The sequence below is a fragment of the Collinsella sp. AF37-9 genome, assembly GCF_003475115.1.
Lineage (GTDB): Bacteria > Actinomycetota > Coriobacteriia > Coriobacteriales > Coriobacteriaceae > Collinsella.
On the sequence record NZ_QROQ01000017.1, the window covers coordinates 1 to 51,844 of the forward strand.

The window sequence follows — 51,844 nt, forward strand, 5'->3', positions numbered from 1 at the left end:
GCTGTCCAAGAAGATCAACCCCATGGTGCTGATCGTGGCCACCATGGTCGTGGGCATCGTCGGCGCGTTCTTCGGCGTGCTGGCGTAAGGGCCCGGCTGCATAGATTTTCGTTGCAACCTGGAAAGGGGATGGAGCAGGCCTATGCCCTCCATCCCCTATTTGTATAGAAGGAGTTCGTATGTTCGCGAAGGATCGCGAAGCAATGCGCCTGACGCCGGCGGAGGTCAGGCTGATTCTTATTGAGTCCCTGCAGTGGTGCGCCAACAACGCGGTCTACTTTTTGGGGCTTATCGGTGCGGCCACGTATGATCTGGCCGGCACGGCCTTTTTGGTTGCCGCCATTACGCTCGTGCGCAATCTTATGACGTCGGCGGGCAATATGGTGTCGGGTTCGGTCATCGATCGCTTTGGACCGCGCCGGACGTCATTTGTGACGTGCGTGATTACGGCTGTGCTATCGCTTGGCGTGGGGTTGGCGCCGCTGTCTGTCCCCGGGCTTGTGTTTGCCGCGTGCGTCTTGGGGCTTGCGGGCGGCTTTATCAACACCTGCACGCATGCGTTTCCGGGATACCTGGAGTCGACCACCGAGGGCCGTACCCGCGTGAACGGTCTCATGGTGTTCTACAGCAATATCGCCTATACCGCTGGCCCGCTGCTCGGCGGTGCCATCGTGAGCTGTTTTGCCACGCAATCGGTCTATCTGCTCATGGCGGGCATGATGGGCGTGGCGGCCGTGCTCTCCTTGGGCTGTCACGAGTGCGTTGTTCCCGCAAAAGGGGAAAAGCCGAAGGGCGGTATTCTGGGCGGCATGGCCGAGGGTGCGCGACTTACGTTTCGCGACCACGACCTGCGCCTCATCTTTATCTCGGGCTTTTTGGGATTCTTTGCGTTTGGCGCGTTTGATTCGCTTGAGTCGTTGTTCTACCGTGATGTGCTCAACGTGGATATCGTCTGGCTGGGCTGGCTGTCCTCGGTCGTGGGCCTCACTTCCTCGGTGGGCGCGTTCATCCTGACCAAGCTTTCTGCTCGCCATGTCAACCTACGATTGCTGCTCGGCGCGCTCATGGCCGTGGGCATTGGGTCCATGGTGTACGTGGGCACCGATATGCTGGGGGTCGCGATTGTCGGTCAGGCGATTAACGGTCTGGCCTGGGGGTTCCTGGAGCCGCTGCAGATGATCTTGATTCAGGAGCGCGCCGACATCAAATACCTGGGTCGCATTACCGGCTTTGTGCGCTTTGGCCTGATGAGCGCCGGCGTGGTGCCGCTGCTGGCGGCTCCGTTTTTGGCGGAGGCTTTGGGCGTCCAGACGGTACTGTTTGGAGCATCGACCATTATTGCGCTGGTAGGAACGCTGTTCTTTGTCACACAAGGGAGACGCCGGGGGCGTTAGCTATACATCAAAGTCTAATTTAATACCACTCACCAGAGAATTTCGACCGTTCACCGAGGATTGGAACAGATTGAAAAGTGGTATTAAAAACACGTTGGGTGTATGTCTATAATTGGTATCGAAAAGAAACGCGATATATAGATTCGCGTGCAGGACAGAAAGGAAAAGCCATGAAGGAAACCGAGAAGATCGAGATCATGCACTTTAGCCAGGAGGGCTACGTCGAGGACGGCAAGAACGTCTACGAGGCCGGCAAGAAGATGACCGCGCTCGCCGACAAGGTCGCCGACGAGGGCTACGACACCGTGTTCCTGATGGGCGTCGGCGGCACCTGGGACGAGCTCATGCAGCTCGAGTACCTCATGAACAAGTTCGGCGACCGCGACCTCGAGGTCTACCTGATCCACGCCGCCGAGTGGAACGTCATGGGCCACAAGCGCATGACCGAGAAGTCCGTCGTGCTCACCGCCTCCGAGTCCGGCACCACCCCCGAGGTCCTCGAGGCCGTCAAGAAGATGAAGGAAAAGGGCATTCGTGTCTACGCCATGACCAAGTCCGAGGGCCTCATCGGCCAGGCTGTCGGCGCCGAGAATTGCGTCAAGATGGCGTCCGATCATGGTAACGGTGGCTGCGAGATGGGCTACTACCTCGCCGACTGCTTCGGCCTGCGCCTGCTCAACCGTCGCGGCTGCTTCCCGCAGTTCGATAAGTTCATCGAGCAGACTAAGGATGTTTGGACCCACCTGGTCGACATTCGCAAGAGCTTCGAGCCGCGCGCCGAGGAGCTCGCCAAGAAGTACGCCCTGGCCCCCTACACCATGTTCATCGGCTCCGGCGCCCTGTGGGGCGAGACGATCCTGTTCTCGATGTGCATCCTCGAGGAGATGCAGTGGAAGCGCACCCGCTACATCACCTCGGCCGACTTCTTCCACGGCACCCTCGAGCTCGTGGAGCCCGGCGTCCCCGTGTTCCTGTTCATGGGCGAGGACGAGAACCGCAAGCTCGACGAGCGCGTCCGCGCGTTCCTCAACCGCGGCGTGACCGGCGACACCGACATCAACATCATCGACACCGCCGAGTTCGCCATCCCCGGCCTTGACGACGAGTTCCGCGTCATCGTGTCTCCGTGGATCCTCTCCTCGCTGATCACCGATCGCCTTGCTGCTTACTACGAGACGGTCACCAAGCACAACCTCAACTACCGTCGTTACTATCACCAGTTCGACTACTAAGAGCAGATAACGTTTGTGTAATTGGGCCTCGCTCCTATATGGAACGGGGCCTCGTTTGGGTTGGAGAGTAATTTTGAGCTATCCACAGCTTGCCGTCATGAATATCAGCCATCGCTATTTTGACCTTGAGGAATTCTTTTCCTCGGCAGCGGCCTCGGGCTACACGTGTTGCGAGCTTTGGACCGGGGCGATGCATCTGTATGTCGATTGCCATGGATACGATTCGCTCGAGCAGGTGCGGGAGCTGTCGCAGCGGTATGGAGTTCGGATTGTGGGACTTTGTCCCGAGCAGAACAACCCCAAGCCGTGGAATATCGCGGCGCGTGGGAATGAGGCGCGTGCCCGCACGCTCGCGTACTTTAAGAACGTTGTGGATATCGCGGCGGAACTTGGAGCCGAGCAGGTCATGGTCTCGAGCGGCTGGGCATTTTTGAACGAGCCGATCGAGGACGCGTGGGGTCGCAGCGCCTCGATGCTGCGTGCGATTGCCGAGCATGCGGGAGAGCGCGGCGTGCGACTGGTGCTCGAGGCCCTACAGCCGGTTGAGTCGATGATCGTGAACTCGGCGGCCGATACGAAGCACATGATCGAGGCAGTTGATCATCCGGCACTTAAGGCGTGTCTGGATTTGGGCGCTATGGCGGTGGCGGGGGATACCATCGACGATTATTTCGATCTGCTTGGCGATGATGTCGCCCACGTGCATTTTGTCGATGTTGCGGCAGATGGCACGACGCATCTTGCCTGGGGTGACGGCGACCGCAATATGCGCGCCGACCTGGATAGGCTGGTGGCGCGCGGCTATCGCGGAGTTGTTTCGGCCGAGACCTATGACTGGCGCTATTTTGCCGACCCCGCAGCTGCCGATGCGCAGGTAATGGCAGAGTATCGTCGTGCGATTGACGTCTAGGTGGGGTTGGGTTGCGACAATCCGCTCCTATGTTTCCAAATGAATACGGTGTGAGCCGAGGAGGACGATTCTCCCCGCAAACACTCTAGTATGCTAAAGTACCCAGAAGACCGGCGGAGCTATGCCGGTCTTTCGTTCTATATGAAACACAGCATGAGGAGGCTCACCAGATGACGGCCACACCGTGGGGATTCCGGGACATATTGCCCGAGGAGGCTCAGGCGCGCGAGGAGATCGCGCTGACGGTGAAGGGCTGCTTTAGGGAGCATCATTACCTGCCGGTCGAGACGCCGCTACTCGAGGACAAGGGTTCGCTCGAGGAAGGCGGCCGCATTGCGGATACGCCGTTTAAGCTCTTTGATGACGACGGTCGCCTGCTGGTGGTCCGTCCCGACAACACGCTGCCGATCGTTCGCCTGGTTTCGACTCGCATGCGCGCGGCCGACCTGCCCCTGCGCCTTCGCTACGAGGCGCCGGTGGTTCGCGAGTGCCAGCGCAATGCCGGCGGCTCGCGCCAGTTTACACAGCTGGGCTTTGAGCTTATCGGTGCGGGCGATACCGCGGGCGATGTCGAGATTGTCTCGCTCGTGGCCGAGGCGGTGCGCAAGCTGGCGCTGCCCGATGCACGCATTATCGCAGGTAGCGTGCGTCCGTTTAAGGAACTGCTCGCGGCGTGCGAGGATCGCGAGCTGGCCGCCGAGGCCCTGCGCTGCGTGCACGCCAACGACTTTGTGGGCCTCGATGCCCGCGTGGCGGCAAGCACCGAGTCCGATGCCGTCAAGGCCGCCATTAGCGAGCTGCCGCGTCTGCACGGCGGTGCCGAGGTACTCGACCGCGTGGACGCGCTGCTGGAGGCCGCCGGTATCGTCGCGCCGCTGACGCGCGAGCTGCGTGCCCTGGTTGAGGGCCTGGCTCCCGAGGACGCCCAGGTGCTGTCGTTCGACTTCTCTATCATGAACTCTTTCGATTACTACACGGGCCTGGTCTTTAAGGCTTATGCCGGCGGACTGCCCGATCCGGTCGGTTCGGGCGGACGCTATGACTCCATCTTTACCGGCGCATTTGGCGACGGTATCGAGGTGCCGGCGGCGGGCTTCGCCTTTTCGCTCGAGCGCCTGGAGGCCGCGCGCACCTCGGCCGAGGATGCCGCTTCCGACGGCGATCACGCCGCGGGCCGTGGCGCCGAGGGCCCGCTGCGCATCGCTGTGCCCAAGGGCTCGCTTAAGGCCGACACGCTCGACGTGCTCGAGACTGCGGGCTTGGACGTCTCTGAGCTGCGTGACCCCGGCCGTCACCTGATCGTGCGCGGCCGCGACACGCGTGCCGGCAAGGGCGCGGTCGGAGATATCGAGTTTGTCATCGTGCGTCCCAGCGATGCGCCTGCCTTTGTGGGCTGCGGTGGTGCCGATTGCGGCATCTGCGGTTGGGACTCGCTCATTGAGGCAGACCTCAACCTGCTGCAGCTGGTCGACCTGGGCTATGGTCTGTGCACCTTTATCGAGGCGGAGCCCGCGTGGCGCGCCGGCCAGGCCGAGCGCAACTATGCCCGCCGCGGTTCGCTTCGCGTGGCCACCAAGTACCCGCGCATTGCGAGTGCCTGGTATGCCGAGCGCGGCGTGAACGCCGATATCGTCTCACTGCACGGTAACATCGAGCTGGGCCCCATTGTCGGCATGACCGATCGCATCGTGGACATCACCGCCACGGGCGCCACGCTGCGCGACAACGACCTGGTCATCACCGGCCGCATCATGGACTGCACGGCCCGCTTCTTTGTCAATCCGGGTGCTGCGCGCCTGGATCCGCGCGTACGCAATCTGGCAGATCGCTTGGCCGCGGCCGTTAAGGACAAGCATTTTGAGCCCGTCGCGGGCTCGGCACAATAGCGCGACCGCGCACGGGCGCCCCAACGTACGGGCTGCGGGCCGATTGGCGCCGCCGCCCGGCCTCTCGTTTTTCGAACACAACCTCGACCGATAGGGGATACCGATATGAAGACCATCAAGCTTGCTCCCGGTGAGCGCCTCGTTACCAACCAGCTCAACCGCAAGGGCGTGCTGCCGCAAAACATCATCGACGCCGCCCGCGATATCGTGGCCAACGTGCGTGCCAACGGGGATGCCGCGGTGCGCGATTACTGTCAGCGTTTTGACGGCGTTGAGCTGCAGAGCTTCCGCTTGCCGCAGGAGCAGATCGATGCCGCGCTCGAAGGCCTTGACCCGGCCTTTGTCGCCGCGCTTGAGAAGGCCGCGCGCCAGATTCGCGAGTTCCACCAGCGCGAGGTCGAGCAGAGCTGGTTTACCACGCGCCCGGACGGCACGATGCTCGGCGTTAAGGTGACCCCGCTTGCCGCTGCCGGCATCTACGTGCCGGGCGGTCGTGCGCAGTATCCCTCTACCGTGCTCATGAACGCCATTCCCGCTAAGGTGGCCGGCGTCAAGCGCGTGGTCATGGTGACGCCGCCGCAAAAGGATGGCCTGATCAGCCCGTATACGCTCGCGGCAGCCAAGCTTGGCGGCGTGGACGAGATCTATATGGTGGGCGGCGCCCAGGCCGTGGCCGCGCTGGCGTACGGCACCGAGACCATTCCGCGCGTCGACAAGATCACCGGCCCGGGCAACGCCTTTGTCGCCGCGGCCAAGCAGATTGTCTCGGGCGACGTGGGTATCGACATGGTCGCCGGCCCCTCCGAGGTCTGCGTACTGGCCGATGCCACGGCCAAGCCCATGGTGGTCGCGGCCGACCTTATGGCGCAGGCCGAGCACGATCCGCTGGCTGCCTGCTACCTGGTGACCTGCGACGAGCAGTTTGCGCGCGAGGTCGAGGCGGGTATCGACATTCTGGTGGCGCAGTCCCCGCGCGCCGAGATCACGCGCGCCTCGCTCGATAACGAGGGCACCATCGTGGTCGCCGCCGACATGGCTGCCGCCGTCGAGGCCGTGAACACCGTGGCGCCCGAGCACCTGGAACTGCACTGCAAGGATGCGATGGGCCTGCTCGGTGGTATCCGCAACGCCGGCGCCATCTTTGTGGGCGCCTGGAGCTCCGAGCCGCTCGGCGATTACGTCGCTGGCCCCAACCACACGCTGCCGACCGGCGGCACGGCTCTGTTCTCCAACCCGCTTTCGGTCGAGGAATTCGTCAAGCGCTCGAGCGTCATTTGCTATACGCCCGAGGGCCTGCTCTCCGATGCTCCTGCCACGCAGCGCCTCGCCGAGGCCGAGGGCCTGTGGGCGCACGCGCTTTCCGCCGCCCTGCGTCGCCGTGTGCTGGAGCAGGGCGAGGATGCCGTGAGTGCCGCGTCGCTGGCTGCGGCCGACCTGACCAAGGTTGCCTGGCCGGGCGACGCCGTGGCGACGGTTGCCGAGGGCGTGGACCTGGCGGCTGCAGGCGCGGATGGCGCCGGTGCGGCCGGCGGGGAGGCCTAATATGGCCGAGCTGACGCCCCGCATGAAGGAGCTTGTCCAGCCTTACCTGGCCGGTATTGAGCCCTACGATCCCAACTTTACGCCTACGCGCATCAACCTTTCGGCCAACGAGAACACCTATCCCGTGCCGGCCGGCGTGCGCGAGGCGGTCGATACGGCCCTGGCTGCCACACCCCTCAACCGCTATCCCGATCCCATGTCGAACGACCTGCGCGACGAGCTAGCTGCTTGGCATGGTGTGGCGCGCGAGAATGTCTGCGTGGGCAACGGCGGCGACGAGTTGCTCTATAACTACCTACTGGCGTTTGGCGGCGCGGGACGGACCCTGCTCAACTGCCCGCCGTGCTTTAGCGAGTACGCGTTCTTTGCGTCGCTCTGTCAGACCGAGGTGCGCGACGTGTGGCGCGATCCGGCGACCTTTGAGCTCGACCAGGCTGCTGTGCTTGCGGCGGCACCCGAGTGCAACCTGGCGATCGTGACCTCGCCCAACAATCCCACGGGTGATGTTGCTCCGCTTGACTTTGTCGCGGCCCTGTGCGATGCGTGTCCCGGCATGGTCATGGTCGACGAGGCCTACGTTGAGTTTGCCGATGAGTCGTTTGGCGCGGCCACCACGGCGCAGGGACTTATCGCCGAGCATCCCAACCTGGTGATTCTGCACACGCTGTCCAAGGCGTTTGGCGCCGCCGGTACGCGTCTGGGTTACGTGATCGCGGCGCCCGAGGTTATCGAGGTGTTCGCGGCGATTCGCCAGATCTACTCGGTCAACGTGCTGAGCCAGGCGGCGGCACTTGCCTGCGTGCGTGCCCGTGATGCCTACGCGCCCGTGGTGGCGCAGGTTGCATCCGAGCGCGATCGCGAGCTGTGCGCCCTGCGCGCGATGGCTGCCGAGGGTCTGCCCGTGGAGGCGTGGCCGAGCGCGGCCAACTTTGTGCTCGTGCGCACACCGCACGCCACGCGCGTGCGCGAGCGTCTGCGCGATGAGTATTCGATTTTGGTGCGCGACTTTAGCTACGCGCCGGGGCTCGCGGACTGCCTGCGCATTACCGTGGGCACCCCGCAGGAAAACGACGAGGTGCTGGCCGCGTTTGCCGCGCTGGTGAAGGAGGAGATGTAGATGGACCGCTATGCCGAGGTAACCCGCAAGACGGGCGAGACCGACATTGTCGTAAAGCTCGACCTGGACGGAAGCGGCGTGTGCGATATCTCGACCGGCGTGCCGTTTTTCGACCACATGCTCAACGCTTTTGGCCGCCATGGTCTGTTCGATCTGACGGTGCACGCGGTGGGCGACGTGGAGGTCGATGCGCACCACACCGTCGAGGACACGGGTATTGTGCTGGGCGAGGCGTTTTGTCAGGCGCTGGGCGACAAGGCGGGCATTACGCGCTTTGCCGACGCGGCGATCGCCATGGACGAGACGCTTGTGATGGCTGCTGTTGATATTTCGGGCCGCGGGCAGGCCTACTGCGAGCTGCCCGTGCCCACCGAGCGCGTGGGCAGCTTCGATACCGAGCTGGCCGTCGAGTTCTTCTACGCCTTCGCGCGCGATGCCAAGCTCACGCTGCACGTGCGCGAGCTGGCGGGCGGTAACTCGCATCACATTATCGAGGCCGCCTTTAAGGCCGTGGGCCGCACGATGCGCCACGCCTGCGAGCTCGATCCCCGCGTGCAGGGCATCCCCAGCACCAAGGGCTCGCTGTAACCGTCACAAGGGTAAAACCACCACGAAGGTGCCTGTCCTCTTTGTGGTGGTTTTGGATGATGAGAAGTGGAGGGGTCGCGTGGGCGAACCGAAGATCGTGGTGGTCGACTACCACAAGGGCAACTTGTCGAGCGTCGTGCGCGGGCTTGCGCGCGCCGGTGCTGCCGCCTGCACGTCGGACGATCCGGAGCAGATCCGCAACGCCGACGGCCTGGTCATCCCGGGCGTGGGTGCGTTCTATGACGCGATCGCCTTTATGCGTCAGAGCGGCGAGGCGGACGCGGTACTCGACGCCGTTGCCGCTGGAACTCCGCTGCTCGGCATCTGCCTGGGCCTTCAATTATGTTTTGAGCGCGGCAACGAGGGCGTGCCTGCGAACGAGGACGCGGACGCGGACGACGATGCCTCCGAGCAGGCCGGTGGTCCCTGGGTCGATGGCCTGGGCATCATGCGTGGCTCGTGCACGCACCTGGAGTCGAGCCGTCTGAAGGTCCCGCACGTGGGCTGGGACCAGGTGCGCATGACGCCCGCCGGTGCGGCCGATCCGTTGCTTGCCGGTTTTGCCGAGGGCGCCAACATGTATTTCACTCACAGCTACGCGGTGGCCGACGACGTCGATGCCGCCGATGTGTTGGCGCGCACGCACTATACACGGAGCTTCCCGTGCATCGTGCGCCACGGCAACGTGTGGGGCTGCCAGTTCCATCCCGAGAAATCCTCCGCGCTTGGTCAGCGCATCCTTAAGAACTTCGTGAGCATCGTCGAGGGGGCCGGCCGATGATCCTGTTTCCTGCAATCGATTTGATCGGCGGCAAGGTCGTGCGCCTGGAGCGCGGCGACCGGAGCCGCTGTAAGGTGTATTCTGACGACCCCGTGGCCGTTGCCCGCTCCTTTGCCGAGCAGGGCGCGAGCTGGGTGCATGTCGTCGACCTGTCCGCTGCCTTTGGCGAGGACGAGGACGCGTGCGCTGCCAACTCGGCGGCGATTAAGGCCATCTGCAGCGTCGACGGCCTGTCCGTGGACGTGGGCGGCGGCGTTCGCTCGCTCGCGCGCATCGACGAGCTGGCCGGCTACGGCGCGCGTCGCATCGCACTGGGCACCGTGCTGGTGACTGAGCCGGGTTTTGCCGAGGTGGCGGCCCAAGGCTTTGGCGAGCTGCTGGTGGCAGATATTGCCGCCCGTGACGGCCAGGTCAAGGTGAACGGTTGGCGCGACGGTGCGGGTGTGGCACTCGACGATGCCGTGGCGCAGCTCACGGAGCTGGGCTTTAAACATCTGGTGTATACCGATATCGCGCGCGACGGTATGCAGACGGGCATCGACGTGGCAGCATATCGCCACGTGGCCGAGGTCGCGGGCTTTCCCGTTGTGGCGTCGGGCGGCATCTCGACGCTCGACGATATCCGTGCGCTCGCCGCGGTGGGCGAGGGCGCTATTGAGGGCGCCATCACCGGTCGCGCGCTCTACGAGGGCAACTTTACGCTGGTACAGGCGTTGGCCGCCGCGCGAGGGGAGGAGTAGCCCATGCTTACCAAACGCGTCATTCCCTGCCTGGACGTTAAGGACGGCCGCGTGGTCAAGGGCGTCAACTTTGTGAGCCTGCGCGATGCGGGCGATCCGGTGGAGCTTGCCCGTGCCTACGATCGCGAGGGTGCGGACGAGGTCGTGTTCCTGGACATCACTGCCACGAGCGACAACCGTGCGACGACCATCGAGATGGCGGCGCATGCGGCCGAGGAGCTCGCCATTCCCTACACCGTGGGCGGTGGCTTTCGCGACCTTGCGGGCATGCGAACGATGGTGGCGGCCGGTGCCGACAAGGTATCGCTCAACTCTGCCGCCGTGCGCGACCCGTCGCTGATCAGCCAAGCTGCCGCGGCGTTTGGCAGCCAGGCCGTGGTCGTGGCGATCGATGCCAAGCGCGTCGGCCTGCCTGGGCAGCCGGATGCCGACAAGTGGGAGGTCTTTACCGCGGGAGGCCGCAATGCCACGGGTATCGACGCGGTGGCGTGGGCCGAGGAGGTGGCTCGCCGCGGCGCCGGCGAGATCTTGCTGACCAGCATGGACCGCGACGGCACCAAGGCCGGCTTTGACCTGGCGCTCACCCGCGCCGTGGCGCGTGCGGTGCCGATTCCCGTCATCGCGAGCGGTGGCGTTGGCACGCTCGAGCATTTTGCCGAGGGCGTGATCGAGGGCGAAGCCGACGCCGTACTGGCGGCCAGCGTCTTTCACTTTGGAACTTTCAGCATTCGTCAGGTGAAGGAATACATGGCATCTCAAGGTATTCCCATGAGATTGGATTTCTAGCGCTGCGGCTTGCCCAGGCACCCGACCTTCCGGCTCCAACCCTCCTCGCGTACCAAAGTACGCGTCGTCGGGCTTGTCGCTCGGAATCTCGGGCACCTGGGCAACCCTCGCCGACCTGCGGGGCTTACTGTTATTACTTGGGAGAAATGATGACTGAGGTAGTAGAAGCTGCTGATCTTAAATACGACGCCAAAGGATTGATTCCTTGTGTGGTTCAGCAGCATGACACCGGCGAGGTGCTTATGGTTGCTTGGATGAACGAGGAGTCGGTGGGGCTGACGCTCAAGACCGGGACCACGTGGTTTTGGAGTCGCAGCCGTCAGGAGCTCTGGAACAAGGGCGCGACGAGTGGCAACATGCAAGAGGTCAAGGAGCTCTGGGCCGACTGCGATAGCGATACGCTGCTGGTCAAGGTGGACTCGCCGGGCCCGGCCTGCCATACCGGCAACCGTACCTGCTTCTTTAAGCGCGTGGAAGGGGGAGTGCGATGAAAGTCGTGACGCCGTTCGAGGTCGCCGACTGCAACACCGAGCTCCTCCGCGCGGGCGTGCCATGCCGCGTGCACCTGACTGATGCCTGCGGGGCGCAGTCGCTTTGGCTCGAGGCCGAGAAGGAAAGGCTCGATGAGGCCCATGCCGTCATCGTCGAGTTCTTTGAGAAAAAGGGCGCAACGCCTCGGTTCGATGAGACCGGTACCTACTTTACGCTGCAGTAACGAGAGGAAATAACCATGGGAGTCAGAACAGCTAACGTGCAGCCGGGAAATATCGGCGAGACGCTGACGGGTCTGGCCGAGGTGATTCACGGTCGTCGCGACGCGTCGCCGAAGGAGAGCTATACCGCCCGTCTGCTGACCGACGTCGAGGACGAACTGCTCAAGAAGCTTGCCGAGGAGGCGAGCGAGGTCATCATGGCCTGCAAGGACAACGACCACGACCACATCCGCTACGAGGCCGGCGACCTGGTCTACCACCTGCTCGTAACCCTTGAGCGTTATGGCATCACCCTCGACGAGCTGGCCGGCGAACTCAACGCCCGCCGCCACTAGTCATTGGGGACGTTCTTAAACGACTAGTTAGGCGAGGGGCGTGGACTCCCATTCGCTGGTGGCGTGGGGGATGTCGAAGGTTCGATAACCGCAGTCGTAGGCGTGGGCCTGAGCCTCGCGAATGTTCCAGCAGATGTCGCAGGCGCGATGCGCGTCCGAGCCAAAAGTGATTGGCACCTCGGCGTGGGCGAAGCAGTGCAACAGCCCCGTCGAGGGGTAATAGTCGTCGAGGCCCTTACGCGGCGCGGCGGTCGAGACTTCGACACGGCGACCCGTATCGTGCGCGCACTCGGCCATCTGCCCCCAAAACGGCGCCGGGTCAAAATCGGGCGCAAAGCCCTCCTTCGAAAAACGCATGACCAGGTCGGGGTGGGCCATCACGTCAAAGTTAAGCGAGCTTTCGCAAGCACGGCACCAGTCGTCGACGTAGTGTTCCCATACGCCGCGTACGCCTAAGTTTTCCCAAACATGCAGGTTGGTATCGTCGTCGATCCAGCCACAAAGCGAATCGGGCGTATCGGGACGAGTGACGCTCTCCGTTCCCGCCGTGCCCGCGGCGCCGGCCATGATATCGCCCGGGTCGCCAATCCAATGCACGCTGCCCAAGCGCACCACGGCGCCCCGGGACCAGCGCTCAACCAAGGGTTCGCAGCCCTCGTACCAATCGCATTCAAAGCCATAGATAAGCTCGAGCTCCGGCGCGATTTGCGCGGCAAGCCTGCGGGCGTCCTCAAAGGCCAGACGATGTGCCGGCAAGTCGCCCTCGACGACCTGCACCTCGCAGTTAGCATCCATACTGGCAGGCAGGGCGAGGTGGTCGGTCGAGACCATGACGCGGCAGCCTGCCGCAGCAGCGGCACGGACGTTGTCATCAAACGAGGCATGGCCGTCCGAAAACGAGGTGTGGGTGTGACAATCGACCAGCGGGCAAGCGGACATGGCGGCTCCTTTGCGTCAAGCGAATCCGCTTCATTGTAATGGCGCAGCCTCGGCGCGGCGGGAACGCTGCAAGTCGAAACCGACTGGAAAGGGCAGGCGGCGCGTGCCGGCGCCGGCGACTACTTGCTTCGTGCCGCCACGCGTTTGGCCTGCACTGTTACCATCGCGTGCCTCACGGCGGTGATGGGGCGATAGCGGATCATACGCGGTCCCGACCAGCGCATGACCTCGCGGATCTTCTCGCGCATGGCAGGCCGGTAACAATGCGAAGGACAGGCCGAGCAAAATGTCTTGGTGCCCATGTGCGGGCAGTGCTCAATGCGCGCGATGGCGTATTTCTGCAGCTCGGCGCATTCGGGGCAGAGCGTAATGGTCCGAAGGCCGAGCTTCACGCGCGCGGGCTCATCGTCGCCAGCCTGTTCGACCGCATGCCCGCCGCCATGATGCCCGCGGCACCACAGCGCAATCATCTGCGACACCATCTGGGCCTCGCGTGCACGTTTGCGCGCCAGCTCCGGTGTGTCGGCAGTGCGCGCCATTAGCTCAGCCTCCCGTGCTCGACCGAAAGCGAGAAATCGGCAAACGCGCAGGTGCTGGCTCGGTGGCTTACGAGCACGATGGTCTTGCCGCGGCGCTTGAGCTCGTCGATCGCCTGCATCACGGACGCCTCGTTGAGGGCATCGAGCGCGCTGGTGGGCTCGTCGAGCAAGATGAAAGGCGCGTCGTTGAGGAAGATGCGCGCAAGGCCGATGCGCTGGCGCTCGCCGCCCGAAAGCGAGTCGCCCAGCTCGGCAACGGGCGTGTCGAGACCCTGCGGCAGGCGGTCGATGAGGGCGGTAAGCGAAGCGGAGCGGCAAGCGTCGAGCAGCTCGGCATCGGTGGCGCTGGCGTGCGCAACCAGCAGATTCTCGCGTACGGTGCCGCAGAACAGATGTGTGTCCTGGGTCATATAGGCCTCGTGGCTGCGCAGGCTCGCCGTGTTGATGTGGCGGGCATCGACGCCGCTCACCGTGATGGTGCCAGCTGCGGGGTCCCAAAAACGCATGAGCAGCTTAAGCAGCGTCGACTTGCCCGAGCCCGAGCGCCCCATGACGCAGGTCATGGTGCCGGGCGCAAAGGTGCAGGTCACGTCGTCGAGGATGAGACTCGAAGCGGGGTCATTCGCGGCCTGCTCTGTGGCGCCCGCACCGCCCGCGTCCACGCCGTCCGCATAGCTAAAGCTCACATGCTCGGCTGCGGCGCCGGCAAACTCAACGTCCTGTCCGTCGGCGACCTCGGCGCACTGGGGCTGCTCGTCGAGCAAATCGAGCACGCGTGCGCCCGAGGCGAGCGTCTCCTGCAGTGAGGCGCCCAGGCGGCTCACGGCCATCACCGAGCCAAACGACGACACAAAGGTAAAGACGGCGACAAACGCTGCGGCAAAATCAATCGTTCCCGCAGCCACCAGCTGCAGCGCGCGTCCGAGCATCACCAGATTGGCCGCAAGAATAAGCGCATCGGAAACGGCCTCGCTGGCCGCCTGGCGGCGCTTGAGGCGCGCGTCCACGGCGCCGACTTGCTCGGTCAGCTTGCCCAGGGCACGGCTGCGATCGGCGCCACCGGCAAACTGGATAGTCTCGGACGCGCCGCGTAGACCGTCGAGCACAAAGGCACCCAGCTTACCGGCGCCCTCGCGGCTCTGGCGGCCGGTGGTGCCGCACGCCTTGGCCGAGGTCAGGGGCGGCAGCACGCCCAGGACCGCGTAGGCCACGAGCGCGATGCCCGCGAGCTCGGGGCTCACAGCCAGCAAAAAGCCCTCAAACACAACGGTGCAGACCAGAGCGATGGCAATGGGCGAGATGGTGTGCGCGTAGAAGACCTCGAGCAGCTCGATATCCGAGGTGACCAGGCTCACGAGCTCGCCCTTGCCGCGGCCCTCGAGCTTGGCGGGGGCGAGCTGGCGCAGGGCGCCAAACACCAGGTCGCGAATGTGCGCGAGCAGGCGAAACGCGATGTAATGGTTGCAGAGCTGCTCGCCGTAGTGGAGCGGCCCGCGTGCGATGCCGCAGGCGGCACAGGCCGCGCATGCTGCGATCAGACCAAGCCCCAAGGCGTTGCGGCCCAGCGCGGCCATAAGGCCAAGGGCGCCAAAGGCCGGCACGAACGCGGCGGTGAGCATACCAATGCTGCCCAGCGCGACGGCTAGCACAAGCCAGCCGGCAAGCGGTCGGACGAGCCCTATCATGCGCCATATGATGGACGGCGCCGAGCGACGGGCGCGGCCGGAGTCAGGCGCCGCGGTAGCGGAAGACGAGCCGGCACCGTTGAGGCCATCGGTACGGGCGGTGCTGCCGTCAACAGCCTCAACCGTGCCGGCATCCTCGGCATCACCCTCCGCATACGCATATGCCGAGAGCTGCTCCTGGCTGTTCCACATGCGCGCATAGGCGCCCGCGCCCGACAGGAGCTCATCATGGGTGCCGCGCTCGGCAATGCGACCGCGCTCCAGCACCAGAATCTGGTCGGCGTCCACGATCGTCGACAGGCGATGCGCCACCACAATTACGGTGTGCTCGCCGGCAAGCGACGCGATGACCTCGCCGATCGCGGCCTCGCTTGCGGCATCGACGTTGCTCGTCGCCTCGTCAAACACATAGATGGGCGAGTCGTGCAGCAGGGCGCGGGCCATGCACACGCGCTGGCGCTGGCCGCCCGAAAGGTTGGTGCCGCCCTCGTTAATCACCATGTCGAGCCCGCCGTTGGCCTGCACAAAGGCCGCCACGCGCGTGCGGCCGAGCGCGCGCAAAAGCTCGGCGTCGGTGGCGTTGGGCTGGGCGAGCAGCAGGTTGTCGCGCAGGGTGCCGGCAAACAGGTAGCCGTTGGTGGGCACCAGCGTGACGGCGCGCATGAGTGAGGTGGCCGTGGCATCGCGCAGTTCAACGCCGCCGATGCGCACGCTGCCGCGGTAGGCACCCTTGCGGCCCGAGATAATCCCCGCGAGCGTGGACTTGCCGCCGCCGCTTTCGCCCACGAGTGCCACGAGCGAGCCGTGCGCAATGGTCGCGCTGGCGCTGTCCAGCACCGTGCGGTCGCCGTATGCATAGCTCACGCCCGCGAGCTCGATATCGCCGCGACCGTCAAGCTCAACATCGCCGCGCTCGGGCTCGGGCGTATCCAAAATGCCAAACATGCGGCGCGAGGCGGCCATGCCGTTCATGGCCGTGTGGAACAGCGATCCCAGGCGGCGCATAGGCAAAAAGAACTCCTGCGACAGAAAGACGATGAGGAAGGCAGCCTCAAAGCCAATCTTGCCCGTGGCGAGCTGCAGCGTGGCTACGATAATGCCGAGCGCGGCGCCCATATAGACGACCAGGTCCATAACGCAAATGGAGCGCAGCTGCATCACCAGCAGGCGCATGGTCGCTGTGCGGAAACGCTCGGACTCGGCGTTGATGCGCTCGTGCCAGCTGCGATCGGCCTGGTAGACCTTAAGGGTGGTGAGACCCTGCACGGCCTCCAGGAACATGCCGCCCAGATCGACATAGCTGCCCCAGTACTCGGCACCGATCTTTTTGGCGTTGCGCATGACCATCATGATGGAGACGGGGATGACCGGAACGCAGGCGAGCAGCAGCGCGGCGGGAAGACCCGCCTGGCCCACGAGCAGTACAAACAGCGTGATGGGTGCCAAGCCGGCAAAGAAGAGCTGCGGCAGGTAACCGCCAAAGTACACCTGGAGTTGCGTGGCGCCCTCGACGCTGGTCTGGACGGCCTCGGCGGTGGGGACGGTTTCGGTGTAGGAGGGGCCGAGTGCGGTGAGCTTGTCGTAGACGAGCGAGCGCACGCGGCGGACGGCCTCGAACGCGGCCTTGTCGCCGGCGCGTTGGGCCAGGTAGATGGAGGCGGCGCGCACGATGATGGCGGCGGCGAGCGGCAAGGCCGCCTGTGCGAGGGCATCGACGGCGAGCGCGGCGGAAAGACCGTTCGTGACGATGCCGCCCAAGATGCGCGCAAGCATCCACATCACCGTGATGTTTGCCATGAGCGCGATCCACTTAAACAGGACGCTTGCCATAATGTAGGGCGTTGCCTGCGGAACCAGGGAGAAGAGCCGCTTCTCGAACATGAAACCTCCTATGCCGCAACGGTGCCGGGCTGGGTCCTCGGCAGCCGCTTAGTTAGCCAAATGCAACTAGAGTAACATCGTGCAGCGGGTAAGTATGCCGAGGGTAATTTTTAGCCGATGAACTGCGTAGAAAGTTCAAAATTGTTGAGTGCGGCGAACTTTGTGGTGGACGGAATGCGGGCGCAATTTTGATCGTGTGCGGCCCGCTCCAAAACGTGTACGTCAGCTTCCAAAACCGACAAAAAATGACATGTTTGGAGGCTGACGTACATGTTTGGATAGGGGCAAGGGCGACGACGGACGAAAGTCACGCCTGTGCCACGTTCGATGTGCTAGCGTTTGGGTGAATAAAACGAGCCCGTGCGGAAAGGATCCGGACCGTATGCAACGTGGAAGTACATCTCCGCTGTCCCGCGAGACCGATGCGCCCGAAACCATCGTCAAGCTGGAGTGCGATATTGACGACGCATCGCCCGAGGTGCTCGCCTACGCCGCCGAACGCCTGCGCGAGGCTGGCGCCCGCGAGGTACACTGGCTGCCCCTCTACTGCAAAAAAGGTCGCCCCGGCTGGCAGCTGCAGGTGATTTGCTCACACGAGGATATCGACCGCCTGCAGACGATTATCTTTTTGGAAACCACGACCAACGGCATTCGTCGCCAGGTCATGGAGCGTGTTTGCTTGCTACGTCGCTTTGAACAGGTGGCGACGCCTTGGGGCGAGGTAACCGTCAAGGTGGCCACCCTGCCCGACGGCAGTGAGCGTGCGGCGCCCGAGTACGAGGACTGTGCCCGTCTCGCCCGCGTGCACAACGTGCCGCTCCAGCGCGTGATGCAGGCGGCACAAGCCGCGGCGCTGCGATTTGAGTAACACGGTAGATGGGCTCTACATCCGCCGGACCCCGTATTCGGCCCCTATCAACTCCGTTTCGAAAGGACTCCCCATGAAATACCTCATCGCTTCCGATATCCATGGCTCGGCATACTGGGCCGAACGCCTCTGCACCGCCATCGAATCCGAGCAGCCCGACCGCATCGTTCTGCTGGGCGACCTGCTCTACCACGGCCCGCGCAACGACCTGCCGCGCGACTATGCCCCCAAGCGTGTGATTCCGCTGCTCAACGCCCTGGCCGATCGCATCATCGCGGTGCGCGGCAACTGCGACGCCGAGGTCGACCAGATGGTCCTCGACTTCCCCGTCATGGCCGACTACGCCACGCTGTTCGACGAGACCGGCCGCGAGCTGTTCCCGACGCACGGCCACGTCATTGGCGCCGGCATGCACAACAGCGTTGACCACGCGCCCGCGCTGCCCGAGGGCTCCGCGCTCGTCTACGGCCACACGCACATCAAAGTTAACGAGGCAAGCGAGGCGCACCCGGGCCTGTGGCTCTTCAACCCCGGCAGCGTGAGCATTCCCAAGGACGGCACGCACAGCTACGGCATCTACGAGGGCGGCGCGTTCCGTCACGTGATCCTGGAGGAGGAGTAACCATGGCCGAGCATATGGCTCAGCAAAATGCCGAGGGTTCGCGCGACCTGTCCACGCTGGTCGACGCGTCGGCCGAGCTGCAGCATCTGGTGCAGACCATCTGGCGCCTGCGTCAGCCCGATGGCTGCCCGTGGGACCGCGAGCAGACGCATCAGAGCATTGGCAAGAACATGATCGAGGAAGCCTACGAGGCGCTCGATTGCATTGAGGCGGACGACGTGGCGCATCTGCGCGAGGAGCTGGGCGATGTGCTCATGCAGGTGGTGCTGCATGCGCAGATTGCGGCGGATGCCGGTGAGTTTACGCTTGCCGATGTGGCGCGCGATATCGACGCCAAGCTCATCCGTCGTCACCCGCACGTGTTTGGCGATGCGGATGCCGAGAGCTCCGACGAGGTGCTCAAGATTTGGGACGAGGTCAAGCTTGCCGAGAAGGCCGCCAAAGACCAGGCCGTGGCGGCAGGCGAGGCTGCGCCCGAGGGTCTGCTCGACGGCGTGCCCACGCACCTGCCGGCGCTGATGCAGGCTCAGAAGGTGTCGCGCAAGGCGGCTGCCGTGGGCTTTGAGTGGGAGACGGTCCAGGACGTGTGGGACGAGGTCGCTGAGGAGCGTGCCGAGTTTGAGGCCGAGGCTCCCGGCTCGCCCGAGCACGAGATGGAGTTTGGCGACCTGCTCTTTGCCCTGGTCAACGTTGCGCGCAAGGAGGGAATCGACGCCGAGAGCGCCCTGCGTGCCAGCACGGCAAAGTTCCGCCGCCGCTGGGCCGCGATGGAGCAGATGGCGGCCGACGCCCACGTGGATCTGGCCGAGCTTTCGACCCACGGCCTCAACGACCTGTGGGACGCCGCCAAGGCAAACGAGTGACCTGCGCCTCACGCAGTATTCGTTTGCGTCAGCGCCTCACAGAGAGGTCTCTACAAGCAAAAAGCCATATACAGCGGAAGATGTGCCAGCTGTGCTTCGGCATCCCACTCGAGTTGTTTAGGATGTAGCACATATGCCGTCCCGATTTTTTTGTTAAAGCGTGCGCGGAACCGATCGAGGGAGATGGTCCCGTATTTGCGCGGCGACTTAACTTCGATGGGGCTGATGCGCGGCTTTCCAGCGGCGTTGACATAGGGTCGGGTAACGAGGAAGTCGATTTCCATGCGCTCCTCCCCCTCCTTCTTTCCGCTTTGGGAATAAAAGAAGAGCCTGTGTCCATTGGCCTTTAGAGATTGGGCAACGTAGTTTTCGGTAAGCATTCCTTCGTTCAATCCGATGTCGCCGCGAAGCACGGCCCTGTAAACGTCTTCATCGGTATCGTTGTTGTCAGAGAAGGCAAGCGTTACAAGCAGGCCGGTGTCTGCCATGTAGCACTTGAGGGCCGTTTGCTCCATGCTGAGTGAAAGGCCCACGCTCGGTTCGCTTGCGGCATAGCAGATATTGGCAATTCGCGCGTCTGCCAGCCAAAAGAAGGCTTCTTCGTAGGTGCGCATGCGTGCGTTTTTATCAAGTGAGGAAAGCTTGAATCGTTTTTCGTGCCTAGAGAGCTGACCCGGGATGCCATCGAGTACGGAGACGACTTTGAATTCGTAACCGGTTGCAAAACGAGAGATATCGTTGCGATAGAGCTGGACGATTCGGCGCTTCGAAGCGTCGACGGGCGCAAAAGCGCGCTGTTCAACATAGATGGATACCGGCTCAGGCATGCCGCCTACGAGCATGTATTCGCGCATAAGGGAGAGCGCTCTGCGATGTAGGGCATCGGGGAGCGGCTTCATCTTGTTAAAACTCATGCGAATGAGATCGGCCAGCCCCTTTTCGTCCATGCCCCAAAGAAACTCCTCAAAGTCGAGGGGCTCAAGTTCCAGAGACTCTTCCTCGGATGGGATGACGATATCTTTAATGTTCTGCTTGATGCTGAGCAGGGATCCAGTTTCGATGTAGTCGTAACGTCCGTCTGCAACGAGATACTTGATGAGTCCGCGTGCTTGCGGGTACATCTGGACCTCGTCAAAGACGATAAGCGTCTCGTGTTCATAGAGTTTGACGTTATAGAAAACCGAGAGATAGAGGAAGAGCGAGTCGAAGTCAGTGCGGTAGTCCTCAAAATATTGCTTAACTTCGGCAGGTGCTTGAAAGAAATCAATGACAAGGCAGGACTTGTATTCGGTTTCTCCAAACATGCGGGCAAGCGTGCTCTTGCCGACGCGACGGGCTCCTTCAATAAGAAGTGCTGTTTTACCAGCGCTTTCATGCTTCCATTTTAGTAGTTTGTCATAGGCTTTTCGTTTAAGCATGGCTGCCTCGTGCACGATATCCAGAACTTTTATAACCTGATTATGCACGATATCCAGAACTTCAGACCCTTAGATTTGCACGATATCTAGAACTTTGCATGATGTGAAAGCACATTATTGGCTCTTACATTCGCAAGTCGGGTAAAGACGGTATGCGGATTGGAGAATTTAATGGGGGGCGACCTCTAGAGATGAATGCTCGGTGCAAAAACAAGCGCCCCAAAGAATGATTTCTCCAATTCATATGTATCCCTTGGCTAACTTAGGGCATAATGCAAAAAGTGCGACATGGCTAACTTACGGAGGCACACCGATGGTGCACAGTCGGCCAGTCGCTTGCATCCACTACGTTTCCAAGTGAGAGGGAGACAACATGAGCGATATTTTGGACGTTTACGGTCGCGAGGTACTCGACAGCCGCGGCAATCCCACCGTCGAGGTCGAGGTCGTGCTCGAGGACGGCAGCTTCGGCCGCGCGATGGTGCCTTCGGGCGCTTCGACCGGCGCCTTTGAGGCATGCGAGCTGCGCGACGGCGACAAGGGTCGCTACCTGGGCAAGGGCGTCTCGCAGGCCGTCGAGCACGTCAATAACGAGTGCGCTAACGCAGTCGTGGGCCTCGACGCCTTCGACCAGCGCGCCGTCGATGCCGCGCTGATTGCCGCGGACGGTACCCCCAACAAGACCAAGCTCGGTGCCAACGCCATTCTGGGTGTGTCGCTGGCAGTTGCCCGCGCCGCTGCCGAGTCGGCGGGTCTTTCGCTGTACCAGTATCTGGGTGGCGTCAACGCCCACCTGCTGCCCACACCTATGATGAACATTCTCAACGGCGGCGTGCATGCCGACAATAACGTCGACTTCCAGGAGTTCATGATCATGCCGGTGGGCGCCCCGAGCTTTGCCGAGGGCCTGCGTTGGTGCGCCGAGGTCTACCACACCCTCAAGGGTGTGCTGCACGAGGCCGGCCTGGGCGGCGGCGTGGGCGACGAGGGTGGCTTTGCGCCCAACCTTAAGACCAATGCCGAGCCGTTCGAGTACATTACCAAGGCCGTCGAGAAGGCTGGCTTTAAGCCCGGCGTCGACTTCATGTACGCCATGGACCCGGCCTCGACCGAGTTCTACAACGCCGAGACCGGCATGTACGAGCTCAAGGGCGAGGGCGTGGAGTACACGAGTGCCCAGATGGTTGACTACTGGGAGAAGCTCGTCGACACCTATCCCATCATCTCCATCGAGGACGGCATGGCCGAGGAGGACTGGGACGGCTGGGTTGAGCTCACCCGTCGCATTGGCAACAAGGTGCAGCTGGTGGGCGACGACCTGTTCGTCACCAACACCGAGCGCCTTAAGAAGGGCATCGAGCTGGGTGCCGCCAACGCGATCCTGGTCAAGGTCAACCAGATCGGCACACTCACCGAGTCGCTCGAGGCCATCGAGACCGCCAAGGAGGCCGGCTATGCTTGCATCGTGAGCCACCGCTCCGGCGAGACCGAGGATTCCACGATCGCCGACCTGGTCGTGGGCGTCAATGCCGGCCAGATCAAGTCGGGCGCCCCGTGCCGCAGCGACCGTATCGCCAAGTACAATCAGCTCATCCGCATCGAGGACGAGCTCGAGGGCAGCGCGCGCTACGCCGGTAAGACCGCGTTCTACAACATTCGCTAAACGGGCGAATTTGGCGAGGGGGAGGCTGACTCGGTTCCGTCCCGCCTTGACTGGATGCTGCAAAGCGCCATGGGCGCTGGGCCACACGGCTCAGCGCCTTTTTTATGTCGAGCAAAGGCTGGCGAAGGCGGTGCGCATGCTCGTGCTATAACTAAAGGACTTAGCGCAAACAAACCTCAACCGCACAAGGCGCACATGGATCAGATTTACGACAACAGGTACTATTCCGCCGGTTCGCGCGAGCCGTCGCCTCGCCGTGCGCGCACGGTGCAGCTCGGTGGGTCCGCTTATGCCGGCGCCGACCGCTCCACGCAGCGCCCGGCAAGTACCTCGCGCCCCAATGCTCAATCAAATACCTTGGCAGATGGACCGGTGCGCCCGGCACGTTCGTCGCATGCGTCGCGTCCCTCGACTCAAGCACACGACAAATCGAGTAGGCCCTCGAACCGTCTTTCGGGCTCGGACTTTATGCATTACGCCAACGACAACGCGGTTGTCAAGGCGATCTATGACTTTACGCATGGCCCTCTGCGTCCGCTGTTTATCGGTATCGTGGTGGCGCTGGTGCTCGTGAGCCTGTATTTCCCCGTGCGCGATCTGTACGTGGCAAAGCGTTCGAGCGATATCTTGGCCAAGCAGGTCGAGATTCGCCAGCAATACAATGATGAGCTGCAAAAAAGCGTCGACAAGCTGCTCTCGGAGGAGGGTATCAAGGACGCGGCGTCCGAGGACCTGGGCCTGGTGATGCCCGGCGAGAAGAAGATTGACGTGCTAGGTTTGGACGACGATTCGGACTCGTCGTCGAGCAAAAAGTCCTCAAACGCCAAGAAGGCCAGCGAAGTGGCCAAGGAAATCGAAGAAGTCGGCAAGGACGCGCCGTGGTACATCCAGGCGCTCGACATGCTGTTTGGGTTTAACGGCGTCGAGGGTCAGACGGTCGTGTCCAACGGCAAATAGCGCCCGGAGGGGAGCCCGCAATGACAAATTGCAAACGCTATAAGGTAGCCGCGATCGACCTGGGAACGGTGTCGTCGCGACTGGTGTTGGCCCAGGTCGAGGGCGGAGCGATTGTGGAATCGTCCAAGCATACCGAGATTACCGACCTGGGCGAGGGCGTGGACACGACGGGGCGCTTTTGCAAGGCGGCTGTCGAGCGTGTGCTCGCTGCGTGTCACATGTTTGTGGACGAGGCCCGTGCCTTTGGGGCCGTGTGCGTCTGCACCACGTGTACGAGTGCCGCGCGCGATGCGTCCAATGCCGCGCTGCTGTTGGACGGCCTGCGCGATCTGGGGCTTGAGCCACAGGTGATTCCGGGCGAGGTCGAGGCGCGCCTGACGTTTTTCGGCGTGGCGCACGACTTTGCCGGCGAGCGCATCATTGTTGCCGATTCGGGCGGCGGATCCACGGAGCTCGCGACTGGCGTGTACGCGCCGGAGCGCGGCGTCTTTGCGCTGGAGGGAACGCGCTCGCTGGACATCGGTTGTCGCCGCGTGACGGAGCGCTTTTTCTCCGCGTTGCCGCCCGCGGATGGCGAGCTTGCTGCCGCTGCCGCGTGGGCAGGCGAGCAGTTTGCCGCCTATTTTGAAGGCCTGCCCAGCGACTTTGAGCGCGCCGAACGCCTCGTTGCGGTGGGCGGCACCGTCACCACGCTCGTGGCACTCGTTCACGAGCTGGAGCCGTATGATTCGAGCTTTGTGCACCTGCGCGAGCTTTCGATGGAGCAGGTTTTGGCTGCCATCGAGCGTATGTCCGCGCTGGATGTGGAGGGTATCGCCGCGCTACCGGGTGTACAGCCCAAACGCGCGGGCGTGATTCTGGCCGGCGCCGTGGTGATTCGCGAGCTCATGCGAGCCGGCGGCTACAAGACGCTCACCGTAAGTGAGAACAGCCTCCTCGCCGGCATGGCCGCCACCATCAACGAGGTTCTCGACGGCGCGACCCCCACCATCGCCTGGACCCCGAGCCTGAGCACCCTTTAAAAGTAGTCAAAAAAGCTCTGTCCCAAATGAGCTGCTCTGCAGCTGACGGCACCTAAAAGAAACGAGCCCGCATCCCTGGGGGACACGGGCTCGTAAGCACTACATGGTAGGGGCGGTGGGACGTCCGCGCATTTGCTGCGCAAATGCGCACCGGCTTCGGCCGCCTGTCGGCGCCCTCGCCGGCTCGCTACGGACGCTGCGCGTCCGCTTGACGCTCGCCCCCTCGCGGGTTCGAGTCCCACCGGCATCCAAAAGAAACGAGCCCGCATCTCAAAGGGACACGGGCCCGTAAAAGCCATATGGTAGGGGCGGTGGGACTCGAACCCACAATCCTTGCGGCGAGAGATTTTAAGTCTCCTGCGTATGCCAATTCCGCCACGCCCCCGTGAGACTAGAAGTCTAGCACAAGCCGTCCGTTACGCGTTGACGGCCATCGAGTGCTGGCCTGACTTTTCCAAGTACTCGGCAAACTTGGCTTCGTCGCCCTTGTTCTGGTACTGCAGGGCCAGCAGGTACTCCAAGCGGCAGCGCTTGACCGGGTCGTCGCCGACATCCTCGAGCATGCGCTCCAGCTCGGGAATGTCGTTGTGACGCTTGAGGATCATCGTGTCGTACATCAGCTGGCACTCGTGCGCGACCGCCTCGGCCTGACCGCCCTCAAAGCTCTTGATTTCATGCAGCAGCTCCTTGGACTTTTTGCGGTCCTCCTGGCCAACGTAGTAGTTAAAGGCCTTGATCACCAGGTCGACGCGCTGCATCTTGGGCAGGTTGAGTCCCAGCAGCAGGTCGAACATCTCGCCGGCGCGCTCGTGGTCCTCGCGCAGCAGATAGGAGTTCAGACGCAGGTAGTCGCGGTTGTAGCGCGGGTACAGCATGCTGGTGAGTTTGCCGTCGAGCAAACGATCGAACTCGGCCCACTGTTTGGCGGCCATCAACTGTTGCAGGCGTTTAAACGTAGTGCGTTTTTTGACGCTAAAGAACACCGACACGGCGATACAGATGATAACGACGGCGGTCCAGAGTGTGCGGGAATCGGGCATGTTAGGATCCTTAGTCGCTCATAAAGCGAGCGGTATGACAACACGTACTAGATGTATTATACGCAGCGCACAAGCAAACTGGCATAAAAGCTCATCGAGGCTGAGTGCCATCGCTCGCTGCGGTACACTTACCTAAAGTAAACCATGAAGGGAGACATTACCTATGAAGAAGATCGTTTTGGCTTGCGGTGCTGGCGCTGCTACTTCCACGCTCGTTGCCCAGAAGGTCGCCACCATGCTCGACGCCAACGGTTATGCCGGCAAGTATGAGATCGTGCAGTGCGCCATCTCCGAGGCCAAGGACGCTTGCGACGAGGGCGCCGACCTGCTGATCGCCACCACCGTTGCTCCCGAGGGCCTCACCTGCCCGTACGTGAGCGGCGTGCCCTTCATGACCGGCATGAACCGCGTCGCTGCCGAGAAGGCCGTCCTCGACGTCATGGCTCAGTAGGCGCTGACTGTATGAGTGAGCAGAACGCCAATCCGGTCGAGCTCTTTGGCATGCGCGTTGCCCATGTGGGCATTAACGCCACCGACCCGGCAGATGCCCTGGAGATCGCGGAGCTGTTCTCGACGATGATGGGCCTGCCCGTTATCGAGACCCCGGTTTCGTACTTTAACGATTCGCTGATCGAGGTCATGAAGCAGAACGGTCGTGGCACCAAGGGCCACATCGGCTTTGCCGTCAACGACATCGATGCGGCCGAGAAGTGGTTTGCCGAGCGCGGGCTCGAGGTCAACGAGGAGTCGCGCGTGCTGCTGCCCGACGGCGGCACCAAGCTCGTGTACTTTAAGCGCGAGTTCGCCGGCTTCGCCGTGCACCTGTGCCGCGAGTAGCGCACAGGCTGCTATAGCTAGCAAAAAGGGATAGGGCCGCATGGCCTTATCCCTTTATTTATGCCGAGGGGCTTTCTATCGTGGCAGGCGAATCGTAAAGCGGCTGCCGACGCCCTCGACTGAGGTCACGCCAATGACACCACCATGGCTATCGACGATCCACTTGGCAATGGCAAGCCCCAGACCCGAGCCCTGCGCGCCGGCATCGCGTGCGTTGTCGGCGCGGTAGAACCGTTCAAACGCGTGAGCTGCGGATTCCTGGTTCATGCCGATACCCTCGTCCTCAACACTTATGTCGATCGTGCCTGCGCCCGCATCCGGCGCTACGCCAAACGAGATGGGCGTGCCCGCGTCCGAATACTTGGCGGCGTTTTGCACGATCACGCGCAGAGCCTGCTTCACGAGCGCCACGTCAACGGGCGCGTCGCAGCACGGGTCGCTGACAAGCGCAGCGTCGTACGCCAGTCGATACGTGTGCGCGGCATCGATCATCTGTGACTCCTCGCATACCTCGCCGACCAGCGCGGCCAGGTTGGTATTCGCACGCCGCAGGACCGTGCGTCCGGCGTCGCCGCGTGCCAAAAACAGCAGCTGTTCCACGAGCTCTTGCATGTGCTCGCTTTCGGCCTTGAGGGACGCGATGGATTCTGCCAGCACGTCCGGGTCGTCTTTGCCCCAGCGGTCGAGCATGTTCACGTAGCCCTGAATCACCGCGATGGGTGTGCGCAGCTCGTGGCTTGCATCGTTGACAAAGCGCATCTGCTGCAGCTTGGCTTCTTGCATCTGGCACAGCAGGCGGTTGAGCGCGACCTCGATGCTCGCCAGGTCGGCGTCGCCGGTGGTGACGCTCGGCGAGTCGACGCTCGCGCGCTCGATGGCCTGCTCGAGCGTTTCCATCTTGCCGCCGGAGAGCTGCATACGGCTGAGCTCGTCTACGCGCAGGGCCAGGTCGTTGAGCGGCGCCATGGTGCGGCGCACGCGGCGGGCGCCGCCGAGCATGTTGAGCACGCTGATGACCTGCCAACCCACAACTACAAGGTAGAGAGGCCATAGCGTGACGAGGTCCTGCGCGAGGGGGAAAGTCTTGGTGGTACGCGCAAGCTCGACGGTATAGGTGAGCGTTGTCAGGTCCCAGCCGCGCGCGGGCGTCAGCGACATGCTGCGAACGGTGGCGCTGGGGATCCATCCTGCGGTAAACGCGCCGTTGGGCAGCGTCTGGTTGTATCCATAGACGAGGATCGCCACCGCAATAACCAACAGCAACAGATCGAGCCAGACGTAGCTCATCAGGCGGCGCCACATATAGCTCCAGTTGATGGCGCGGGCGATGGAGGTGACGCGCTTGGCCTCGGCATTACGCGCGGCAGACATAGCCCACCCCGCGCACGGTCTGGATGATGCGGGCACCGCCGGCGTCTTCGATCTTGGCGCGCAGGTGCGCGATGTGCACGTCGACGTTGTTGGTGTCGCCTACGTATTCGTAGCCCAGCGCCTCGTGCGCGATGGGCGAGCCGCCGACCGTGACTTCGCGGCGGTCGGGATCGAGCGCGACCGAACCCACGGTGAGCGCGGCGGGGGAGGGCGCGGCAGCGGTCTGGGCCGTGTCGGTTGCCGGGGACATTGTGGCGATACCGGCGGCCGTGCCGCTCGCTACGCCAGCCCCGGCGCTGGCGCCGCCAACGCCCGAAGCCGCTCGCACGGCTTCCGAGCGCTTCAGTGCCACGCGGATCCGTGCGAACAGCTCCTCAATCGCAAATGGCTTGGTCAGGTAATCGTCGGCGCCGGCATCGAGCCCGGCCACCTTGTCCATCACGGCGTCGCGCGCGGTGACCATAATCACCGGCACATCCTTGTGCTTGCGTACGCGCCGCAGCACCTCCATGCCGTTGAGCTGCGGCAACAGTACATCGAGCAGAATCAGATCGTAGTCGCGCTCCAACGCCAGGTCAACGGCGGTGCGGCCGTCAGCGGCGTGCTCCACCTGGTAGCCTTCGTGCTCCAGCTCGAGTGTCACAAAGCGGGCGATTTTCTCCTCGTCCTCTACGATCAGGATTCGTGCCATGCGTGCCCCCGTCTGCGATTACTTGTCGTCGTTGAGATTTTGCTTGATGTCGTCCGCGGCGTTGGCAGCGCTATCCATAAGGTTGTTGATGCTGCCGGGCACGTCGCCGTCGCTGTCGATGCGGTAGCGCATGCCAAAGAACAGGCCAATCAGCATCAGCCATATCGTGGCGCCCCAGGCAAACAGCGCGACGATGGGAATCAGGATGGGGATGTTGAGGATGATCGCATCGCGGCGCGTGGCGATAAACTTGGTGTCCAGACTCAGGCGGAAGAGCTTTTTGAGGTACTCCCACACGCTGTCCATCTTCTTGGAGAAGTCGGTCTTTTCGCTCGACTTTTCGTAGGCAGCCTGCGCGGCGACCATCTCGGCAGAGGGCTCATCGGCCGGCTCGGACTCGGTGGCGGCGTGCGCCGACGTGGTCTGGGTCTTGCCCTGCGACTCGAGCCAAATGATGGCGTCCAGGACGTTGCCGTCGGCGGCGTCGAGCGCGGCCTTGGCATCGGTGTAGCTCACGTTGCACTTGGTGCGGATGGTTTCAACTTTTTCGAGGTCGTCCATGACCTGTCCTTTCGTTCGATGGGCGCGACGCCGGGCAATTTGCTCGGGCGCGAGCGTTGCGTTCGGCGGTTTGCGTTGCGCCGCCCCGCCCTTGGTCGAACTCTATAGTGCAGGTTATAGATTAAGCGATTCTTGAGCCAAGATTAATGTTGGATGAGTTTTTGGGTGGCGAAGCGCGTGACGCGGGGCGCGCAGGCAAGGGGAAGGTCGGTTTTGCGTGGCGTGAAGGAGGGACGGTCTGATCTTTGGGATAGCTGATAGCGAGGTCTAATACTTTTCCGAGAAGTGAATGAGTGAAAACGGACCCCCGAAGCATCGACACTTTAGAGGTGCCGCTTCCTGCGGTTTCAATGCTGAAATCCCACGATTTTGCCGCCGAAAAATGCGGATGTTTCAGGGGTCCAAAAACAGCCGTTCACTTCGCGGAAAAGTATTAGACCTCAATAGCGGGGGATGGGGTGCCGGTGCAAAACGGCGTCAGAAATGGGGTAAACAAGGCAAACGGATCTAATGGATCAAAAATCACGTTGCAAAAGTATGAAAATATCCTACAATTGCAGCATGAAGTACTTTAGCAACATAACGGCGATAAGCGAGCTTTCCGAGAGCGAGGGCGTGTTCACCACAGCCCAGGCGGCTCGCATGGACATCTCTCGAGATGCGCTGGCGCACTCATGCCGCGCAGGGCGTCTTGAACGGATATGCCACGGCGCCTACCGGATGTCTGGAACGCAGCGCCGAGACACCGACGAACTCAACGCCTTTTGGAAGCTCACCAATCCCTCCCTTTGCGCGTGGGAGAGAAAACGTCAGTGGGATGGCATCGCCGTGAGCGGTACGACAGCGGCGAACCTGCAGCAAATGGGCGATTTCTATCTGTCCCCCTACAGGATGACCGCGCCCATGCGTATCAATACAAGAAACGAATCCCTTTCTTTTGTAAAGCGCGAGATTGCTGAGCGGGACATCGTTTGGCTCGACGGCCTGCCGGTAACTAAACCCGAGCGCACGCTTGTCGATCTTTGCCTCGATTGCGAGGATCCCTCATTAATTATCGATGCCTATCACGACGCGCTTGGACGTGGACTCGATATACAACGGCTGAAGGATCTTGTAGAGGAGAACTCTAAAACCGCCAAACGACGCGAGCTGATGGCGCCTTTGCTGATGGTACTGAACGGGTAATGCGAAACGGAGGACATGGTGAAGTACAAAACGCCTGCCGCATTGGAGATGGCTGTTAGGAATGCCGCAAGAGAATCACCAATGGATACTAATCGGGCAATCGTCGGTTTCTACTTTCATCGCTTCCTATGTCGCGTTTTTTCAGAAGATGACGGCAGCTTTGTGCTCAAGGGCGGTCAAAGCGTCCTGGCGCGAACACTCGATGCACGTGTCACAAGAGATATTGACTTGGTTGCTCAAGAGGAGAGTCTCGAAGAGGCTATTGTCGATCTGGTGCAGGCTGCTTCGATTGATCTGGAGGATTTCGTTTCGTTCGTCTTTGATCGTGCAGAGCAAATCAAAGAAGAAGATGAGTATCGGTGCGGCGCGAAGGTGTGGTTCACCCCCTTTATGGGAACCAAGAAGCTACAGCCAATTTCAATTGACTTGGTAATTGATGAAGTGCGGGGACTTGAGCCTGAGGTTCTTGCGCCGATCGATCGTCTGAATATCGAGGGGCTCCCAGTCTGCGACTATCGAGTATGCCGAGTGGAGAGTGCCCTTGCAGATAAATTGCTCGCAATGATAGAGATGCATGAGGGCCGTGCTTCATCGCGAATCAAGGATATAGTCGACATCTTGGTGTACGCGAAAACTTGCTTCGTCGATGGGGCTACGCTTGTCGAGAGGGTCGAGAAAGAAGCGTCTGCCCGCAAAGTGGCAATGCCGGAAGAGTTCGTGGCGCCTCTCTGGTGGAAACAAAATGGTTCTGCACAGTACGTAAAGATGGCGAGGCAGGCGGGGGTACTTGATCTCGCGGGGAACATTGCTGGGGCAGAAGAGGTCGTCAATCGGTTGTATACACCGTGCTTTAATCATTCGGCGAATGTGTGCAAATGGAATCCTCAGACCACGGGATGGGAATAGGCTAGATAGTTAAGCCGGCGGCAGAATTAGTTCCTGTCGCCGGCTTAAGACGTTTCTACTGCCTATGCGCTATTCGCAGGTCTGGTCGACCACCTGGGTGACGGCCTTTTTTGCGCCTTCGAGGTCGCGCTGGGCTTGGGCGACAGTGGCCTCGGCTTGTTTCTTTGTCCTTACGACCTCGGCAAAGCGGTTGATGGATTCGCTATACTCGCGTGTGCGCGGGTCGAGCGCCGGCGGGACTTCGATCTCAAACAGGTCGCTAGGACGGATGGCGCGGATGCTGGCTGCTTCAGTTAATGCTTGAATCAGCTGCGCCCCGTGGCCTTCGGTAAGGTATCCAACAATTATCTCCGAAAACACTACGCGCTCATCTTCGGTCATCGTTTGGAATGACGGGCGAATGACGGTGGTGTTATGCGAAGCAACCAGATGCTGCTTTGCGTCATTGGCGCTGACGACAAGCAGGTTGGACGCGCCGTAGCGACCCAGCATGCGCGGCATGACGATATCTCCAGCGCGGAGCTCATAGCGATCGAGAACGCTGGGGTCCACCTTTACGATTTTGGAATCCGAGCCGTTTGCGCTTTCTACAGCGTCTGCGGGCAGAAGGTTGCCGTCTTGAAAATCCTGAGATGAGATGCGGCGAACCTCGATCGCATCAACGTCGTTCGATGTGGTGCTCTCGCGGGGCATGAATGGTGCCACTCGCGTAAAAGCGTCACCAAGCGTGGCGCTGTAGTTTCGGGTAAGGCTGATAAGGCTGATTTTGCCCCACGAGAGTGGGGCATGGTGCTGGAGTAGCTCACGCGTCTCGAGAACGATTGTCTCTATGGGAGAGGTCTGATGTTGAGCGAGGCTAACGCGGGACCAATCCGGTGCAATAGCTAGGGGCGGGCAGGATTCTTCGTTCGCGGGGGTTGGCAACATGTAGCGAGTGAAGCTGGACAGGTTGTGGAATGTGACGCTGCGGTTCTCCGTTGACAAGACGATGAGCTCGCACATCTTGTAACTGCTGGGTTCGCTGTGCGGGAAATAGACGACACGCTCGATGAGTCCTTCGCGCATGAGAACCGTGCGCGCCTGCTCGGCTTTATCTATTAGACTTGCTGGCAGTAATACCGCTGCCCTGCTTCGACCGGAAAGCGCGAGCGCATAGAGGCACCAAACAAAGGGGTCCCAATCGCAAAAGCCTAAATAGCCCGGCTCCAGATCGTTGATAAGGGCCTCGCATAAGCGAATTTCTTTGTCGTGAGTATTGCGGTGATAGCCCGTAGCGTCGATAAGCACCGGAGCGGGGCCGTCGACGTCGTCCCGCTCTCCTGGTTCAAGTTCGCAAATGCTGGGAAAGACGCTTTTATTCATGAAGAGGCACGTATTGAGCAGGTCGGCATCGAGCGAATCGGGTAGTCGAACGACGCGCAAGCGACTGCCTTGTTCCAGATTGAGTGCGCGCGAAATGATGGCAGCGGTGAGGCGTGGCAAAGAGAACGCGGATTCGTACATACGTATGCCCTTTCTTCTTAGTGGGATATATGTTAACAGAATATTTCGAAAATTTCTAATGACGAGAACAGCACACTGTGCTATCCTCGAAGCAATCCAAACCAATTCAATACCAACTGTTTGATGCCACAGCTAGACAGCCTTTAGGCAAATCGCGCTATCGAGCAGAGTAATTTTACTTACGAAACCACAGGCTAGGCGACGTTTCTGGCCCACACGTCAAATCATTCTAAAACTTAGAACAAACTTACCGACAAACATCTGCAACCGGATAGGAAGAAGCATTCATGAAGAGCGAAGACAGCATCTACGAGGCATTCCTCAACACACTCGACGAGGATCTCCGTAGTATGTGCGCAAAGAACGAGAAGGCGGAGAAGCCGTTTCCGTATCCGTACTGCGGTGAAGAGAACGTTGAGCGCCTCGCTAAGGCACTTGTTGGCGTGCTGGAAAAGCACTCGCCCGATATTCCCGGGCTGGTGCCCGAGCAGTATCGAGACGATGTGCACGAGGCTCGCGAGCTTTTGGCCGCGGCGGCGCTCGCTTTGCTGTCGCTGTACTTTCCCCAGCGCGATAGCTGCATGCGCTGCATGGCCATCTTAATTAGCCTGTTTCGGCACGGAAGCAATCCACGCTTTAAATCGAGCGGCGTGCTCATGTTTGAGCAGGTTTCGACAGGTATGAAGTACTCGTCCGAAAAAGGTGGATATATTCCGTCTCGCTTTGTGCGTCATACCGACCACAAAAGGCCCTACGACCACGTGCATCGCGACGGATCGCGTGGCTTTACGGCGGACGAAGACGATGTCGTCATGTTTTTCGAACGTTACCGCGTGATTCAGCAACGCGTGTTCGATACGAGTCCGCGTTTCAACTTTGAGCTATGCGTCAAATACCCGTATGAGGCACTTTCGGACAATCGGCAGAACTTTTATTACATGGAGGAAAAGATGGAAATCGATTTGGCAACTAAGGTACGGGGGCTCCAGGACCGCTATCTCCTCAACTGCGCTCAGGCCAAGGGATACGACCTGCTCGACAAGCTGATGATTAATGCATTGCTTGCGTATCTGCGCGACGGATCAGTCTCAATTGCGGCGCGCGAGAGCTATGTGGCGCAAACCGAGCATCTGATTGACGGCGCGGTCAAGTTGCCGTGTACGACGAGCCCCAAGGAGGGTGTAAGCGTCGACCGTATTTCCTAGCAACTAAACAGAACTATCGACAAGAAAGGGGCCGTGACATGTCAGTCATCAAGATGTACGGCTACGAGGCCGCGCAGCAAACGGAGTATCAAACCAAGAAGTGGGCGACTAAGGAGGAGATGCAGGCGCTGTCGTCTGGCGATGAGCAGCGCGATGTGATCCTGGCTAAGGGTGCCACGGTGGCGTTCTACGAGGACGACAAGCATTGGGAGACGAGTGTGTCCAACAATGTCTTTGCCTTTGGAGGTACCGGCAGCGGCAAAACGGCGAGTTTCATTTTGCCCAACCTGCTCAATCACCACGAATGCTGTTATGTGGTCACAGACACCAAGGGTGAGCTGCTGCGCCGTACTGGGAAAGGCTTTGAAGAGGACGGCTACGAGGTAACGGTTCTCGATACTGTTAATCCCGAGCAGTCGGCCGGATACGACCCTCTGCGTTACGTGATGGATGTCGAGGACATCCCCACCACAGTGGCGGCAATCATGGAGGGGGTCGATCCTGACGGTCGTAGCCGTAGGTATGATCCGTTCTGGGATAATGCAAACGATCTGCTGCTTCGAGCAATTGTTGGAATCCTGTATCTCCTAGAGTGTCTTGCCGGCACCCTTGCGACGGGCGAGGACCCCAAAACTCCGCGCCGCTACCTTAAGATGAACAACGTCTTTAAACTGGCTGCGCTCATCAAGGTTACGGGAGATGGTGAGGGGCGATTCCCGTTGGACTACCTTGTAGAAGAGGTGGAGTCCAGGGAGTTTCTCGATAAGTTTGGTGCGGAGAACGCTGATCTGTATGGCGTTGAGCAGTATCGTGATTTTCGCGGGGCAGCCGATAGGACGCTTAAGAGCATTCTGATCACGCTCAACGCGACCATCTCGCGGCTTAAGACTCCCCAGCTCATGCGCGTCTTTGAGAAAGACGAGATGCGCCTCGACCGTATCGACGAGGGCAAGCGCGTAATCGATCTTAAGGTGAGCGACAACGACTCGACCAATGCATGGCTTGCGAACGTTGCCCTTAAGCAGCTGTTTAACCTGGCCCAGCGCCGTGCCGATGCCAGCCCCAGCGGCCATTTGCAGCGTCGCGTGCAGTTTGTGCTCGATGAGTTTCCCAATGTGGGACGCATCCCCGATTTTGAGCGCAGCATTGCGACCGTGCGCAGTCGTGGCATTAGCTTTTTAATGTGTGCGCAATCGCTGAGCCAGCTCGATGCCGTGTACGGCAAATCCACGGCGCTTACCATCCTCGATAACTGCGATAGCTTGGTCTATATGGGTGGCGGCAGCAACATCGCGACGCAGAACTACATAAGCGAACTGTGTGGCGAGTCGGTTTTGGGCACCAAGTACGTGGGCGCCGAGCGCACTGCCGTAGATGTACGCGGTTGCGTGATGACCCCAGGCGAGGTTGGGCTTATGCCTCGCACCGATTGCCTGGTCAAGGTGACCGGCATGCGTCCCTTCCGCGCCAAGAAGTACTTCTGCGGCGACCATCCCAACGCGGCCAAGTGGCTGAGGGATTAACCCTTGCAGCCTCGCGCATTCTGACCTGTATTTTGGCTGCAAGGCCTCTGTTTGCCATGTGCCGTGCGGCCAGTTTCCCTTATCGATTCCATCTAGAGAGGAATTAACCATGTCCGTTATGTATCGTGAGCCCAGCATCATAAAGAAGTCCAAGGACGGCCGTGTTGCCGCCGTCGATATGGCAAGCGAATTGCTCAACAGTCGTGTGCTGCTGCTGGAGGGCGAGGTCAACGATGTGACCTGCAACGGCCTTATTAAGTCCATGTTGGTGCTGGAACATCAAAGTGCGACCGAGCCCATCACCCTCATCATCAACAGCCCAGGCGGCAGCGTTACGGCGGGGCTGGCGCTCATCGACACCATGCAGTCGCTCGACTGCCCCGTGATCACGGTGGGTGAGGGCGTCGTGGCCTCGATGGCCGCGGTGATCCTGGCCTGCGGCGACCACCGCCAGGTGTACCGCCACACGCAGGTGCTCATCCACCAACTGATGGGCGGCACAGGCATGGCGCAGCAGACCGATATCGAGATTGTGGCCCAGCATACAGCGGCCATGCGCGCCGAGCTGGACGAGCTGCTGGCCGAGCATGGGAACCTGAGCGCCCAGGAGTTCCACGAGCTCACCGAGCGCGATTGCTGGTGCAATGCCAAGCGCGCCCTAGAGCTGGGCCTGGTGGACGAGGTGATTGCGCCCAGCAAGAAAGCGCTCTAGTGGGGTGCATGCCTTACAAGCACGTTAAACAGGGCGAATGAGCACGTAGTTGAACAGCCAGAAAGAGGTTGAACATGAGCAGGATTTGGGATGTCGACGGTATTGAGTGGGAAGATCTGCCCACCGTGAGCGACCTGCTGTGCGCTGCGGACACAAAGATCCTGGCACGCGAGGTTGCCCTGCGATACGGCGGCAAGCCGGACGACCGTGGCCGTGTCGATAGCGAGCGCAACCTAAAGCGTGTCCGCCGCAAGGTCAAAAAGCTGCGCAAGATCGACCCCGAGCCCAGCGACAAGATCGTCCTGTTGCCCAAGCATGTCATCAATCGTCGCGATGCGGGCCACGGCTTTGGCTATTACGATGTAGAGCCGTGCGCCTTTACGCGCAGTGGCGCGCAAAAGTCAGGGGAGGACGCGTGTGCTGAGGTGTACCCGTGGGAGCTGTTCCTACTGAACGAGGAGCCTGCAAGCGTCGTTCTGGGCTATCGCGTATGGCTCGGCGGCGAATGGGACCTATGCGAACGTTATCGCTTTTTGGCTGTGGCGTGCGCCAGCGCGCTGCATCGCTTCCGCGAGCAAAAGGAGCTGCGCAAGTGTCTCAAGAAGGACGATGCAGCCTGTGACATGGGCGAGGATGAGGTGATCGAAGGTGTTCGCCAGGACGTGCTGTATCCCGAGGAGGTAATCAACGCAAAGCTCGGCGGCTATTGGGATACGAGCCTGGGGCTCAATCTGCCCTGGAAGGACGAGCATTTCGAGACCTGCGTACGGATCGACAGGGCAATCGATGACCTGTTTGCCGAGGAGACGAAGCGCAATGCCGCGGAGCTTGGGAGGAAGCTTGGGCGTGGGTATGAGGGGTGCGGGGAGTGGTTGGACGGAGATTGACTGCAAGAGTGGTTCCTGTGAATGATCGGTGGCGGCTCGGCAATAAACTGTCCGAACGAAATGATAGAACGATAGCGTAAATAGCACCCGTACTTTAAGGAGTTAACAATGGAAATCGCCTATAAGGAACTGTTTCGTGTAAACCGTCCTATCTGTGGTCCTGGACCAGGAGGTTTCTTCATTAAAAGATTCAAGGAAAGCGGCTACAGTGAGGCTGAATTAATCGATCTAATTACGGAGATGGACTTTTCTCCGGATGGACGAGGCACGAACATTGGTCTGTACAAGAAATGCGGGATAGTTAAGTGGGCGGTTGAAAAGACATGTTATACGGATTGGAGCCCCACCGTCATTGGCTTGGTCTTAACAGTTGCAACCGGCTTTAAGGTCTTTGGATGGGCTAATCAAAAAGCAATACCCTTTTTCGGTAACTTGAATGCATCTCTGTTTCCGGCGGCTGTTCTAGTTGGCTTACTGGTGTATTCAGTCGCTAGGTTTCAATTTGAGCTAAAGAAGACAAGGCTGCTGTGTGCCCTGGATCATATTGAGACTATTGAGGAGGCAAGTCAGGATTGTAAGGCTAAGTAAGTTCGCGAACATGCGAGAATGGTGACCGTACCATTGAGGGAAATTGTATGCTAGGGGCCGCGGTCGTGGATAAACAGATTAAATCAAGAGAGCGTGTCGTCGACCATGGTGAGGTATTCACCAACGAACGCGAGGTTAATGCAATGCTCGACATGGTAGAGGGTGAGTGCGAGCGCATCGATTCCCGGTTCTTGGAGCCGGCCTGTGGCGATGGTAACTTTCTTGCTGAAGTTCTGCGCCGCAAGCTTGAGGTCGTGAAAAGGCGCTACGGCAGTTCATCTATTGACTACGAACGACATGCGTTTGTGGCGGTTTCCTCTCTCTACGGCGTGGATCTCCTGTCTGACAACGCTGCAGCCTGTCGCAAGCGTCTTTTTGAGCAGTTCATCGGAGAATATGCCAAGGTGGCGAAAGGTCGCGTCAACGCCGCATTCTTAGATACAATCCGCACTGTGATTGATATGAACATCCTTTGCGGTAATGCTCTCTCGATGCGTCTTGTGGACGAGAGTCAGGAAGATACCGACGAGCCAATCATCTTCTCTGAGTGGTCTTTGGCGATGGGGGATAGGGTCAAGCGCCGCGATTTTCGCCTTGACGAACTTCTTGAGGGGCAGCGGCAGCAAATGAGCCTTTTTGGTTCTTCTGGCTCTCCTGCGTCGGAATGGGAATACGACGAAAGCGTTAAGGCATACATTCCTCTGCCGATTCGGGAATACCCTTTGACGAGCATTTATCAGATAGGAGCTGCAGCATGAGTGGATTATACGACACAACGTACAATCCTGACGTCTTGTCATGCCTCGCGAATCTATCGAGCGATGAGGTTTTTACCCCGCCCGAGATGGCCAACCAAATGCTAGATATGCTTCCGAAGAAAATCTGGTCGGATCCGGAAGCCACCTTCCTTGATCCATCCTGCAAATCCGGCGTCTTTCTTCGTGAAATAACCAAGCGCCTCATCGAGGGGCTGCAGGATGATTATCCCGTTCTCGATGAGCGCCTTGAGCATATTCTCAAGAAGCAAGTCTACGGTGTCGCACTTACAGAGCTGACGGGCTTGTTGTCTCGTCGCAGTGCATATTGTTCCAAATATGCTAACAGTCGCTATTCAGTGGTGGAATTTGATAGCTCTGACGGGAATATCAGGTACGGACGTTGCGAACACAAATGGCTTAATGGCAGGTGTCGGTATTGTGGTGCCTCGGAGAAAGAGTACAAACGCGATGCCGAACTTGAAACCCATGCGTATGAATTCATCCATCAAGATAATCCAGGGGAACTGTTTCCTATGAAATTCGACGTAGTAATTGGCAATCCTCCTTATCAGTTAAGCGATGGCGGCAATGGCGCCAGTGCGATGCCGATTTACCATAAGTTTGTCCAGCAGGGCATGAAACTAAGCCCCCGCTATTTAACGATGATCATTCCCGCGAGGTGGTATGCCGGCGGCAGAGGATTAGATTCGTTTAGAGCTGAGATGTTGCATGACGACCGCATCAGGGAGCTCCATGATTATGTGAATGCGTCAGATTGCTTTCCCGGTGTCGAGATTAAAGGCGGTGTCTGTTATTTCCTTTGGGATCGAGACCATAGGGGGCTTTGTCGTGTCTACTCGCATGACGGTAACGACGTCTCGATGGATGAGAGGCCATTACTGGAGGACGGGATGGAAACCTTCATTAGGAGTTCAAAACAGATATCCATTTTAAAGAAGATACGCAGCATGCAGGAAAAGCCGCTTTCGGAAGAATTAAACGCGGGCCGTTACTTTGGGTTCCACACTCGCGCCCTATGGAACGGTACCGACGGTTCTCTCCAGACCGCTGACGGATCTTCGTCATATCCAGTTAAAAAGAACAAGACGGGCGCGTTCGCGACTAAGGTGTATATCGCGCATGGCGAGTGCTGGATTGAACAGAAGAATGTCACGCGAAACGCCGGCGATGTCCAAAAGTACAAGGTTCTTATTCCGCGAGCCGGCAATCCCGGTGGCACAATTCTCGGAAAGCCGAAACTTGCTGAACCGGGGTCATGCAGTTCGAACACATATAACGTTTTTGTTCTTGGTGCATCTGCTTCTGAGGCAAATAACTTAATTCAGTATCTGAAGACGCGTTTCGTTCGATATCTTGTTGCAACCAGGACGGCCACGCAGGATATGGCTCCGAAGGCGTTTGAATTCGTTCCGGTCCAAGACTGGAGCCATGCTTGGACTGATGAAGAACTATTTGAAAAGTATGGGCTAGACGAGTCTGAGATAGACGATGTGTGCAGCTCGATTCCCGGAATGGAATAGCTATGCCTACGCAAGATTTCTTCCCTCAGCGCCCTGACGCCCATCCGGCCATCTATGCCTATTCCGATACTGATCCCAACCACAAAGGAATCCTGAAGGTCGGCTATACGGCCAAGGACGTTGAGCAACGCGTACGTGAGCAGTTTCCCGTACTGCAACCTGAGAAAAAGCCATACAAAATCGAGTTTGCCGAGTCCGCGATGCGCGACGACGGCACTTTTTTCCTAGATCATCCCGTCCATGACTGGCTCGAGGCCCACGGCTGCGAAAACATCAATGGCGAGTGGTATCGCTGCACGCCCGACCAAGTGCGTGCCGGCTGGATCGCCGTGCGCGACCGCACCGAGAACGACGAGGCGCGCGACCAGGACTTCAGCATGCGACCTGAGCAGGCCGAGGCCGTGCGTCGCACGCGTGAGTACTTCGAGTCTGTGACCGCCGAGGGTTCGCAACGCACGCCCAAGTTCCTCTGGAACGCCAAGATGCGTTTTGGCAAAACCTTCGCCACATATGAGTTGGCGAAGTCGATGGGCATGAGGCGCGTCCTCGTGCTCACGTTCAAGCCCGCTGTGCAGAGTGCCTGGCAGGAGGACCTAAACCGCCATGTCGACTTCGAGGGCTGGCAGTTCGTCAGTCGCGGCGGCAAGCAATATGAGGACTGCGATCCCCAGCGCCCGATCGTCTGCTTTGGCTCGTTCCAAGACTATCTCGGTCGAGATTCCAACGGAAATATCAAGGCCCGGCACGAGTGGGTGCGCCTAGAAGACTGGGACCTCGTGGTGTTCGACGAGTACCATTTCGGAGCATGGCGGGAAACGGCCAAGAAGCTCTTTGACTCGATCGACGAGGACGAGGAGAAGGCCGTCCATGAGGAGGTCAAGGTCACTGGCAACGAGCAGGACGAGACGTGGCTGCCGATCGTCACCAAGTACTTCCTGTTCCTATCCGGAACCCCGTTCCGCGCACTCAACAGCGGCGAGTTTATCGAGGAGCAGATCTTCAACTGGACTTACTCTGACGAGCAGGAGGCCAAGGCTAACTGGAACCCCGCCGACGGTGATAACCCGTACGCATCGCTCCCGCGCATGGTCATGCTCACCTACCAGATGCCGGAGGAGATCAAGCGCATCGCGCTGAACACCGAGACGAACCAGTTCGACCTCAACGTGTTCTTCTCCGCAGAGGGGGAGGGCGAGGACGCCCAGTTCAAGTTCAAGGACCACGTCCAGATGTGGCTCGACCTCATGCGCGGCCAGCACATGCCGGCCACAAAGGACGAGCTGAAGCTGGGCGAGAAGCCGGCCATGCCGTTCTCCGATATCCGCCTGCTCAACGTCCTGGGGCACACCCTGTGGTTCCTGCCGAACGTCGCGAGCTGCTACGCCATGGCCAACCTCCTCAAGGAACGCCAGAACACCTTCTATCATGACTTCAAGGTCAACGTCTGCGCCGGTGCCGCCGCCGGCATCGGCCTGGACGCCCTGCCGCCCGTGCAGCGCTCGATGCGCGAACCGCTGGAGTCCCGCACGATCACGCTCTCATGCGGCAAGCTGACGACCGGCGTCACGGTGAAACCGTGGACGGGCGTGTTCATGCTCTCCAACGTCAAGAGCGCCGAGACCTATTTCCAGACCGCGTTCCGCGTGCAGTCGCCGTGGACGGTCAAGGACGACGACGGGCGCACCCAGATCATCAAGAACGAGTGCTACGTATTCGATTTCGCGCTCGACCGCGCCCTCACGATGGTCTCCGATTACTCGACGCAGCTCGCCACCGACCCCAAGAAGGGTCCGGAGCAGAAGGTCGACGAGTTCGTCAAGTTCCTGCCGGTGCTCGCCTATGACGGCAGCAGGATGAAGGAGATCAGCGCCGCCGAGGTATTGGACATCGCCATGGCCGGAACGTCGGCGACGCTCCTCGCGAAGCGCTGGGAGTCCGCGCTGCTGGTCAACGTCGACAACGACACCCTGCGCCGCCTGCTCGCAAACGACGAGGCTATTAACGCCCTCATGAACATCGAGGGCTTCCGCAGCCTCAACGATGACATCAAGACGATCATCAACAAGTCCGAGGCCGTCAAGAAGGTCAAGAAGGAGAAGGGGGAGAGTCTTACCCCGAAAGAGAAGAAGGAGCTCACCGAGGAGGAGAAGGAGTTCAAGAGCAAGCGCAAGGAAATCCAGACCAAGCTGATCAAGTTCGCGACCCGAATCCCCGTCTTCATGTACCTCACGGACTACCGCGAGGAGACGCTGCACGACGTAATCACCCAGCTCGAACCTGGGCTGTTCAAGAAGGTCACCGGCCTGTCCGTCGATGACTTCAACCTCCTCGTCGGTCTGGGCGTCTTCAATGCACCCCTGATGAATGACGCGGTCTACAAGTTCCGACGCTACGAGGACGCGAGCCTTGTCTACACCGGTGTCAACAAGCACGCCGGCGAGCGCGTCGGCCTGTACGACACGACGCTTTCCGAGTACGACTACCTCGCCGCGAAACAGCAGGAGTCGATGATCGCGCCGGACGGCTCTGCCATCGACCTCACCAGCGCCGAACCCGTCACGCGCCCCGTCGAGCAAATTGGGAAATTTCCTGTCGTCCAAAAGGTTGCTCAACAAAAAGTTGTACAGCAAACGGAGAAACCGAAAGCATCGGCGGAGCCTGTGTCGACCACTGTGTCGACCAAAACGGATTGGGTCGCGGACGTCCTCACCAACCGCGGTATCGAATTCGTCGACAAGCGCGAGAAGTCCGGTGCCTTATGGGCACTCGGCGGCGTCGAGCTCGCTCCGGCGATGGGGACGTTGCGCGACCGCGGCGCCGACTTCACGTTCAAGCCGAGCGGCGGCAAGGCAACCAAGTTCAAGGAGGCCTGGTATCTCACCGGGTATCCCGATGAACTGAACGATGACGTTGCCGAAGAAACTCCGGCGATCGACTACAGCAAGGTCGTTCCGGGCTATCGCGTTATTCACAAGGGCCTCGGCGGGGGAACGGTCAAGCGGATCAATGGCGGCTTGATCTCAGTTGCGTTCGATGACTCCCCGAATCGTCAACGTGCATTTACGTTTCCTGGTGCATTTGAGCAGGGGCTTTTATCTCATGCGGCGATGGCCGAATCAGACGGCCCGATTTGTCTTTAGATAGATATATCACTGTTAACTCGCTGAAGGAGCTTTTGGGATGGATGAAAGAACAACTCGTGGGCTAGCGTTTAAGCGGCGTGATAGCGAAGGTAATGTTACTGCCTTTCGCAATACAATAACTTCTAAATTAGGAATGACTGACTTGCAGGGGCTGTTGATTGGCAAGAGCGGGGAGTTTACTGAAGCGGTTGAGGCCTTTGAAGTCGAGGGGTTCGCACGCGATGCTTTGCTAAAAATACTCCTGCCAGCATCAGATTTAACGCGTAAAGTCAGGCTTGCAAATGCGATCGGTGTTCCATTTTCGGTTTGGATTCATGGAACGGACGACAAAGGGATTATTCGAGCCATTCAACTGGATGTGGACGAAGAGCGTTTGGGCGGTGTAAAGGTGGTTACAGAACGCCTGTGCACAGAAGATAGATTTATAGAATGGTGGGCTGAAAAAAAGAAAACGCCTCAGACAAAAAGATTTAGAAAACAGTATATTCAGAACAGTTATTTTGACAAACTGCTTGAGAGCCATGGCATGGTGTGGGGCGGCAATATCGATGGAGCTATATTCGCGCCGGACGGCAGTGTTGAGGCGATTGTCGAAATAAGATGTACGGAGAAAAATCCAATCGAGACTTATGATCCATCTCGTTATTACAAGGAGGATACGTTTACATGGCAACCCGTTCTTAAGTTGTCGAGAGATTTGGACATTCCGTGTGTATTGCTGACATTTAAAAAGGAATATAAGGATGGGGAGACGGGGGTTCTCGGGATTGCAGGCGTTCTCGGCAATGACGATAACGGACTTAAATACCTAGACGCTAAGCCTCCTTGCAATAACTTAGTTCATTCAGCTGACGAGGTTCGAAGGTTTGTGCTGGATATGAAGATGGCCCACGCGCAACTAAAGTAACCTTGATTGGGCACGGGCCAAGGTGAACTCCGGAATGGACGAGCTTCTACGATTCTCGGACTAGTAAGTTTGGTTGCCTCGCGGTGCCCTGCGGTTCGCTCCGGCGTCACATTCCCTTATCCTCTGTGCTAAAAGATCGTCTACCGGCTACTGTCTGGGTTCATGTTTAAATTAAATCGGGGATTCGTTGTAGTCGTCTGCCTCTCCTTTGTTAATGGCGTTGCGTCTGAGGAGCGATCATTTCTGTCGGATAGGCAATCCCAGTAACCGGATAAACCGGGGATGGGGAGATGCTCAATTGTTCTCGCGCTCTTCTTTCTGGTCTTGTCAGCCTCTAGCTCTAATGAGATGACGGAGGCAACCAGATCGAATTTAGAGATTGACCACCCGTTATCCGATTTGCGACAGTGACCCGCATTCTTTTTTGCGAGTTTGTCCAAGAGCTCTGGAAGGGTGCCTAGTTGTGCTGACTGGGTCGTGATGTCGACGATTACATTGCCATCCTCTAGCGAACCGTTCCAAATAACGGGATGAGGATAACCGCACGCTTCAGGCGTTTGAGTGCTAGGTTGGTTTTTGGGCCGATTGATTGCCTTGAGCCACTCTTCGTAAAGTGCTTTCGGCACGAGAGGGGACCGTTGATAATAAGGTCCAAGGGTGTGGTCAACGGCATTGGCTAGTTCTTGAAAATATAGCTGTCGCTTTTTGTTAGTAGCCATCGGGTTGTGCCCGTCTTTCCCGCTGACAGTATCTGCTTTGCGTCTTAAATTGACGGCAGTTGCATGGGGCGGCTTTTTACCAAGCTTGAGTTTTGTATTACTTGCGGGATTGCAGTACATGCCCGTTTCGTTGTCGTATCTAGAACAATACTTGCTATTGTTGCCAGCTGGGAAAAAGGGTTTGTTGCATGTGCTGCATTTTGTCGGAAGTGCCCCGGATCGCAGGGCTTCGCATAGTAGATGCGCATAGAAAACCGAGAATGATTCCGGAAGAAAAGAATGAATCAATGAGTGGGAGCGGTCTATCAAGTGCTGGAAATGGAGGGCTTCTTGCATTGCGTCGCTGTCGTTGATGTTGACAACAAGGTACTTTCCGTCATTTACGATAAACCGCATGATGCCGATTGTGTTTTCGGCGTTCCTCGATAACTCCACCTTGTTGTAGAGCCTGTTCTGAATCAGGTTGAGTGCCAGAGAGTTGAGGCTATTGAGGTCCTGGACCATTGGGCCGGCGATTGCATGTTTCGTGCATTTTGAGGACGTTAGTTCCCCAAAACGGCGAATTTGATTAGCGACATCCAGGATGGATTCTCCGGTAGAAAGCAGCTTCGCGAATAATGAAACGTAGCTGCTGAGGTCATCCCGATAAGAAGGTTCGTTTATCTTCTTGGATAAGCTAAGACAATCAATGATGATGTCGCCAAGAACGGCTACTGCCAACTCATGGATATCGATGGCTAGTTGGTTATCAACTAATTGAACGTGGAAGTGCGTCTTATAAAACTCCCTTTTAGTTTCTGGCGTTTTAAGCGCCAGCGGGTGGTGGACAATTGAGTGCTCGCCTCCGCGAGCGAGCTCGGGCCTTCTATTTAGGTCAAAGACCATTTCAATGTAACTGGCCAGATTAGGTGCAACGGAATCGTCGGCATCGTTACTGCTTAGTAACTCAAGAGCCGGAATAGTAACTCTCGCGATGTTCCCACACTCTATTGCCCAAAGAGAGAAAACCTTCGAGGGCAAATAGGCATCGGGTATTTCATCAAGATAAACTGAATCGATGCACAATGAGCAAGCATTGAAGAAGAGCTGGTAGATACCGTCCGAATAGCCGCCGCTTATTGCGGAATCAAGCGCTTGTTTGACTGCCTCCGCGAGCTCATGCGTTATATCTGCCTTTTCGATACGGCATTTGTCGAGGTCATCGCCTGCGTCAATTATTCTCGAACAAAGCGGAGGAAAACACGTGGCACCTTTTTTATTATCTGGGCCTTCGAGATATTGAGCTTCTAGAATGTGCTGTATTCGCCGTAGCGAATTAAAGATACGGTGTGGAACGGGCACTGAATGGGCGTTACGATATTCGGCATACCAAGAGGACATTTCGTTAAAGAACTTCTCAAGATCAATTCTTAGGAATTCGTTTAACAGCTCTTTTGCAGACCAATGCTGTTCGAATTCCGCTCCTTCACATTCTTGATCCTTATCGGGTTTTGCGTTTGTCAGTTGTTTGCAACAGAGATGCAAAGAGGTATCTCTGTCAAACCGAATGAAGCTAGCCCTAACACGCCAGGTCAGAGCTATTAAATTGGCACCTTGCATATTTCTTAAACCAGCACAACTTTCAAAATCAAATATACTTTGTGCCATTGTGCCACTTTGCCGTGTTCAATAGGAGTCGAGCAAGAAAGAAGTCCAAAGGAGGACGGAAAATGTTCGACGGCACCCTGTTTGAACTGGTTAATTCCACCAAGCGCGATGAGCTTGAAGATATCGTTTGCGAAGTTATGACCATCTGTGATGAGCTGAAGGTGGGCCTTTCTGAGGAGCGCGGGCTCGGCTTCTTTGAAGACTGTGCCCGTCAAAGCGCCTATGAGCTCATGCTCGACAATTGTCGTGACGAGCTTGCTCGTCTGGGCTTTGAGCTCGAGTGGGGCGTTGAGGACTATCCGGTGGTCTCGCCGGTCCGTTCGGTTTCGCTTGCGCGGATCTCAGCGCATGACGCCGTTGGCGTCGAGTATTCGAGTCGTAATGACCTCGATATAGCTTGTTAGTCTTTCTTTCTTCGTAGGCGGTCAAGCCGACCTGCTGTTTTATCGGGACTTCTAAGCAGTCCCGTTCTTTACGCCAATCACCCCAAAACTCAATCACCAACCAATCGGGTCTCTCTGAAAGGAAGATCATGAATACTTCTATTCAAAATGTGTCCGTCTCTCACAAGTCGAGCATCACCAAGATTGCCGAAGGCGCGTTGCTAATTGCTGTCGCGGCGTTAGCTGTGAACGGCATCATTTCCTTTACTGCACCGTCGTACATCTGGAAAGGTGAGATTCCTATGTTCACGCCTGACCTGTTCGATCATCCCTACGAGGCTCCAACGGCGGAGGATATTGTGTCGGGAATGGAGACGCTTGACCGGGTGTCGATGGCCGCGGCCGTGCTCGTTGCTCTGTATCCTGTATACCATGCCATTTGGTGCCTCTGCGCAGGTGCTGGGTGCAATTGCAAGGCACCTGTGTTTTGCGGACGGATGTCGCGCCGCTTTGGCTCGTTGAGCGCCTGTTCGCTTTTGGCCGTGCTTGCCGTATGTCGTGGGTTTGAGTGCTATATCGACGGCGGGGTCACGGGGGACAAACTCCTCATGATCGTGGGCCTTTTCCTCATGGTGACATCGATTGCGCTTGTTTCTGGATGCGTCCTGGCGTGCATTGTCAAATGGTATGAGCTCAAAGGTCCTGGGCGCTATCGTGGCGACAAAGCCCTTATCGCATGGTTCGGCCGCGCGGATGCCTTGCTGGACCGCGCAAGCTCAAACATGGTGTTGCTGTATGGTGCCGAGATGCTTGCCTGCGCGGCATCGTTGATTTTTGGATATGGCATCGCTAGCGCTATTGCATCCATCATTACGATTACATTAACCGCCTGGGGCATTGTGCTCGCCATCATCTTTATCCCTCTTTGCATCGGCTGTGTCTTGGCTAGCTCGAAGGACTAAAAGAGTGAATCTGTTCGCGGACACGTAGAAAGCCGCGGCATCAAGCTCAGTCTTGCTTTTCCGGGTCATATCCCTTTGTATACACGGTAAAGCTGAGGTCATCGATCGTTCCGGTGCTGTAGATGCATGCGTCGGGCGTGCTCCATGTGTCTTGGACGGTCGGGTCAGTCCAGACATATTCGGGCCCATCGATTCCAAGCAATGGAATGGGCCTCGCCACGTGGTCGGCGTTATTTATCTGTACAATGATCTCCAACAACATGTGCAGTTTTACATGCCATGAGCTGTATGGATGCTCATCTGGCCCCTTGTAATCCAGTGTGCACTTTGATTGTGGGCTTTCGGCGAGCTGGCTCAAACATTCAAAAAGCGTCGGGTACTCGGCTCCAGGAAACTCGACTTGTACATACCGATTGCCATCGCGGACAAATCCGTACCACAGCACGGGGTATGGATACTCGAGCCTATCCGGCCGCTTGATTTTCGCTCTACAATTGGGCTGGTTGACGATAGACAGCCACGTCCTATAGAGCTCATCGGAAATGAGGTCGTTCGCTTGGTATGCTGGGCCAAGACCATCGAGGACAAAGCTGCCGAGGCGCTCAAAATAGTGGGCACAATCCGTTAGGCCCTTTTCATATGCCGTTTCGGTCTTTCTCTGTATATTAAGCGCGACATCGCGGGGCGATTTACGACCAAGATGCTTCTTGGCGTTAAAGCGCGGGTTGCAATAGAGCTTGGTCGCCGCGTTATATCGATCGCAGTACTTGCTGTTAGGACCGGTCGGAAAAAAGAGCGAACCGCAGGTTTGGCATGCTATCGGCATAATGCCGCACAGCAGCAGCTCGTGAAGGATGCGGGCATAAAGGCTTGCAAAGGACCATTCCTCTTCGGTGAAGTAGAGCTCTCCTGCCTTTGAAATAACGGCTTGAAGCCCAACGAGCCTATTGAGGTTTTCCTGGTCGTTAAGCTCTGCATGCGTATGGAAGTCTCCATTTGCGAAGATCTGGTTCTCGCGCATAGCTTCGAGATAGTTTTTACGAAACGCCTGCATAAAGGGGGCGCTGTTCATGCGCTTTATTCCATTCAAATGCTCTTCGAGCTTTTGGGCCGTTTCGTTTCCGGGCAAGTGTTTTTTGGCTGCGTATACAAAAGCTTCGCCAAAGCGGATGATTGCCGGCAGCTGCTCATCGAATAATCGAAATTGTCGCGGGTCGCTTGTTTTGATGGCGGCTGGGAAAAACTCTTCGTTTTGCGCGAGCAGGCTAGGTGCCTCGGTGTTTTTAAGCAGCGGGGTAAGCTCCAGACATTCCTGATAAAAAACAATGAGAAGCGCTCGAAAGAGATCGATATTGGTGCAGACGCAAGCTGTTTCTATCTGAGATTTCGCCTTGGGAAAGTTGCGTATAGGATTGTCGCGGTCATACGGCACCGGTGCTGTTAGATTGGTCTCGCCGTTGGTAGCGTTAATGCTCATGTCGTTCGACTCGAGCTGGAGATAGGAGCTGAAGAGGGACGCCATTTCTTGCTTGTTGAGTTGGTCCGATGTTGTAATCACCGCGCGGTACAGGCGGTTGATCTCGTCGCACTCAATAGCGTTGTTGTTCATCCAGCAGCTGTAATAGCGATAGTCGGGAATCGCCGTGATGTTCATGACACACTGTCTACAGACATTTTTAAGGAGATATCTGGCCATGCCGGAAATCTCTCCGTGTGCATGGCTTGTAATGGCTTTGTCGAATATCGGAGCAAAGAAATCGAGGTCGCGTTCCTTTTGTTTTTGAAGGTTGATAGCGATTTCAGCTTCGTTCAATTCTGCTTGGGTGGGCTCTTGGTCGGGATCGTCTGGATCGAGCCGATCGTCATAGTCTTGCTCGGCTGCACAGTCTATCGAAGCGTGTTGCGCATGGTGGAGAGCAGCAGAGGACTGGCGCATGGCGTTCTGCAAATCAATATAAAAGCGCTGGTTTGCTCGCCTACGAAAGTGCCCCCCGATTTCGTTGAAAAGCGAGCTTAAGTCGACGCGCAATAGGTCGTTGGCTATGGAGACGAGACTCCATGCGCTTGCATTGCCGGATGTGTTTCCGTCGCCGGCACAATCAATCTCCGGCGTCCTGTTAAGAAGTAGCATACGGGGATTGACAGGGGAGCGAAGAAAACCAGCCTCAAAACCCCAGCTAAATGCTTCTTTTTCGGACTTATGCATTGATGCTCCAAACAGCCAAAATTTAAAACGCGATAAAAGTCATATTACGCGGCTGTTTGCGGTTGTTCAATGGAGTCAAGCGAAAAGGGTTAAAACCAGGGAGGCCGTTATGTCCGATCGCATCGAGCTCAACGAAGGAAACATTGATGTATGCGAGCGCGAGGTTATCGCTCTTCGCGAGATTATCGCCGCCGCCATGGGTCGCTTGCATCAGATGCGCAGGCAGTGCGAGCGAGGCTACGCGTCTTCGGAGGATTTCGAGAATGCGTTGGATGTTTACGGAGTGATCCGTGGGCGAGTCGATGAGCTTGACCAGCTTGGTTTCGAGTTCAGATGGTCGTCAGTTCCCGATGCAGGGATCGATGAGTGCGTCGGGCTCGAATGGATTGAGGACGACAGCTCTCCACGAGATCGCGGTTTCGATATCGCTTGTTAGTGTGTCCGCACGACTTGGTATCAATGTGGGCGAACAATCTCTAATCGGAGCCGACTAGAGGCTGCATCCTAGTTGCCGGCGATTCCGGTTTGATTTCTGTTGAAAGGAAAAACATGAACACTTCTATTCAAATTTCGTCCAGCGCCGTTGAGCCTGCGTCCCGCACCGCCAAAGACGAGGTCGTCAAACTCGTGCAGGGCGCGCTGCTCGTTGCCGTTGCTGCGGTTGCCGCTGCCGGCACCGCCTCCGTCGCCGCCCCGTTTTGCGTCTGGAAGGGCGAGGTCGCGCTGTTTCTGAACGAGTCGTTCCATGCTGCCTTCTCCATCTCCGCGATTGCGGAGTACGCGTCGGCTGTGCCCGGGTCCGATTGGGCGTCGCTGCTCGTGGCCGCGCTCATCGCGGCCTACCCTGCCTACCATGCCGCCTGGCGTGTTCGCGAGGGCCTTGGGCTCAGCTGCGAGGCTCCGGTGTTCAGCGGGCGCGTGTCGCGCTCTCTCGCCGCGGTGAGCGCCTGCCTGCTGCTGGCGATGCTGTTCATGGGCTATGGAACGGCCTGGCTCGTCAACGGCAGCGCGGTGGGCGACCAGAGCCTTGTCGAGACGGGGCACAATGCATGGACCGTTTCCATCATGATGATGCTGGGCTGCGCCCTGATGTGCCTGTTCAAGTGGTTCCTTGCCAAGGGCCCCGGACGCAATTTCGGCAGCGGCTTTGCCGTCGAGCTGGTCCGCCTCGCCGACGTTCTGCTGAAGCGCGCGAGCTCGAACCTGGTGTTGTGCTACGTGGCCGAGCTGCTTGCCTGCCTGCTGGCGCTGGCCTTCATTACCGTGGCCTATGTCGTCGTGAGCGTGGCCATCGTGCTTGCGTTCGCAGCCGTGGCCTTAGTGGTGTGCATCGCCGGGCTTCCCGTTATCCTTGCCGCCTCGTGGCGCAGGTAGCGGGGCGACCATGCAAGTTCTTGTCACCGCGTGAGAAAAACTTGCAAGAATCGCAAGTTCTTTTCATGCGATGAGAAAAACTTGCAGGTTGGTGCGAGGACGACGGTCCTCCGCGTGAGCGCGGTTTCGATATTGCTTGTTAATGTGTCCGAACGATTGATTGGAGACAAAATGTATCCGGGCTATGAGTGCAACAACTATCCCATAAGCATTACGGATGAGGATGGTCCGTTCCTTATCATGGAGGCGGAGCTGTCTGGTGACGTCGAGCTCAATGATGAGTTTAAGAAAGACGCCAGCTATAGATATTCGTGTGCGACTGTTTCTGCGGCGATTAATCTTTGCAGGTCGATGACGGACGGCGATGCCGATCCCTGGTATGAAAGCTGGGAGAAGGCAGCTGAGCGTTATCCGCTCGAGAAATGCGAGGAAGCGACAACGCTGTATTGGATTGAGCCGACCGATCCGCACAAGGCGCCGTGCGCCTTCCATCCCCATCCCGATCTTGAGCAGTATGTGGCTGAGACAATTGAGGCTGTTGACACCTATCTGTTGGAGTGCGAGTACTGTCCCTTTACGGTCAGCCACTTAGATCTAAAGGACGTTGACGTCCTGCTCAGCGCTGCTTGGGGATTGGCTCGAGTTCTCAAAGATATTTGGGGAACTTGGGTACCGTCAAGATTCTTTCGCAAATTGATCGAGGCGGCCTCGGCC

48 protein-coding genes and 1 tRNA gene are annotated in these 51,844 nt (G+C 58.9%); 37 read left to right on the forward strand and 12 right to left on the reverse strand.

What is annotated here, in order from left to right; all coding sequences use genetic code 11:
* The first annotated feature begins 179 nt into the window (after window positions 1–179).
* The 13 genes from DW024_RS06205 to hisE all read left to right on the forward strand — a co-directional run bounded on the left by DW024_RS06205 (window position 180) and on the right by hisE (window position 12,024).
* Window positions 180–1,394, forward strand: coding sequence for an MFS transporter (locus tag DW024_RS06205; RefSeq protein ID WP_171025282.1), 1,215 nt, complete (start codon window positions 180–182; stop codon window positions 1,392–1,394).
* A 170-nt stretch (window positions 1,395–1,564) separates the two neighbouring features.
* Window positions 1,565–2,626 carry an SIS domain-containing protein gene (locus DW024_RS06210; protein WP_118377237.1) on the forward strand — a complete coding sequence of 354 codons (1,062 nt, stop codon included), beginning with the start codon at window positions 1,565–1,567 and terminating at the stop codon, window positions 2,624–2,626.
* Between the two features lie 73 nt (window positions 2,627–2,699).
* Window positions 2,700–3,536: a sugar phosphate isomerase/epimerase gene (locus DW024_RS06215; RefSeq protein WP_118377238.1), complete on the forward strand. Its 837-nt coding sequence runs from the start codon at window positions 2,700–2,702 to the stop codon at window positions 3,534–3,536.
* A gap of 170 nt (window positions 3,537–3,706) precedes the next feature.
* The gene (hisG, locus tag DW024_RS06220) at window positions 3,707–5,422 is read left to right on the forward strand and encodes an ATP phosphoribosyltransferase (RefSeq protein ID WP_118377239.1); all 1,716 of its coding nucleotides are present in this window, start codon (window positions 3,707–3,709) and stop codon (window positions 5,420–5,422) included.
* A gap of 105 nt (window positions 5,423–5,527) precedes the next feature.
* On the forward strand, window positions 5,528–6,964 hold the full coding sequence (hisD, locus tag DW024_RS06225; RefSeq protein WP_118377240.1) for a histidinol dehydrogenase: 1,437 nt from the start codon (window positions 5,528–5,530) through the stop codon (window positions 6,962–6,964).
* Between the two features lies 1 nt (window position 6,965).
* Window positions 6,966–8,081, forward strand: a complete 1,116-nt coding sequence (gene hisC, locus DW024_RS06230) for a histidinol-phosphate transaminase (protein WP_199576941.1) — start codon at window positions 6,966–6,968, stop codon at window positions 8,079–8,081.
* Complete coding sequence (gene hisB / locus DW024_RS06235; protein ID WP_117779030.1) at window positions 8,082–8,669, forward strand: imidazoleglycerol-phosphate dehydratase HisB; 588 nt, start codon at window positions 8,082–8,084, stop codon at window positions 8,667–8,669.
* A 79-nt stretch (window positions 8,670–8,748) separates the two neighbouring features.
* Window positions 8,749–9,450, forward strand: a complete 702-nt coding sequence (locus tag DW024_RS06240; RefSeq protein ID WP_118377242.1) for an imidazole glycerol phosphate synthase subunit HisH — start codon at window positions 8,749–8,751, stop codon at window positions 9,448–9,450.
* Window positions 9,447–10,190, forward strand: coding sequence for a HisA/HisF-related TIM barrel protein (locus DW024_RS06245; protein ID WP_118377243.1), 744 nt, complete (start codon window positions 9,447–9,449; stop codon window positions 10,188–10,190). The genes DW024_RS06240 and DW024_RS06245 overlap by 4 nt, the downstream gene beginning before the upstream one ends.
* Before the next feature lie 3 nt (window positions 10,191–10,193).
* On the forward strand, window positions 10,194–10,976 hold the full coding sequence (gene hisF / locus DW024_RS06250; protein ID WP_118377244.1) for an imidazole glycerol phosphate synthase subunit HisF: 783 nt from the start codon (window positions 10,194–10,196) through the stop codon (window positions 10,974–10,976).
* A gap of 149 nt (window positions 10,977–11,125) precedes the next feature.
* Window positions 11,126–11,467, forward strand: a complete 342-nt coding sequence (hisI, locus tag DW024_RS06255) for a phosphoribosyl-AMP cyclohydrolase (RefSeq protein ID WP_118377245.1) — start codon at window positions 11,126–11,128, stop codon at window positions 11,465–11,467.
* Window positions 11,464–11,691, forward strand: coding sequence for a hypothetical protein (locus DW024_RS06260; protein WP_118377246.1), 228 nt, complete (start codon window positions 11,464–11,466; stop codon window positions 11,689–11,691). The genes hisI and DW024_RS06260 overlap by 4 nt, the downstream gene beginning before the upstream one ends.
* A gap of 15 nt (window positions 11,692–11,706) precedes the next feature.
* A complete protein-coding gene (gene hisE / locus DW024_RS06265; protein ID WP_118377247.1) occupies window positions 11,707–12,024 on the forward strand; it encodes a phosphoribosyl-ATP diphosphatase in 318 nt (105 codons plus the stop codon).
* 27 nt (window positions 12,025–12,051) lie between these two features.
* Here hisE and DW024_RS06270 read toward each other — a convergent pair whose 3' ends face one another.
* From DW024_RS06270 to DW024_RS06280, 3 genes are all read right to left on the reverse strand, one after another.
* Complete coding sequence (locus tag DW024_RS06270) at window positions 12,052–12,963, reverse strand: PHP domain-containing protein (protein WP_118377248.1); 912 nt, start codon at window positions 12,961–12,963, stop codon at window positions 12,052–12,054.
* 119 nt (window positions 12,964–13,082) lie between these two features.
* Window positions 13,083–13,502 (reverse strand): nitrous oxide-stimulated promoter family protein, encoded by a 420-nt coding sequence (locus DW024_RS06275; RefSeq protein WP_118377249.1) that lies wholly within the window; start codon window positions 13,500–13,502, stop codon window positions 13,083–13,085.
* Entirely contained in the window at window positions 13,502–17,068 is a 3,567-nt protein-coding gene (locus DW024_RS06280; protein WP_118377250.1) for an ATP-binding cassette domain-containing protein, read from the reverse strand. Before DW024_RS06280 ends, DW024_RS06275 begins: the two co-directional genes overlap by 1 nt.
* A 382-nt stretch (window positions 17,069–17,450) precedes the next feature.
* On the opposite strand from DW024_RS06280, the gene larC reads away from it, so the two are divergent.
* The 3 genes from larC to mazG all read left to right on the forward strand — a co-directional run bounded on the left by larC (window position 17,451) and on the right by mazG (window position 19,421).
* On the forward strand, window positions 17,451–17,936 hold the full coding sequence (gene larC / locus DW024_RS06285; protein ID WP_118377251.1) for a nickel insertion protein: 486 nt from the start codon (window positions 17,451–17,453) through the stop codon (window positions 17,934–17,936).
* Window positions 17,937–18,009: 73 nt separating this feature from the next.
* Window positions 18,010–18,558: a phosphodiesterase gene (gene yfcE, locus DW024_RS06290; protein WP_118377252.1), complete on the forward strand. Its 549-nt coding sequence runs from the start codon at window positions 18,010–18,012 to the stop codon at window positions 18,556–18,558.
* Between the two features lie 2 nt (window positions 18,559–18,560).
* Window positions 18,561–19,421 (forward strand): nucleoside triphosphate pyrophosphohydrolase, encoded by an 861-nt coding sequence (mazG, locus tag DW024_RS06295; protein WP_118377253.1) that lies wholly within the window; start codon window positions 18,561–18,563, stop codon window positions 19,419–19,421.
* A gap of 50 nt (window positions 19,422–19,471) precedes the next feature.
* Here the strand turns inward: mazG and DW024_RS06300 are convergent, their stop codons facing one another.
* Entirely contained in the window at window positions 19,472–20,887 is a 1,416-nt protein-coding gene (locus DW024_RS06300) for an ATP-binding protein (RefSeq protein WP_233541348.1), read from the reverse strand.
* 325 nt (window positions 20,888–21,212) lie between these two features.
* Here DW024_RS06300 and eno point away from each other — a divergent pair, with 325 nt between their 5' ends.
* The 3 genes from eno to DW024_RS06315 all read left to right on the forward strand — a co-directional run bounded on the left by eno (window position 21,213) and on the right by DW024_RS06315 (window position 24,481).
* Complete coding sequence (eno, locus tag DW024_RS06305) at window positions 21,213–22,502, forward strand: phosphopyruvate hydratase (protein WP_118377254.1); 1,290 nt, start codon at window positions 21,213–21,215, stop codon at window positions 22,500–22,502.
* A gap of 195 nt (window positions 22,503–22,697) precedes the next feature.
* Entirely contained in the window at window positions 22,698–23,459 is a 762-nt protein-coding gene (locus DW024_RS10275; RefSeq protein ID WP_233509137.1) for a septum formation initiator family protein, read from the forward strand.
* Window positions 23,460–23,479: 20 nt separating this feature from the next.
* Window positions 23,480–24,481, forward strand: coding sequence for a hypothetical protein (locus tag DW024_RS06315; protein WP_118377255.1), 1,002 nt, complete (start codon window positions 23,480–23,482; stop codon window positions 24,479–24,481).
* Between the two features lie 300 nt (window positions 24,482–24,781).
* Here DW024_RS06315 and DW024_RS06320 read toward each other — a convergent pair.
* Both DW024_RS06320 and DW024_RS06325 read right to left on the reverse strand, forming a co-directional pair.
* A tRNA-Leu gene (locus DW024_RS06320) sits at window positions 24,782–24,866 on the reverse strand.
* A gap of 31 nt (window positions 24,867–24,897) precedes the next feature.
* The gene (locus DW024_RS06325) at window positions 24,898–25,521 is read right to left on the reverse strand and encodes a hypothetical protein (RefSeq protein WP_118377256.1); all 624 of its coding nucleotides are present in this window, start codon (window positions 25,519–25,521) and stop codon (window positions 24,898–24,900) included.
* A 163-nt stretch (window positions 25,522–25,684) separates the two neighbouring features.
* Between DW024_RS06325 and DW024_RS06330 the strand changes: the two genes are divergently transcribed.
* On the forward strand, window positions 25,685–25,972 hold the full coding sequence (locus DW024_RS06330) for a PTS sugar transporter subunit IIB (RefSeq protein WP_055252380.1): 288 nt from the start codon (window positions 25,685–25,687) through the stop codon (window positions 25,970–25,972).
* Window positions 25,973–25,983: 11 nt separating this feature from the next.
* A complete protein-coding gene (locus DW024_RS06335; RefSeq protein WP_089573578.1) occupies window positions 25,984–26,358 on the forward strand; it encodes a VOC family protein in 375 nt (124 codons plus the stop codon).
* 75 nt (window positions 26,359–26,433) lie between these two features.
* Here DW024_RS06335 and DW024_RS06340 read toward each other — a convergent pair whose 3' ends face one another.
* The 3 genes from DW024_RS06340 to DW024_RS06350 are packed head-to-tail and all read right to left on the reverse strand — an operon-like array spanning window position 26,434 to window position 28,981.
* Window positions 26,434–27,729, reverse strand: a complete 1,296-nt coding sequence (locus DW024_RS06340; RefSeq protein ID WP_118377257.1) for a cell wall metabolism sensor histidine kinase WalK — start codon at window positions 27,727–27,729, stop codon at window positions 26,434–26,436.
* Window positions 27,713–28,420 (reverse strand): response regulator transcription factor, encoded by a 708-nt coding sequence (locus tag DW024_RS06345; protein WP_118377258.1) that lies wholly within the window; start codon window positions 28,418–28,420, stop codon window positions 27,713–27,715. The genes DW024_RS06340 and DW024_RS06345 overlap by 17 nt, the downstream gene beginning before the upstream one ends.
* An 18-nt stretch (window positions 28,421–28,438) precedes the next feature.
* Window positions 28,439–28,981, reverse strand: a complete 543-nt coding sequence (locus DW024_RS06350) for a DUF4342 domain-containing protein (RefSeq protein ID WP_118377259.1) — start codon at window positions 28,979–28,981, stop codon at window positions 28,439–28,441.
* A 510-nt stretch (window positions 28,982–29,491) separates the two neighbouring features.
* On the opposite strand from DW024_RS06350, the gene DW024_RS06355 reads away from it, so the two are divergent.
* A complete protein-coding gene (locus DW024_RS06355; protein WP_199576942.1) occupies window positions 29,492–30,166 on the forward strand; it encodes a type IV toxin-antitoxin system AbiEi family antitoxin domain-containing protein in 675 nt (224 codons plus the stop codon).
* A gap of 18 nt (window positions 30,167–30,184) precedes the next feature.
* On the forward strand, window positions 30,185–31,072 hold the full coding sequence (locus DW024_RS06360; protein WP_089573599.1) for a nucleotidyl transferase AbiEii/AbiGii toxin family protein: 888 nt from the start codon (window positions 30,185–30,187) through the stop codon (window positions 31,070–31,072).
* A gap of 69 nt (window positions 31,073–31,141) precedes the next feature.
* On the opposite strand, the gene DW024_RS06365 is transcribed toward DW024_RS06360, so the two are convergent.
* Window positions 31,142–32,575, reverse strand: a complete 1,434-nt coding sequence (locus DW024_RS06365; RefSeq protein ID WP_117779018.1) for a hypothetical protein — start codon at window positions 32,573–32,575, stop codon at window positions 31,142–31,144.
* Between the two features lie 287 nt (window positions 32,576–32,862).
* On the opposite strand from DW024_RS06365, the gene DW024_RS06370 reads away from it, so the two are divergent.
* From DW024_RS06370 to DW024_RS06410, 9 genes are all read left to right on the forward strand, one after another.
* Window positions 32,863–33,780, forward strand: coding sequence for a hypothetical protein (locus DW024_RS06370; RefSeq protein ID WP_118377260.1), 918 nt, complete (start codon window positions 32,863–32,865; stop codon window positions 33,778–33,780).
* Window positions 33,781–33,818: 38 nt separating this feature from the next.
* Complete coding sequence (locus tag DW024_RS06375; protein ID WP_117779016.1) at window positions 33,819–35,303, forward strand: VirD4-like conjugal transfer protein, CD1115 family; 1,485 nt, start codon at window positions 33,819–33,821, stop codon at window positions 35,301–35,303.
* A gap of 109 nt (window positions 35,304–35,412) precedes the next feature.
* A complete protein-coding gene (locus tag DW024_RS06380) occupies window positions 35,413–36,015 on the forward strand; it encodes a ClpP family protease (protein WP_118237155.1) in 603 nt (200 codons plus the stop codon).
* Window positions 36,016–36,089: 74 nt separating this feature from the next.
* Window positions 36,090–36,902 (forward strand): hypothetical protein, encoded by an 813-nt coding sequence (locus tag DW024_RS06385; RefSeq protein WP_118377261.1) that lies wholly within the window; start codon window positions 36,090–36,092, stop codon window positions 36,900–36,902.
* A gap of 108 nt (window positions 36,903–37,010) precedes the next feature.
* The gene (locus tag DW024_RS06390) at window positions 37,011–37,490 is read left to right on the forward strand and encodes a hypothetical protein (RefSeq protein WP_118377262.1); all 480 of its coding nucleotides are present in this window, start codon (window positions 37,011–37,013) and stop codon (window positions 37,488–37,490) included.
* Between the two features lie 65 nt (window positions 37,491–37,555).
* Window positions 37,556–38,248, forward strand: coding sequence for an SAM-dependent DNA methyltransferase (locus tag DW024_RS06395; RefSeq protein WP_233541349.1), 693 nt, complete (start codon window positions 37,556–37,558; stop codon window positions 38,246–38,248).
* Window positions 38,245–39,789: an Eco57I restriction-modification methylase domain-containing protein gene (locus tag DW024_RS06400; protein WP_117640408.1), complete on the forward strand. Its 1,545-nt coding sequence runs from the start codon at window positions 38,245–38,247 to the stop codon at window positions 39,787–39,789. Before DW024_RS06395 ends, DW024_RS06400 begins: the two co-directional genes overlap by 4 nt.
* 2 nt (window positions 39,790–39,791) lie before the next feature.
* Window positions 39,792–42,929: a DEAD/DEAH box helicase gene (locus DW024_RS06405; RefSeq protein WP_118377264.1), complete on the forward strand. Its 3,138-nt coding sequence runs from the start codon at window positions 39,792–39,794 to the stop codon at window positions 42,927–42,929.
* A 40-nt stretch (window positions 42,930–42,969) separates the two neighbouring features.
* Complete coding sequence (locus DW024_RS06410) at window positions 42,970–43,839, forward strand: hypothetical protein (protein ID WP_117640406.1); 870 nt, start codon at window positions 42,970–42,972, stop codon at window positions 43,837–43,839.
* A gap of 140 nt (window positions 43,840–43,979) precedes the next feature.
* On the opposite strand, the gene DW024_RS06415 is transcribed toward DW024_RS06410, so the two are convergent.
* Entirely contained in the window at window positions 43,980–46,205 is a 2,226-nt protein-coding gene (locus DW024_RS06415) for a hypothetical protein (RefSeq protein ID WP_147352059.1), read from the reverse strand.
* A 62-nt stretch (window positions 46,206–46,267) separates the two neighbouring features.
* Here DW024_RS06415 and DW024_RS06420 point away from each other — a divergent pair, with 62 nt between their 5' ends.
* Both DW024_RS06420 and DW024_RS06425 read left to right on the forward strand, forming a co-directional pair.
* On the forward strand, window positions 46,268–46,609 hold the full coding sequence (locus tag DW024_RS06420) for a hypothetical protein (RefSeq protein WP_117640404.1): 342 nt from the start codon (window positions 46,268–46,270) through the stop codon (window positions 46,607–46,609).
* Between the two features lie 128 nt (window positions 46,610–46,737).
* Entirely contained in the window at window positions 46,738–47,550 is an 813-nt protein-coding gene (locus DW024_RS06425) for a hypothetical protein (protein ID WP_117640403.1), read from the forward strand.
* Between the two features lie 46 nt (window positions 47,551–47,596).
* Here DW024_RS06425 and DW024_RS06430 read toward each other — a convergent pair whose 3' ends face one another.
* Entirely contained in the window at window positions 47,597–49,756 is a 2,160-nt protein-coding gene (locus tag DW024_RS06430) for a hypothetical protein (protein WP_147352060.1), read from the reverse strand.
* Between the two features lie 109 nt (window positions 49,757–49,865).
* On the opposite strand from DW024_RS06430, the gene DW024_RS06435 reads away from it, so the two are divergent.
* The 3 genes from DW024_RS06435 to DW024_RS06445 all read left to right on the forward strand — a co-directional run.
* A complete protein-coding gene (locus DW024_RS06435) occupies window positions 49,866–50,192 on the forward strand; it encodes a hypothetical protein (protein WP_117640401.1) in 327 nt (108 codons plus the stop codon).
* A gap of 113 nt (window positions 50,193–50,305) precedes the next feature.
* Window positions 50,306–51,130, forward strand: coding sequence for a hypothetical protein (locus tag DW024_RS06440; protein WP_117640400.1), 825 nt, complete (start codon window positions 50,306–50,308; stop codon window positions 51,128–51,130).
* Window positions 51,131–51,301: 171 nt separating this feature from the next.
* A partial coding sequence (locus DW024_RS06445) for a hypothetical protein (protein WP_147352061.1) occupies window positions 51,302–51,844 on the forward strand: 543 nt, incomplete at its 3' end.

Coding starts and splice junctions, on each gene's coding strand:
- DW024_RS06385 (WP_118377261.1), top strand. CDS start 36,090: ATGAGCAGGATTTGGGATGTCGACGGTATTGAGTGGGAAGATCTGCCC.
- yfcE (WP_118377252.1), top strand. CDS start 18,010: ATGAAATACCTCATCGCTTCCGATATCCATGGCTCGGCATACTGGGCC.
- hisF (WP_118377244.1), top strand. CDS start 10,194: ATGCTTACCAAACGCGTCATTCCCTGCCTGGACGTTAAGGACGGCCGC.
- DW024_RS06280 (WP_118377250.1), bottom strand. CDS start 17,068: ATGTTCGAGAAGCGGCTCTTCTCCCTGGTTCCGCAGGCAACGCCCTAC.
- DW024_RS06325 (WP_118377256.1), bottom strand. CDS start 25,521: ATGCCCGATTCCCGCACACTCTGGACCGCCGTCGTTATCATCTGTATC.
- hisI (WP_118377245.1), top strand. CDS start 11,126: ATGACTGAGGTAGTAGAAGCTGCTGATCTTAAATACGACGCCAAAGGA.
- DW024_RS06210 (WP_118377237.1), top strand. CDS start 1,565: ATGAAGGAAACCGAGAAGATCGAGATCATGCACTTTAGCCAGGAGGGC.
- hisD (WP_118377240.1), top strand. CDS start 5,528: ATGAAGACCATCAAGCTTGCTCCCGGTGAGCGCCTCGTTACCAACCAG.
- hisC (WP_199576941.1), top strand. CDS start 6,966: ATGGCCGAGCTGACGCCCCGCATGAAGGAGCTTGTCCAGCCTTACCTG.
- DW024_RS06335 (WP_089573578.1), top strand. CDS start 25,984: ATGAGTGAGCAGAACGCCAATCCGGTCGAGCTCTTTGGCATGCGCGTT.
- DW024_RS06415 (WP_147352059.1), bottom strand. CDS start 46,205: ATGGCACAAAGTATATTTGATTTTGAAAGTTGTGCTGGTTTAAGAAAT.
- DW024_RS10275 (WP_233509137.1), top strand. CDS start 22,698: ATGGATCAGATTTACGACAACAGGTACTATTCCGCCGGTTCGCGCGAG.
- DW024_RS06375 (WP_117779016.1), top strand. CDS start 33,819: ATGTCAGTCATCAAGATGTACGGCTACGAGGCCGCGCAGCAAACGGAG.
- hisG (WP_118377239.1), top strand. CDS start 3,707: ATGACGGCCACACCGTGGGGATTCCGGGACATATTGCCCGAGGAGGCT.
- DW024_RS06365 (WP_117779018.1), bottom strand. CDS start 32,575: ATGTACGAATCCGCGTTCTCTTTGCCACGCCTCACCGCTGCCATCATT.
- larC (WP_118377251.1), top strand. CDS start 17,451: ATGCAACGTGGAAGTACATCTCCGCTGTCCCGCGAGACCGATGCGCCC.
- eno (WP_118377254.1), top strand. CDS start 21,213: ATGAGCGATATTTTGGACGTTTACGGTCGCGAGGTACTCGACAGCCGC.
- DW024_RS06315 (WP_118377255.1), top strand. CDS start 23,480: ATGACAAATTGCAAACGCTATAAGGTAGCCGCGATCGACCTGGGAACG.
- DW024_RS06440 (WP_117640400.1), top strand. CDS start 50,306: ATGAACACTTCTATTCAAATTTCGTCCAGCGCCGTTGAGCCTGCGTCC.
- DW024_RS06245 (WP_118377243.1), top strand. CDS start 9,447: ATGATCCTGTTTCCTGCAATCGATTTGATCGGCGGCAAGGTCGTGCGC.
- DW024_RS06370 (WP_118377260.1), top strand. CDS start 32,863: ATGAAGAGCGAAGACAGCATCTACGAGGCATTCCTCAACACACTCGAC.
- DW024_RS06260 (WP_118377246.1), top strand. CDS start 11,464: ATGAAAGTCGTGACGCCGTTCGAGGTCGCCGACTGCAACACCGAGCTC.
- DW024_RS06275 (WP_118377249.1), bottom strand. CDS start 13,502: ATGGCGCGCACTGCCGACACACCGGAGCTGGCGCGCAAACGTGCACGC.
- DW024_RS06345 (WP_118377258.1), bottom strand. CDS start 28,420: ATGGCACGAATCCTGATCGTAGAGGACGAGGAGAAAATCGCCCGCTTT.
- DW024_RS06270 (WP_118377248.1), bottom strand. CDS start 12,963: ATGTCCGCTTGCCCGCTGGTCGATTGTCACACCCACACCTCGTTTTCG.
- DW024_RS06435 (WP_117640401.1), top strand. CDS start 49,866: ATGTCCGATCGCATCGAGCTCAACGAAGGAAACATTGATGTATGCGAG.
- hisB (WP_117779030.1), top strand. CDS start 8,082: ATGGACCGCTATGCCGAGGTAACCCGCAAGACGGGCGAGACCGACATT.
- mazG (WP_118377253.1), top strand. CDS start 18,561: ATGGCCGAGCATATGGCTCAGCAAAATGCCGAGGGTTCGCGCGACCTG.
- DW024_RS06410 (WP_117640406.1), top strand. CDS start 42,970: ATGGATGAAAGAACAACTCGTGGGCTAGCGTTTAAGCGGCGTGATAGC.
- hisE (WP_118377247.1), top strand. CDS start 11,707: ATGGGAGTCAGAACAGCTAACGTGCAGCCGGGAAATATCGGCGAGACG.
- DW024_RS06430 (WP_147352060.1), bottom strand. CDS start 49,756: ATGCATAAGTCCGAAAAAGAAGCATTTAGCTGGGGTTTTGAGGCTGGT.
- DW024_RS06425 (WP_117640403.1), top strand. CDS start 46,738: ATGAATACTTCTATTCAAAATGTGTCCGTCTCTCACAAGTCGAGCATC.
- DW024_RS06355 (WP_199576942.1), top strand. CDS start 29,492: ATGGATCAAAAATCACGTTGCAAAAGTATGAAAATATCCTACAATTGC.
- DW024_RS06340 (WP_118377257.1), bottom strand. CDS start 27,729: ATGTCTGCCGCGCGTAATGCCGAGGCCAAGCGCGTCACCTCCATCGCC.
- DW024_RS06205 (WP_171025282.1), top strand. CDS start 180: ATGTTCGCGAAGGATCGCGAAGCAATGCGCCTGACGCCGGCGGAGGTC.
- DW024_RS06400 (WP_117640408.1), top strand. CDS start 38,245: ATGAGTGGATTATACGACACAACGTACAATCCTGACGTCTTGTCATGC.
- DW024_RS06405 (WP_118377264.1), top strand. CDS start 39,792: ATGCCTACGCAAGATTTCTTCCCTCAGCGCCCTGACGCCCATCCGGCC.
- DW024_RS06380 (WP_118237155.1), top strand. CDS start 35,413: ATGTCCGTTATGTATCGTGAGCCCAGCATCATAAAGAAGTCCAAGGAC.
- DW024_RS06350 (WP_118377259.1), bottom strand. CDS start 28,981: ATGGACGACCTCGAAAAAGTTGAAACCATCCGCACCAAGTGCAACGTG.
- DW024_RS06390 (WP_118377262.1), top strand. CDS start 37,011: ATGGAAATCGCCTATAAGGAACTGTTTCGTGTAAACCGTCCTATCTGT.
- DW024_RS06420 (WP_117640404.1), top strand. CDS start 46,268: ATGTTCGACGGCACCCTGTTTGAACTGGTTAATTCCACCAAGCGCGAT.
- DW024_RS06330 (WP_055252380.1), top strand. CDS start 25,685: ATGAAGAAGATCGTTTTGGCTTGCGGTGCTGGCGCTGCTACTTCCACG.